General features: G+C 43.1%; 53 protein-coding genes, 1 other RNA gene and 2 pseudogenes (1 of these 56 running past the window's edge). 41 read left to right on the top strand and 15 right to left on the bottom strand.

Annotated features, from left to right (window positions below; genetic code table 11):
* Positions 1-758: 758 nt before the first annotated feature.
* Positions 759-1,991 (bottom strand): IS4 family transposase, encoded by a 1,233-nt coding sequence (locus tag FTV88_RS14575; RefSeq protein ID WP_153726678.1) that lies wholly within the window; start codon positions 1,989-1,991, stop codon positions 759-761.
* A 1,013-nt stretch (positions 1,992-3,004) separates the two neighbouring features.
* Between FTV88_RS14575 and spoVAD the strand changes: the two genes are divergently transcribed.
* The 15 genes from spoVAD (at position 3,005) to FTV88_RS14650 (ending at position 20,480) form a co-directional block, all read left to right on the top strand.
* On the top strand, positions 3,005-4,069 hold the full coding sequence (gene spoVAD, locus FTV88_RS14580) for a stage V sporulation protein AD (RefSeq protein ID WP_153726679.1): 1,065 nt from the start codon (positions 3,005-3,007) through the stop codon (positions 4,067-4,069).
* A gap of 40 nt (positions 4,070-4,109) precedes the next feature.
* Complete coding sequence (gene spoVAE / locus FTV88_RS14585) at positions 4,110-4,469, top strand: stage V sporulation protein AE (RefSeq protein WP_153726275.1); 360 nt, start codon at positions 4,110-4,112, stop codon at positions 4,467-4,469.
* 4 nt (positions 4,470-4,473) lie between these two features.
* A complete protein-coding gene (gene spoVAEA / locus FTV88_RS14590) occupies positions 4,474-5,070 on the top strand; it encodes a stage V sporulation protein SpoVABEA (protein ID WP_153726276.1) in 597 nt (198 codons plus the stop codon).
* A gap of 19 nt (positions 5,071-5,089) precedes the next feature.
* A complete protein-coding gene (locus FTV88_RS14595) occupies positions 5,090-6,943 on the top strand; it encodes a spore germination protein (RefSeq protein ID WP_207707886.1) in 1,854 nt (617 codons plus the stop codon).
* Positions 6,940-8,067, top strand: coding sequence for an acyl-CoA dehydratase activase-related protein (locus tag FTV88_RS14600; RefSeq protein WP_153726277.1), 1,128 nt, complete (start codon positions 6,940-6,942; stop codon positions 8,065-8,067). Before FTV88_RS14595 ends, FTV88_RS14600 begins: the two co-directional genes overlap by 4 nt.
* A gap of 7 nt (positions 8,068-8,074) precedes the next feature.
* Entirely contained in the window at positions 8,075-9,172 is a 1,098-nt protein-coding gene (locus FTV88_RS14605) for a CoA protein activase (RefSeq protein WP_153726278.1), read from the top strand.
* Positions 9,173-9,181: 9 nt separating this feature from the next.
* A complete protein-coding gene (locus FTV88_RS14610) occupies positions 9,182-10,207 on the top strand; it encodes an acyl-CoA dehydratase activase (protein ID WP_153726279.1) in 1,026 nt (341 codons plus the stop codon).
* Positions 10,208-10,418: 211 nt separating this feature from the next.
* Positions 10,419-11,438 (top strand): CotS family spore coat protein, encoded by a 1,020-nt coding sequence (locus FTV88_RS14615; protein WP_162008072.1) that lies wholly within the window; start codon positions 10,419-10,421, stop codon positions 11,436-11,438.
* A 29-nt stretch (positions 11,439-11,467) separates the two neighbouring features.
* Positions 11,468-12,988, top strand: a complete 1,521-nt coding sequence (locus FTV88_RS14620; RefSeq protein WP_153726281.1) for a YutH/CotS family kinase-like spore coat protein — start codon at positions 11,468-11,470, stop codon at positions 12,986-12,988.
* Between the two features lie 127 nt (positions 12,989-13,115).
* On the top strand, positions 13,116-14,138 hold the full coding sequence (locus FTV88_RS14625; protein ID WP_162008073.1) for a CotS family spore coat protein: 1,023 nt from the start codon (positions 13,116-13,118) through the stop codon (positions 14,136-14,138).
* A gap of 27 nt (positions 14,139-14,165) precedes the next feature.
* Positions 14,166-15,287, top strand: a complete 1,122-nt coding sequence (locus FTV88_RS14630; RefSeq protein WP_153726283.1) for a glycosyltransferase family 4 protein — start codon at positions 14,166-14,168, stop codon at positions 15,285-15,287.
* Between the two features lie 34 nt (positions 15,288-15,321).
* The gene (locus FTV88_RS14635; RefSeq protein WP_153726284.1) at positions 15,322-17,451 is read left to right on the top strand and encodes a hypothetical protein; all 2,130 of its coding nucleotides are present in this window, start codon (positions 15,322-15,324) and stop codon (positions 17,449-17,451) included.
* Positions 17,452-17,990: 539 nt separating this feature from the next.
* On the top strand, positions 17,991-18,473 hold the full coding sequence (locus FTV88_RS14640; protein ID WP_162008074.1) for a LysM peptidoglycan-binding domain-containing protein: 483 nt from the start codon (positions 17,991-17,993) through the stop codon (positions 18,471-18,473).
* Positions 18,474-18,496: 23 nt separating this feature from the next.
* Entirely contained in the window at positions 18,497-19,507 is a 1,011-nt protein-coding gene (locus tag FTV88_RS14645) for a helix-turn-helix domain-containing protein (RefSeq protein ID WP_153726286.1), read from the top strand.
* A gap of 163 nt (positions 19,508-19,670) precedes the next feature.
* On the top strand, positions 19,671-20,480 hold the full coding sequence (locus tag FTV88_RS14650; protein WP_153726287.1) for a carbon-nitrogen family hydrolase: 810 nt from the start codon (positions 19,671-19,673) through the stop codon (positions 20,478-20,480).
* Here FTV88_RS14650 and FTV88_RS14655 read toward each other — a convergent pair.
* Together FTV88_RS14655 and FTV88_RS14660 are read right to left on the bottom strand one after the other, a co-directional pair.
* Positions 20,452-21,264: a type III pantothenate kinase gene (locus tag FTV88_RS14655; RefSeq protein WP_153726288.1), complete on the bottom strand. Its 813-nt coding sequence runs from the start codon at positions 21,262-21,264 to the stop codon at positions 20,452-20,454. The genes FTV88_RS14650 and FTV88_RS14655 overlap by 29 nt on opposite strands.
* Positions 21,265-21,422: 158 nt before the next feature.
* Complete coding sequence (locus FTV88_RS14660; RefSeq protein ID WP_162008075.1) at positions 21,423-21,695, bottom strand: LysR family transcriptional regulator; 273 nt, start codon at positions 21,693-21,695, stop codon at positions 21,423-21,425.
* A 173-nt stretch (positions 21,696-21,868) separates the two neighbouring features.
* Between FTV88_RS14660 and FTV88_RS14665 the strand changes: the two genes are divergently transcribed.
* The 5 genes from FTV88_RS14665 to FTV88_RS14690 all read left to right on the top strand — a co-directional run bounded on the left by FTV88_RS14665 (position 21,869) and on the right by FTV88_RS14690 (position 25,458).
* Positions 21,869-22,642, top strand: coding sequence for an MBL fold metallo-hydrolase (locus FTV88_RS14665; RefSeq protein ID WP_153726290.1), 774 nt, complete (start codon positions 21,869-21,871; stop codon positions 22,640-22,642).
* Between the two features lie 191 nt (positions 22,643-22,833).
* Positions 22,834-23,040 carry a 4Fe-4S dicluster domain-containing protein gene (locus FTV88_RS14675; protein WP_153726291.1) on the top strand — a complete coding sequence of 69 codons (207 nt, stop codon included), beginning with the start codon at positions 22,834-22,836 and terminating at the stop codon, positions 23,038-23,040.
* Positions 23,041-23,057: 17 nt separating this feature from the next.
* Positions 23,058-24,152 (top strand): 3-methyl-2-oxobutanoate dehydrogenase subunit VorB, encoded by a 1,095-nt coding sequence (locus tag FTV88_RS14680; RefSeq protein WP_153726292.1) that lies wholly within the window; start codon positions 23,058-23,060, stop codon positions 24,150-24,152.
* Complete coding sequence (locus FTV88_RS14685) at positions 24,152-24,901, top strand: thiamine pyrophosphate-dependent enzyme (RefSeq protein WP_153726293.1); 750 nt, start codon at positions 24,152-24,154, stop codon at positions 24,899-24,901. Before FTV88_RS14680 ends, FTV88_RS14685 begins: the two co-directional genes overlap by 1 nt.
* Positions 24,902-24,903: 2 nt before the next feature.
* Positions 24,904-25,458 carry a 2-oxoacid:ferredoxin oxidoreductase subunit gamma family protein gene (locus FTV88_RS14690; protein WP_153726294.1) on the top strand — a complete coding sequence of 185 codons (555 nt, stop codon included), beginning with the start codon at positions 24,904-24,906 and terminating at the stop codon, positions 25,456-25,458.
* 77 nt (positions 25,459-25,535) lie between these two features.
* Here FTV88_RS14690 and FTV88_RS14695 read toward each other — a convergent pair whose 3' ends face one another.
* The 4 genes from FTV88_RS14695 to FTV88_RS14710 form a co-directional block, all read right to left on the bottom strand.
* Entirely contained in the window at positions 25,536-26,843 is a 1,308-nt protein-coding gene (locus tag FTV88_RS14695; RefSeq protein ID WP_153726295.1) for an MFS transporter, read from the bottom strand.
* 225 nt (positions 26,844-27,068) lie between these two features.
* Positions 27,069-27,263, bottom strand: a complete 195-nt coding sequence (locus FTV88_RS14700) for a hypothetical protein (RefSeq protein ID WP_153726296.1) — start codon at positions 27,261-27,263, stop codon at positions 27,069-27,071.
* 56 nt (positions 27,264-27,319) lie between these two features.
* Entirely contained in the window at positions 27,320-27,592 is a 273-nt protein-coding gene (locus FTV88_RS14705; RefSeq protein WP_153726297.1) for a hypothetical protein, read from the bottom strand.
* A gap of 311 nt (positions 27,593-27,903) precedes the next feature.
* The gene (locus tag FTV88_RS14710; protein WP_162008076.1) at positions 27,904-28,719 is read right to left on the bottom strand and encodes a nitroreductase family protein; all 816 of its coding nucleotides are present in this window, start codon (positions 28,717-28,719) and stop codon (positions 27,904-27,906) included.
* A 75-nt stretch (positions 28,720-28,794) separates the two neighbouring features.
* Here FTV88_RS14710 and FTV88_RS14715 point away from each other — a divergent pair, with 75 nt between their 5' ends.
* Both FTV88_RS14715 and FTV88_RS14720 read left to right on the top strand, forming a co-directional pair.
* Entirely contained in the window at positions 28,795-29,679 is an 885-nt protein-coding gene (locus FTV88_RS14715; RefSeq protein WP_153726299.1) for a S1C family serine protease, read from the top strand.
* A gap of 78 nt (positions 29,680-29,757) precedes the next feature.
* A complete protein-coding gene (locus FTV88_RS14720; protein WP_153726300.1) occupies positions 29,758-29,937 on the top strand; it encodes an H-type small acid-soluble spore protein in 180 nt (59 codons plus the stop codon).
* Positions 29,938-30,010: 73 nt separating this feature from the next.
* Here FTV88_RS14720 and FTV88_RS14725 read toward each other — a convergent pair whose 3' ends face one another.
* From FTV88_RS14725 to FTV88_RS14735, 3 genes are all read right to left on the bottom strand, one after another.
* A complete protein-coding gene (locus tag FTV88_RS14725) occupies positions 30,011-30,544 on the bottom strand; it encodes a peroxiredoxin family protein (RefSeq protein ID WP_153726301.1) in 534 nt (177 codons plus the stop codon).
* 230 nt (positions 30,545-30,774) lie between these two features.
* A complete protein-coding gene (locus FTV88_RS14730; protein ID WP_162008077.1) occupies positions 30,775-31,254 on the bottom strand; it encodes a ferritin-like domain-containing protein in 480 nt (159 codons plus the stop codon).
* A 131-nt stretch (positions 31,255-31,385) separates the two neighbouring features.
* On the bottom strand, positions 31,386-32,258 hold the full coding sequence (locus FTV88_RS14735) for an NAD(P)/FAD-dependent oxidoreductase (protein WP_153726303.1): 873 nt from the start codon (positions 32,256-32,258) through the stop codon (positions 31,386-31,388).
* 293 nt (positions 32,259-32,551) lie between these two features.
* Here FTV88_RS14735 and FTV88_RS14740 point away from each other — a divergent pair, with 293 nt between their 5' ends.
* From FTV88_RS14740 to FTV88_RS14790, 12 genes and pseudogenes are all read left to right on the top strand, one after another.
* Complete coding sequence (locus FTV88_RS14740) at positions 32,552-32,911, top strand: hypothetical protein (RefSeq protein WP_153726304.1); 360 nt, start codon at positions 32,552-32,554, stop codon at positions 32,909-32,911.
* 625 nt (positions 32,912-33,536) lie between these two features.
* Complete coding sequence (locus FTV88_RS14745) at positions 33,537-34,148, top strand: succinate dehydrogenase/fumarate reductase transmembrane subunit (RefSeq protein WP_153726305.1); 612 nt, start codon at positions 33,537-33,539, stop codon at positions 34,146-34,148.
* A 21-nt stretch (positions 34,149-34,169) separates the two neighbouring features.
* Positions 34,170-35,921 carry a succinate dehydrogenase flavoprotein subunit gene (sdhA, locus tag FTV88_RS14750; RefSeq protein ID WP_153726306.1) on the top strand — a complete coding sequence of 584 codons (1,752 nt, stop codon included), beginning with the start codon at positions 34,170-34,172 and terminating at the stop codon, positions 35,919-35,921.
* Positions 35,922-35,923: 2 nt separating this feature from the next.
* Positions 35,924-36,670, top strand: a complete 747-nt coding sequence (gene sdhB / locus FTV88_RS14755) for a succinate dehydrogenase iron-sulfur subunit (protein ID WP_153726307.1) — start codon at positions 35,924-35,926, stop codon at positions 36,668-36,670.
* A gap of 347 nt (positions 36,671-37,017) precedes the next feature.
* Positions 37,018-38,145 (top strand): ADP-forming succinate--CoA ligase subunit beta, encoded by a 1,128-nt coding sequence (gene sucC / locus FTV88_RS14760; protein ID WP_153726308.1) that lies wholly within the window; start codon positions 37,018-37,020, stop codon positions 38,143-38,145.
* Between the two features lie 2 nt (positions 38,146-38,147).
* The gene (sucD, locus tag FTV88_RS14765) at positions 38,148-39,014 is read left to right on the top strand and encodes a succinate--CoA ligase subunit alpha (RefSeq protein ID WP_153726309.1); all 867 of its coding nucleotides are present in this window, start codon (positions 38,148-38,150) and stop codon (positions 39,012-39,014) included.
* Between the two features lie 108 nt (positions 39,015-39,122).
* Positions 39,123-40,796 (top strand): acyl-CoA mutase large subunit family protein, encoded by a 1,674-nt coding sequence (locus FTV88_RS14770; protein ID WP_153726310.1) that lies wholly within the window; start codon positions 39,123-39,125, stop codon positions 40,794-40,796.
* 21 nt (positions 40,797-40,817) lie between these two features.
* Positions 40,818-41,201: pseudogene (locus tag FTV88_RS15700) on the top strand (cobalamin B12-binding domain-containing protein); the annotation flags it as partial.
* A gap of 48 nt (positions 41,202-41,249) precedes the next feature.
* Positions 41,250-41,639 (top strand): annotated as a pseudogene (mce, locus tag FTV88_RS15705) (methylmalonyl-CoA epimerase); the annotation flags it as partial.
* A 26-nt stretch (positions 41,640-41,665) separates the two neighbouring features.
* The gene (locus tag FTV88_RS14780; protein ID WP_153726312.1) at positions 41,666-43,201 is read left to right on the top strand and encodes an acyl-CoA carboxylase subunit beta; all 1,536 of its coding nucleotides are present in this window, start codon (positions 41,666-41,668) and stop codon (positions 43,199-43,201) included.
* A gap of 107 nt (positions 43,202-43,308) precedes the next feature.
* Complete coding sequence (locus FTV88_RS16210; protein ID WP_368277390.1) at positions 43,309-44,031, top strand: biotin/lipoyl-containing protein; 723 nt, start codon at positions 43,309-43,311, stop codon at positions 44,029-44,031.
* A 32-nt stretch (positions 44,032-44,063) separates the two neighbouring features.
* On the top strand, positions 44,064-45,467 hold the full coding sequence (locus tag FTV88_RS14790; protein WP_153726313.1) for a pyruvate carboxylase subunit B: 1,404 nt from the start codon (positions 44,064-44,066) through the stop codon (positions 45,465-45,467).
* Between the two features lie 71 nt (positions 45,468-45,538).
* On the opposite strand, the gene FTV88_RS14795 is transcribed toward FTV88_RS14790, so the two are convergent.
* Positions 45,539-46,357, bottom strand: a complete 819-nt coding sequence (locus FTV88_RS14795) for an Asp23/Gls24 family envelope stress response protein (protein WP_153726314.1) — start codon at positions 46,355-46,357, stop codon at positions 45,539-45,541.
* Between the two features lie 1,551 nt (positions 46,358-47,908).
* Between FTV88_RS14795 and FTV88_RS14805 the strand changes: the two genes are divergently transcribed.
* The 6 genes from FTV88_RS14805 (at position 47,909) to FTV88_RS14830 (ending at position 53,492) form a co-directional block, all read left to right on the top strand.
* Positions 47,909-48,097: a hypothetical protein gene (locus FTV88_RS14805; RefSeq protein ID WP_153726316.1), complete on the top strand. Its 189-nt coding sequence runs from the start codon at positions 47,909-47,911 to the stop codon at positions 48,095-48,097.
* Between the two features lie 33 nt (positions 48,098-48,130).
* Positions 48,131-49,117 (top strand): hypothetical protein, encoded by a 987-nt coding sequence (locus FTV88_RS14810; protein WP_153726317.1) that lies wholly within the window; start codon positions 48,131-48,133, stop codon positions 49,115-49,117.
* A complete protein-coding gene (locus tag FTV88_RS14815) occupies positions 49,089-50,777 on the top strand; it encodes a sigma-54-dependent transcriptional regulator (RefSeq protein WP_153726318.1) in 1,689 nt (562 codons plus the stop codon). Before FTV88_RS14810 ends, FTV88_RS14815 begins: the two co-directional genes overlap by 29 nt.
* 86 nt (positions 50,778-50,863) lie before the next feature.
* A complete protein-coding gene (locus FTV88_RS14820) occupies positions 50,864-51,568 on the top strand; it encodes a peptidoglycan-binding domain-containing protein (RefSeq protein ID WP_153726319.1) in 705 nt (234 codons plus the stop codon).
* 205 nt (positions 51,569-51,773) lie between these two features.
* Positions 51,774-52,847 (top strand): type III polyketide synthase, encoded by a 1,074-nt coding sequence (locus FTV88_RS14825; protein WP_153726320.1) that lies wholly within the window; start codon positions 51,774-51,776, stop codon positions 52,845-52,847.
* Between the two features lie 72 nt (positions 52,848-52,919).
* Positions 52,920-53,492: an isoprenylcysteine carboxyl methyltransferase family protein gene (locus tag FTV88_RS14830; protein ID WP_153726321.1), complete on the top strand. Its 573-nt coding sequence runs from the start codon at positions 52,920-52,922 to the stop codon at positions 53,490-53,492.
* Between the two features lie 91 nt (positions 53,493-53,583).
* On the opposite strand, the gene rnpB is transcribed toward FTV88_RS14830, so the two are convergent.
* The 4 genes from rnpB to FTV88_RS14850 form a co-directional block, all read right to left on the bottom strand.
* Positions 53,584-53,939: RNase P RNA component class B (gene rnpB, locus FTV88_RS14835), an RNA gene on the bottom strand.
* Between the two features lie 146 nt (positions 53,940-54,085).
* A complete protein-coding gene (locus tag FTV88_RS14840) occupies positions 54,086-55,342 on the bottom strand; it encodes a metallophosphoesterase (protein ID WP_153726322.1) in 1,257 nt (418 codons plus the stop codon).
* A 141-nt stretch (positions 55,343-55,483) separates the two neighbouring features.
* Positions 55,484-55,663 (bottom strand): hypothetical protein, encoded by a 180-nt coding sequence (locus FTV88_RS14845; protein WP_153726323.1) that lies wholly within the window; start codon positions 55,661-55,663, stop codon positions 55,484-55,486.
* A gap of 47 nt (positions 55,664-55,710) precedes the next feature.
* A complete protein-coding gene (locus tag FTV88_RS14850) occupies positions 55,711-56,541 on the bottom strand; it encodes a GerMN domain-containing protein (RefSeq protein ID WP_162008078.1) in 831 nt (276 codons plus the stop codon).
* A gap of 199 nt (positions 56,542-56,740) precedes the next feature.
* On the opposite strand from FTV88_RS14850, the gene FTV88_RS14855 reads away from it, so the two are divergent.
* Positions 56,741-57,671, top strand: partial view of a globin-coupled sensor protein gene (locus tag FTV88_RS14855; RefSeq protein ID WP_153726325.1) — the 5' portion only. Its footprint extends 359 nt past the window's final position; the window shows 931 of its 1,290 coding nt (coding positions 1-931); the start codon lies at positions 56,741-56,743; its stop codon lies beyond the right edge, outside the window.

A 57,671-nucleotide genomic window follows, 5' to 3' on the forward strand; every position in this document is an offset into this window, starting at 1 on the left:
AAGAAAAAATTCTTGATTCATATGCTCATGTCATGTCGACCTTGCTCTTTCTGAGAATAAGCTTGCATTATGTTAGAATTTACGAACAAAATCTTCGAGATGACAGAGAAAGTTGCAACAGAAATCATGGTTCCAAGATTGGACATGATGTGCTTGTAAAACAATCTTTCTTTCAATGAAAACTTGAAAAATCATTCAATCTGAAAAATATGGTCGTTATCCTGTTTGTGAAGTGACAAAATTGCCTTGCTAAGGCGAGATTTGGACTTTGAATCTCTTCTTTCGCTTCATTGTTACTCTCATTGGTATATCCGTAGTAGAGGCACTAAAGTTGAATTTTTATAGACACGCGATTTACCAAAAAGAACCAGTAGACAAAACGATGCAAAACATGATACTATGTATTTCCGCCCAACAAGAGGGCAAAACAAACCGGTCCTTGAAAATCAAACAGTTGTAAACAAGTCAAGCGTGCGAAACAAGAAGTTGTGCGAATTGTTCGGGGGACGTACCCAATAGCCTTGCATCAAAGTAAAAAAATACAAAAAAATCTATTAGCAACCTGTGATTTTTTCGTTGGATACAAGTCGACCGAAGGAAGATATCCCTTCGGTCTTTTTTTCTCTAACGATAGGTCTGATTCAATACCACGAACTAAAGAAGAAAATGAGAATACTTTACTTTTAACCCTGTAAAATTTTTCTTTATTAATAAAAAGCCAATAACATATCAAAGCCCCTGGTTCCCATTTTTTGCTTTTATTTGTTTTGTATATTGGCTAAATATTTTTGCTTTTTATCTTGCCCTTTTATTTTCGCAACTGTACCTGGAAATTTAACTAGCTTCTTCTTTTTATCGGGGACTTTTTGTCTACCTTTTGATGTTTTTTGGGGTTTGCTATATAACTCTTCAATAAACTCTCCCCAAGTTTTATAGAAATAAACACGTAGCAAGGTTAGTACTTGCTGATGTGTCTTATTCGTTTTCATTTTTAATTTTACAATTAGAGAAAGTCCATATGCGATAAGGGCAATAAACATATGATTCCATATTCCCTGAGGTTCTGTGCTTCTTATTATGGACAATTTCAAATTCTGTTTTATCCATTTGAAAAATGTTTCTACCATCCAGCGATTTTTATATATGTCCATAATTTCTTCTTCTGATAAATCCCAACGTGTTGTTACAATACGATAGATGCTTCCTTTTTCATTGATAAACTCTACAAGGCGAAATGCTTCGTCTGATGTACTAAATTTTATTTTGGCACTTTTTGATACATGCGTACAAGTCGGTTTATATTCTTCTAAGACTTTAAATGTATACTGGGTTTTGATTCGAACTACAAAAGATATGTCATCTTTTTGCCACTTCGCCATTCTTTTTGTACATCCATAGCCCCGATCCATTACGTATGTGACGTCAGCTTTTTCTATCAGTTCGTCTGAACCTTCAAAGTCGCTTACATTGCCTGTAGAAGGCAGTATTTTATCCGGATAGGCTGTGTCTGGCGATGCTACAATGAGTCGAGTATGCATTTTTACTACATTCCATCCCTTTGTAACATAGGCCCAGTCGCATATATTTTCCGGTAATTTTAGATGGGTGGCATCAAGAATGCTTAGTATACCAATTCTTTTTGATAATCCTTTTGAATGTTGTGTCAGCGTTCGAAGCATTTCCACGACCATTGTATATAAATCTCGAAGTAATTCCGTAGGTAATGCGTTAATTCGTCGACTTAATTGAGAGCCACTAAACGTTTCTATTCCAAATACTTTACAAAGTTCAGGATTGGCCTTCAATCTTTTCTCTATTTCTGTGTAAGATCGCCAGCCATCAAGCTGAGCAGCAACAAAAATTTTAATAAGTCCATCGGTATCAAGTTTATCATATTCATAATTTAACAAAGGGCATTTGTACTGTTCCATGGGAAGCATCGATAAGCATTGACGTATGACCATTTTCTGTTTTATACTTATGTTATTCAATTTTTGGAACTCCTTTGTAGAAAGACTTGTTGGTGTTGGGAACCGAACAAGGTCTACTCTTTCTACAATAGGAGTTTTTTTCATTTTGTAAAGAGTTTTTTTGAAAACAGCTCTTTTTTACTTTATTTTGAATAAAAGTAATCTTTTCCTACTCGTGCAAGGCTACTGGGACGTACCCCACAACAATTCAGAAACAATTCTGACAATTTGCTGAGCCGCTTAGGAGATAAACTGCTACAGTGCGAAAACCTTCGTTCTCGCTCTAAATTGGTTCTCTTAAAAAGGCAAAGCAAAATGTACTAAATTAAGTCAATTAAGAGCTTTATCAGGCTCACCCATATATAAGGAATGCAAAGGAAGTTCACTGCTGACGCCATTTATGGCGCAGCGAACTCCAAAACATCCTTTTTTGGAGAGTTTGATCCTGGCTCAGGACGAACGCTGGCGGCATGCCTAACACATGCAAGTCGAACGGAGTTAAGGGATAGCTTGCTATTCCAAGACTTAGTGGCGAACGGGTGAGTAACGCGTGGATAACCTACCTATAAGAGGGGGATAACGTTTCCGAAAGGAGAGCTAATACCGCATAAAGTCTGAGTTTCGGCCTATTGCATTGCAAATACAATAGGTAGTTGCGTATATAGCAGAAAGTTTCGCCAAGCAAGGTCAAAGGGAGTAACAATCGGCAAAAACTCTCTGGGACTGGGCATCACGCTTTCCGGAGCGGGACTTGGGACCTCAGCTGTCGCCAGCTTGCTGGCGGTAACAGCGTGGGACCAGTCCAGAGCGGAGGAAAGCGTGATGACCAGTCCCCTGCAAGAAGTAACCCCAACGTAATCGAACATGGCACAGGGTATTTCGTTTGGCAGCTATTTCAGCTATTTTCACCTATGGTTCTGCCCGACCGGCCATGGGGGGAGCAGGTATAGACGAGATTGTGGAGGATGGTGACTCCGATGAAAGAAGAGATGAGTCCCCTCTGTGACTCTGGAATAGCAAGGTCTTTACAAGGCATGGGAGCTGTAAAGCCAAGCAAGAAAATGGGTGAGCAAACGATTGCTTTTGACACATTGCCGCGTGTAGTCGGTGCTTATACTATCGTAGGAAAGATAGAAAATGAAGGTCCTTTGAGCGGCTCCTTTCACCAAGTGATTACAGACAATCTCTGGGGAGAGAACTCTTGGGAAAAAGCTGAGGCTAAGATGATGGGTGTGGCTGTTGAAGAAGCGATCAAGGCGGCAGGTTGGGCCAAAAAAGATGTAGATGTTTTTTTAGCCGGAGATTTGTTGAACCAGAACATCACCGCCGATTATACAGCTCGTAAATTAGGATTGCCATTTCTCGGTCTTTTTGGTGCTTGCAGCACCATGGCAGAAGGGTTGATCATTGCTTCAATTCTCGTTGATGGCCATTTTGCCCATCGAGTTGTTGCATCTGCATCGAGTCATCATGAAACTGCGGAGCGACAATTCCGCTTTCCTACGGAGCTGGGTGTTCAAAGACCTATGTCAGCGCAATGGACTGTGACGGGTGTAGGGGCTGCTGCTGTTGCTTCTCCTGAAGTTGTCTCTGAGTCAGACAAAAAAAGCAGAAATAGAATTTCTATTACCCATGCTACCATCGGCAAAGTCATCGATCTCGGTGTTAAAGATTCTGCTGACATGGGATCAGCCATGGCACCGGCCGTAACACATACCATCTTACGGCATTTACAAGATTTGAACCGCACTATGGATGATTATGATCTCATCGTATCCGGTGATTTAGGCCATGTAGGTCATAAGGTATCACAACAATTATTGCGGGAAGAAGGGCTAGAACCTGGTGAAAACTATACCGATTGTGGCATTTTGATATTTGATCAAAATAAGCAAGATACCCACGCCGGAGGTAGTGGTTGTGGTTGCTCCGCCACTGTTTTACTAGGACACCTGTTGAAAAAGATGCAAGAAGGTGTCTATCGGCGCATTCTTTTTGTGGGATCGGGTGCTCTTTTTAGTTCTACGAGCTTTCAGCAAGGTGAATCGATTCCTGGTATTGGTCATGCTGTTGTCTTAGAATCGGCATACTCTTCTTAGCTTTCGATGAAAATCGGAACAGTAGGAGGTTGAGCTTTTTATGGAAAAGATTCTTATCGCCTTTCTCATAGGAGGTCTTATCTGCTTGCTCGGTCAATTGTTGATGGATCTCACACCGATGAGCCTTACACCTGGTCATATTTTAGTCGGCTTTGTAACAGGAGGCGCTATATTAAGTGCCCTTGGGATCTACGGTCCTCTTGTGGATTTGGCCGGTGCTGGTGCTACTGTTCCATTATCAGGATTTGGTCATGCTTTGGCCCAAGGTGCTATCAGTGCTGTAGAAAAGGAAGGGTTACTTGGTGCTTTTGCTGGTGGCTTAGAAGCGACAGCTGTAGGAATTGCGGCGGCTGTAATTTTTGGCTATACCATGGCCGTTATCTTTAACCCCAAAGGGTGAGCTTGTGGCAAAGAAAAAAAAATCTCAGCACAATGAGAAAAGACGAGTCATTGTCGTAACCGATGGTGATAAAAGAGCAAGAGAAGCCGTTGAAATAGCAACACACCGCATTGGAGGCCGTTGCATTAGCCAGTCTGCTGGCAATCCTACACCCATTGAGGGTGAAAGACTGGCTGATCTAATCTTATCGTCTCACCACGATCCTGTTGTTGTTATGGTTGATGACAAAGGTTATGTTGGTTCCGGAAAAGGAGAACGGGCCTTACGATACCTCGTTGAACATCCACAGATTGAAATCATTGGTGCCTTGGCAGTGGCATCAAAAACACCAGATGTATCTGGCGTTACTGTGAATGAGTCTATTGATAACCAGGGACATGTCGTTCGAGGTCCCGTAGACAAAGAAGGCAATGTAGAGGCACCAGGTCATCGTTATTTGGAAGGGGATACGGTAGAAAGCCTGAATAAGCTATCCATTCCTTTTATCGTCGGCATCGGCGATCTAGGAAAAATGCAAGGTGCTGATCGTCTAGAATTGGGCGCTCCCATTACGACGAAAGCCCTTCAAGAGATTCTTCGTCAGGCGGAAAAGATGGAATAGAGGAGATAAGGCAGAATCTATGAAAGAAACGGTATATAAAGAAGAAGAGATTACAGCTGATCTTGAGACCAATATACTACAGTTCGATGGTGAACTTGGTGTAGGTGTTGGTTTCGACATTGATAAACGAGTGATGACAATAGCAGGCCGCAAAATGGCCATGTACTATGTCAATGGCTTTACACGAGATCTTGACGTACTTCAAATCATGCGAGCACTGGATGAGTATGAGCAAGATTGTGAAAAGAAAGGCGATTTCAATCTTGACGACTTAGTTGACCACCGTCTCTATTACCTGCAAGTCTCCAAAGAAAAGAATATAAGACAGATCTACTATCACTTGCTTTCTGGTCGTTCCATTTTGATGATTGATGGTGAAAAAGAAGCCATCGCCATTGAAGCGCGAGAATTTCCAGCTCGTTCTCCCGAAGAACCTGATACAGAGCGAGTCGTTCGTGGTAGCCGCGATGGCTTTAATGAAGTCATCGTTTGTAATACAGCCTTAATTCGTCGCCGCATTCGTGACCCTCGTCTGCGTTTTAAATTAATGCAAGTCGGGCGTCGCTCACAAACAGACGTGGTTGTTGCTTATATAGAAGACATTGCCAATCCCAACATTGTTAAAGAAGTAGTAGACCGCATAGAAAAAGTTGATGTAGATGGTCTCCCTATGGGTGAAAAAAGCCTTGAAGAATTTATCACCCGGGGTGACTGGAATCCCTTTCCACAAGTGCGCTACACGGAGCGACCTGATGTCTCATCCATGCATCTGCTAGAAGGTCATGTCTTAATAATGGTCGACACATCTCCCTCGGTCATGATTGCGCCTGCTACTTATTTTCATCACTTAGAACATGCTGAAGAATATCGTCAGAATGCGCCTGTGGGTTTGTACTTGCGTATCATACGCTATTTGGCCGTCTTTACGTCCGTTTTTCTATTGCCGCTTTGGATCATGTTTGCTTTGAATCCAGACTTGCTACCACCTTTTCTCGCTTTTATTGGTCCAGAAGAACAAGGACAGATTCCACTGGTCTTACAAGTCATTGCTGCTGAAGCGGGTCTCGATATGATTCGAATGGCAGCCATTCATACGCCATCACCTCTAGCAACAGCCTTAGGTCTTATTGCAGCTTTTATGATTGGCGATGTAGCCATAGACGTAGGCTTATTTCACCCGGAGATTATTCTTTACCTTGCATTAGCTGCCGTAGGAACTTTTGCAACACCTTCTTATGAACTAGGGCAGACAAACCGGCTGGTGCGGATTTTTCTAATTCTTTTGGTCGCCTTATTCAGTTGGATTGGCTTTGTCCTTGGCGTTTTGGCTCTGTTAGCCCTTGTGATGCGCAGTAAATCATTCGGTAAACCCTATTTCTGGCCAATTGCTCCCATGAATTTCAAAATGATTCCAGTTGGTCTGCTACGAGCGCCGATGCCTTCAAAACGATGGAGACCGACCATCCTCGATCCAATTGATTCTGATCGCCTACCCGAAGCCTATGCCGGTGCTGCTGGTGGCGCTTCAGGCGATGAGCAAGCAGTGGCTGAAGGTCGTAAGCCTGAAGAAGGAAAAGAGGAACAACGACCAGCGGATCTTCAAGCAAAGGAAGAAAAATCTCAGAAACCAGAGACATCCAAAGAAAAAGTAGAAATACCATCTGAAGAAAGCCAGGCAACAAAAGAAAGAAAGGAAGAAAAGGAAGAAAAGACGGTTAAACCCTTGTTCATTCGGAGCATAATTAAAAAGGGACAAACTGGGTTAGACTATAAAAAATGGAGAGATGATCAAAAGAATGGCTTACGTTGGCGCCTTCGACGTAGAGGACTCTGGACGAGTGAGAAGAATTCCTGCGGAGGTGAAGAGCATTGAAAATTACATCTGTTCTAACGCCAGTGCCGATGAAGGCTGCGACAGGTAAGAATATCACCATTGGAATTCCGCGTGCCTTGGGATACTACGAATATCTTCCCTATTGGCGCGTTTTTTTCGAAAGCCTTGGTTGCTCTGTCGCTTTATCGCCCTTAACCAATAAAGAGATCCTCGATCAAGGTGTTCGCGCTTCCGTCGATGAAGTATGCTTACCTGTCAAAATATATTACGGTCATGTGCGGGCTTTAACAGGCAAAGTAGATTATGTTTTTCTACCTCGCATTATCAGCGTCGAAGAAAAGACCTATCTATGTCCAAAGTTTTTAGGTCTTCCCGATATGATTCGTGCAGCAGCTACACTCGATGGTGACTATCCGGCTTTACTCATTACCGATGTCAACAATCGCTTGCAGGGCGGTGGTTGGGAACAGGCTCTTACTGATGTGGCCCTTCGACTGGGCTTTGGTCGTGCAAGAATTAAAGAAGCCTTAAACTGGGGCAAAAAAGCACAAGATGATTTTGAGAGAGCCGTAGAAGCAGGTGAATACCCACCCGATGCATTAGCGAGATGGGAAAAAAGCGGTCGCCTCCTCGATGCCTATGTGCCACGAGACTATACAAAGAAAAGAATTCGTACCAAAGAAAGTAAAGTACCTGTGATTGCTGTTATCGGCCATCCTTATCAAATTTTCGATCCCTTCTCTAGCATGAATTTGTTAGAACGGCTCAAAGAAAAAGGTATCAAAGTAATCACGCCCATGGCTATTAGCAAGGAATTAAGTATGGAAGCGACGCAGCATATGCAAAAGCGCCTCTTCTGGTCTTTTGGACAAAAGCTATTAGGTGGTTCTTTACACTTTCTTCAGCAAAAAATTGATGGCTTAATATACGTTGCCGCCTTCGGGTGTGGCCCCGATAGCCTAGTTGGGGAATTGGTAGAGCGATATGCCAAACGAGAAGGTACTGTACCGACGCTTTACCTAACCATTGATGAGCATACAGGAGAGGCGGGCGTTGTTACGAGGCTAGAAGCTTTTCTGGACTTGATTGAGAGAAAAAAATCTCTACAGAAAGTTGCCACAGCCGATGGTACCGAATCTGTTGATCTGGCTATGGGTGGGTGATCAAAGAATGAAAATAACATTTCCACACATGGGTAACATGGACATTGTCTTGAAAGCATTGCTTAGCGAACTAGGTCATGAAGTGATTACACCACCACCGATTACCAAAAAAACCCTTTCTCTTGGCGTTCAATATTCACCGGAGTTTGCTTGTCTTCCTTTAAAAGTGAACATCGGTAACTTTATTGAAGCCGTAGAAAAAGGCGCTGACACTGTTATTATGGCTGGCGGTATTGGCCCTTGTCGTTTTGGCTATTACAACCAGGTGCAACGGGAAATCTTAAAAGATATGGGTGTCCAATTGAATATGGTAGTCCTAGAGCCGCCGGATCAACATATTGGCGAACTGCTCAAACGTCTTCGCCTGATCACAGGCTCGAATTCTTGGTGGAAACTGATCAAAGCCATACGTTTTTCTTATGAAAAATGCTTGGCTCTAGATGCCATTGAAAAAGAAGCAAGTCGCCTGCGCTGTCGAGAATTACAACGGGGCGACGTAGATAAAGTATATCGGCAAGGACGCAAAGCAATTGATCAAGCTAGATCAGTGAAAGAGGTTCGAAAAAAACAAGAAGAGTATATACAGGCTATGCAAGCACTTCCGCTGGACTGGCACAAAAAAGTCGTAAAAATTGGAATGGTAGGAGAAATCTACACTCTTCTTGAACCAACGGCCAGTGGCTATATGGAAAAACATCTAGGCTATCTTGGAGCAGAAGTAGATCGCTCTCTTTATCTCAGTGAGTGGGTCAATGAACACCTTTTTAAGGGATTGTTATCGGTTAAAGGTCATAAAGAGACTCGAAAACTAGCCAAACCCTATCTCAGCTGTGTTGTCGGTGGCCATGGTCAGGAATCAATTGGTGGCGCTATCGAATACGCACACAAAGGCTTTGATGGTGTAATTCAAGTAGGTCCATTGACTTGTATGCCTGAAATTGTAGCCCAATCTATTATGCCGCTCATTGAAAAAGATTACGGCTTGCCTGTTCTTACAATTTACACAGATGAACAAACGGGAGAAGCAGGCTTGATCACCCGGTTAGAAGCTTTTATCGATATGCTTGAACGGAAAAAGCTTGCTATTAGACAAATCGATATCTAGGAGAGAACGATGGATACAGCAAAAGATGCCTTGTTCCTTGGCGTAGACGTAGGTTCCGTATCAACGAATCTTGTTCTAGTGGACAAAGAAGGGCAAGTTCATGAAGCTCTTTATTTGCGCACCCAGGGAAGACCCCTCGAAACAGTGCTCAAAGGTATGAAAAAACTGGCTGAATTGTATCAAAACGATCAAATTCAAGGTGTGGGGACTACAGGCTCGGCTCGCAACCTTGCCGCGATCGTCGTTGGTGCCGATGTGATCAAAAATGAAATCACAGCCCATGCTGTTGCAGCAAGTACACTTGTTCCAGGCGTGCGAACGATTCTAGAAATTGGTGGACAAGATTCAAAGCTTATTATCATGAAAGATGGCGTTGTTACTGACTTTTCGATGAACACTGTCTGCGCTGCTGGCACAGGATCCTTTCTAGACCAGCAAGCCTCACGTTTGCAAATTCCCATTGAAGACTTTGGCAAACTGGCTGTTGATGCCAAGCATCCTGTACGCATCGCCGGTCGATGCTCTGTTTTCGCGGAATCAGATATGATTCATAAGCAGCAGATGGGTCATTCGCTAGAAGATATTATCGGCGGACTGTGCGAAGCCTTGGTTCGTAATTTTCTTAATAACCTGGGAAAAGGTAAAAAAATTGAACCACCTATTGTCTTCCAAGGTGGTGTAGCTGCCAACATTGGGATGTGCAAAGCTTTTGAAAAAGAGCTCGGTCACGTTGTAAAAGTACCGAAATACCATAAAGTTATGGGTGCTGTTGGAGCGGCACTTTTAGCGTCAGAAGCTGTCGTTCAAAGAGGTGGTAACAGTAACTTCAAAGGATTTACTGTAGCAGAACAGCCTTTCAGGGCTCACTCTTGGGAATGCAGTGATTGTCCGAATCTATGTGAAATTATTGAACTGAAAGAGTCGGAAAGCATTTTGGCGCGTTGGGGCGATCGTTGTGGGAAATGGACGAATTCTTTGCCGGCTTTTTCGGAAGTGAGTAAGTCTGTGGAAGTAGAAGCGACTACGCCTTCGTAATAACACAGGGGGACAGCGGTTCCTTTATGTTGTTTGCAAAAAAAAAGTTATCAAGTGGAATAAGCAATCATCTATGCTTAATAGCCCTGCCTTTGCTGGCAGGGCTATTAAGTTTTTTTATGACCATAACTTACCAGTAACACTTGGGACTCTCTTTCATAGTATGGCACTACATTGGACTACGGTGTTCACTAGAAGGGAGGCAATTCCCATGATAGAAAATGATCAGAACTTCGTAAGCTTGGGTCAAGAAGAGCAAGAAGTTTTACAGCAATATCCTTATGAAATAGGAAGAACAGAACGAAGAGGCAGAGGCTGGAGGCTGGAAACAGATCGCGGGTCGAAAGGGCTTTATCGCTACAAGAGCCTTGATCGGGATAGAATTTTTGCAGTTCATCATGCTTTGGAGCAACTAGCGGCTCGAGGCTTTCGACACACCAGTCGACATATTCGAACAAGGCAGGGAGAGCCCTTTGTACGAAAAGGAAGTAGCTACTATATTCTTGTAGACTGGTACAGCTATCCTTCTGTTGATTTTTGCCAGGATAGAGATTTACAAGTGGCCACAAGAAATCTTGCTCTGCTACATCGTCTTGGTCATGTCAAAGAGCGGCAAGAAGAAGTCGATAGAGTGATGAATCGACAAGCCCTGGAGGATCGGAATCGAGAACTTCAAGAGTATAGACAACGGGTTGAAAAAAGAGGTCGCTACAATGCTTTTGATGAAATTTTCCTAGAAAATGCAAGAAAAATGGAGCAAAAAAGTACAGAAGCCATCGAACGACTCATTGCTAGCGATATTGATAAACTGTATACGGAGTCTAGTGAAAAAGGCTCCATCTGTCATCGACACTGGACAGAAAAGAATTTACGTCTATCTAAAGATAACAATCTAGCTATCATAGGCTGGGATAACTGTGGAACTGATTTGCCCGTAGCAGAATTGACAAGATTTATACGCCATGTAATGGATCGCAGAGAAAGCTGGGATATCGACACTGGAAAAGAAATGTTGGCCATCTACGAAGAGATCAGACCTTTAGATAAAAGAGAAACAGACGTGCTTGCATCACTACTGTCCTTTCCTCACAAGTTCTGGAAAGTCGTAGCAAGTTATTATCGTGATGGTCATCGTTCGGAAGAACTTTTGAGTTCTTTTAGGCAAGCCATTGAAGAAGAGGTGGAACGGGATTCTTTCCTTGAAAAATTACGTCAACAACAGAGAGCATAGCCATTATAAGGATCAGGAGGTGAAAAAAGATGGTTCACGTTAAAAGTCGCTACGTCGGAACGGATCCTCGATATCGTTATCCTAAGAAAAAAAGGCAAGCTCGGAACTTATCGACAAAAAGACGGAAAAGCGAAGAGAGAATTGCTTTTCCTGTACCACCAGTAGAAAAAAAGAAAAAAACAGAATCGATGCAACTTTCTACAGAAAAAGAGATTGTAATATCATCGGAACCATTGATAAAAGCTGTTGTTGCAACAGAAGAAGAGAGAAATTGGGCAGAGCCAGAAAAACAGAGTAAAGAAATCGTACCCATACATGATCAGGAACTAGGGAAGGAACAAGAAGAAGCAATAGAACTTTTCAGTGAAGCGGCAGAAGAATTGTCAACGAAATCAACAGAGACCGTAGAAGATAAGAAAGCATCCATACCAGCCAGTTGGGAAGACATGGTCAAGAAAATTTCTCAACAAGGCTTGCCCTGGGCCCAGGACTATCAACCTACATCTACTTTACCAATTGGTAACGAAGAAATCTTGCAAGTGCTTCAAGAGCTGGATCGGCAGCCTCGTATGGTAGAACGGCAAGGACATAAATGGCTGATAGAAAGTAACATTGATTCACTAATTATTCATGAAATTACGGGAGAAGAAGCGAAAAAGCAAGGACAAAACATTGTAAATGCCATTGACCATTTGCGCAAGAATGGCTTTCATAACTGTCCAGAGATCAATCGTTCTAAGTTCGGTGAAAAAGTTATATCTTTTCCAGAGCGTTCTTACTATGTCTACAAGAAAATCTTCGGAAAAGAAATGAAACTAGAAAAATCAAAAGACTATCGAGAAGTCGGTAGAACACTGGCCTTATTACATCGAGCAGGCACTGGCTATGTCCCTCTTTATCAAGATGATGACAAAAGCGAAAGATTGGGCGAAAAAGTCAAAAAAGGTTATAGCATTGTAGAAAAGTGGAAAGAAAAACAGCAAAAGCAACGGTTTTTCTCCGATGGCGATCGTCTACTCAAAGAAAGTTTGCCGCGATTGATGGATCGAGCAGATAGGTCTTTTCGGTGGATCGAAGAAAACTACTATCAACTATATAGAGCTGCTCGTGCCCGAGGTTCCTTAATTCACGGAAACTATGCTATACCGCAGTTAGTCAAAACAGCACAAGGTATCTGGATAGAAGATTTTTCCCATAGTCGTATTGACGCCCCTATTATGGACTTATCAGAACTTGTAGCTCAAGTAGCTAGAGATACACGAGAAGGGTGGAAAGGTGCCGTTGCTATTATAGAAGGCTATGAATGGGTGCAACGATTGACACCAGAAGAATGGCAAGTGCTACTCGGATACCTTTTACTTCCCTTTAATCTTTGGGACTATATAGAAGAGACCTTTCAGAACAAAGCCGATCGAATTGAAATCATACCGGATAGAAAGTTGCAAGATCAAGGCTATAAAAAAGCGCGAGCGGCTGTGGAGAAATGTAATCGGACTTTTTTAGCAGCCTATCGGCTATCTGTCCACGGACAAATAGATTTGCCATCGTAATTAAGGAAAGAGCAGTCAGCCTTCTACAGAGACTGCTCTTTTCCATGACCTTTTGTCATAGATAAGCTCTTAGTTGCGTATCTTTGAGCAAAACGGTTCTGACCTTCTTGAAGGGATGGCAACGTCTATGATAAGCGAAGAATTCATAGAAGAGGAACGCAAAGGGCTTGATCCGCTGCTATTGCAAGAGTTAGGGCTTCGGCCGAGGGAGATCAAGATGTTGCGCTCCTCCTTTCGCATTGATGAATATGAAAGAACGACTGTGCTCAAGGCAAGTCAGCAGACCGTAGAAGACTTGCAATTTATTGTTGACTTGCAAACCCACTTATTACAAAGAGGATTTGACCGTTTTTCTGCGATTCAAAGAAATGTAAAAAGTGAAATCGTGCTATACCATGATCAAAAATATTGGACCACCTCAACCTGGGTGGAAGGAAAGGAATGTGACTACGATCGACGACGAGACTTAGAAGCAACCATTGATACAATCGCAGAATTTCATCAGGCTTCTCGTGGGTTCTATCGACCTGCTGTAGAGCATCGCTTTCTATGGAAAAAATGGCCTTATATTTTTCAACGTAAGATGGAAGAAATAGAACGCTCTTATCAAAAAGCTTGCCAGAAAGAAAGGCCCGATGCTTTTGATCGACTCTATATGCAAGGCGCATCAGAAGCGCTAGAAGAAGCCCAGGGCGCTCTGGCGCTATTACAACGTTCTACCTATGATGCCATTATGGATCAGGAAATGAGAGAAGGTGGCTTCTGCCATCATGACCTGGCCCATCATAACGTAATCATTGGTGCAAGAGGAGAAGCTTTTTTAATTGATTTTGATTATGCCATACAAGATAGTCGTCTACATGATCTGGGAAGTCTTATGATTCGTGTCCTAAAAAGGCAACGCTGGTCGATTAAAAAAGGTCTAAAGATTATGGAGCGCTATCACAACCACTATCCTTTGCATAGAACGGAGCTCCTACTATTGTTAAGTTTTCTGATCTTTCCCAATGATTTCTGGCAATACGGCTGGTCCTATTATTTTGAAGAACTGAATCGACCTCAGGAATTTCATATCAAGCGGTTAAGACGTTTTATGGATCGTCAAAAAAATCGACGAGCTTTTTTGAAAGATTTTGCAGGGCAAATCTAGAGATTGATGCAAGAGGAGTGTGGTTGATTGCATATAGGCATTGATAGCCGAGCCGCCATCCTCTATCGAGGAACAGGCATTGGAACCTATACGTATCAACTTTGCAAAAATCTTTATAGGACAGCAAAAAAAGAGAAAATTCGCTTTTTCTGGCCCGGTGATGAATATCGAAATCTTAAAATTACAGATGATGCAACTTTCCGTCAAGTAGAACAATATCGTGAGCGATTCTGGGAAGAAGTTCATATTCCGCAGACGATCAAGCAAGAAAAGATTGATATTTATCATGTACCGCAAAATGGCATTGGTCTACCTATGGTAAAACATTGCCCTATGGTAGCGACAGTTCATGATCTAATTCCCTATATTAGCCCAGAGACAGTCGGTAGAGGATACTTAAAGATTTTTTGTGAAGAAATGCCTCGTATCTTAGAAACAGTAGAGCGGATTATTGCACCGTCTCATTGTACGGCCAATGACCTGGTTAGAATCGCTGATGTTCCTAGAGAAAAAATTCATGTTATCTATGAAGCAGCCGAGCCCATTTATCGACCCATGAACAAAGACAAAGCTCGTTCCTATATTCGAGAAAAGTATGGTATTACAAGACCCTATGTGCTCTACATAGGCGGTTTTTCACCTCGAAAGAATGTACGCTTACTTATTCAAGCCCTTCATTTGTTAAACAAAGAACTACCGCAGAAAGTAGGGCTGCTTTTGCCAGGAAAGCAGTCAAAAGAGTTTAATGATTTAGAATTGATGGTGTCGGCACGAAAAATGGAAGAAGAAGTTCACTTTATTGGCTTTTTGCCTGTTGAGGAAATGCCCTGGGTCTATAATGGCGCAGAAGTCTTTGTTTATCCTTCTCTCTATGAAGGTTTTGGCTTACCGCCTCTTGAGGCCATGGCTTGTGGTGTACCTACTTTGGTCGCTCATACTTCTTCTTTGCCTGAAGTAGTTGGTGATGGTGCACTGTCTTTTTCACCATTGAATGTAGAACGGTTGAGAGATCTTCTTTATGGGCTCTTAACAGATGTTGAAACTGCCCAAAAGCTTGGACAAAAAGGATTAGAACGTTCTCAACTTTTTAGTTGGCGTAAAGCAGCAGAAGAGACCTGGCAGGTCTATCGCCAAGTTCTGCGACAATAATAGGGGAAATAAAGAAAAGGAGGGAACTATGGAGATGAAAGATCCCAAAGAAGAAGTTACGAAGGGCCCTCTTTGTTCCCTTACGGGTGTGAAGCTTCATCTACTCTCTCTTGAACTGGGCACTTTTGAAAAAGGAAAAGAAGAGTTTAGCCATATAGAAGCGGATGTAGAAGTTCTCGAAGTAGAAGAAGAAGAAGGTAGGCTTCATATTAGTGGGAAAGTTAAGGTATCAGCCCAGGTAGATAGAGTCTTTTCCGATGATCATCTGACAACGGATTCGTCTGAGGAAGTAGAAGAAAAAGCATCCGTTGAAGCAAGCGAGGAGCTATTGAGTCACCATGAAGAAGAAAAGACCTTGGATGCTTCAGAAAAGGGATCGGATTCTGAATTAATTGAAGCAAAGAGCGATGAAAATGTAGAGTCTATTGGAACGGGACCTGAAAGCTTTGTTCTTTTAGATCGAGAAATACCACCTGGTCCGAAAAAATCTCGCCGTGAGCAGTACTTTGAACTGATGCTTGATCCTCTCGATTATGAAACAGTAAACCCTCTTGTTGATAGTAGCAAAGACGATGATAGGGAAGACACAGAAGGTGTAGAAGAGAGCGATCTTGATGAATCGAGTGAAATAGAGCTGAAAGTATGGCACAAGTATCCTTACTGGAGCAAGGGTCGTCTCCATGTAGACTTGTTAATCGCACCAGCTGTTGCATCGAAGCCCTGCAAAGAATGCGAAATCAAAGAAGAAGTGAAGATTCAAGGCTTGATAGCACCAGAAGGCAATGAGGCAATCGCTTTGGCCTGGCGAGCACAGGAAAATGACGAAGGTACAGAAATCGTGGCACAAGTCGTTTTTCAAGGAAAAGAGCAAGAACCTTTACAAATCGTAGAAAAGAGTATTTTTGTAGAAGGGCAAAAAGTTTTCTTAGGCAGTCCTATTTTTGCGCAAGAAGAACTAGATGGCATGGTAAAAGGCTGGGTTGCCATAGAGCCCTTTCATTATGAGTTCAATGAGGAAGTTGCTGATGAGGATGTAGAAGTGGAAGAAGGTGAAGATGAACAAGCGTTAGAAGTCCAGGAAGCTGATGCAAAGAGAGACGACGATAGTTCTTCAGATAGCGATCAGAGTGAATCAACGACCAACTTCTTAAATAATAGTACCTATGAAGATGATGAAAGTGCTGACAACAGTGCGTACACCTATGACGACAGCTATGAGGATAGCGACGATGATAGCAATGATTCCAGTGATGACCGTCACTATGAAGAAGCTTATGAAGCGCCCTATAGTGGCCATAATAGCGACTACAATGATTACGGTAATTACAGCTACGAGCAAAGTGATGATGGTCTGGCAAGAAATAATATGCCAGAGGGTGAAAAATCTCTGGAAGAATCTTTGTATCCCTATGTAGAAAACTATGATCACTTTTCAAAGGAAGATCCATACAAAAGCCCTGAGCCAGAACGGTGGTTTATTGAAAAAGCTTCTGCAGAAAAGATAGAAGTCTTAAAAGAACAAGAGAGTGTCGGTGGAGCTGCGCCCGATATAGAAAATCAACCTATAGCGAGTACAGCACATCACGACGCCACTGACGAAGAGCTGTCTCTTTATGAAGATGCTAGCTATGTAGAAGAACCTGTAGTAGAGGGCTTTGAGGCAGATGCTTTGATGACAGAAGAATATGACATATTGATTAATGAAGATTTTGACGTAGAAGAAGAATGGAATGTAGATGCACAGGCCTTACCTCTCCTGCATGATGGCTTTGAAAGTCGCCTATCAATCACAGAATCACTAGATGGGTTGGTTGAAGAGAATCTATTACAGCCATTGGATGAGGAACTTCAAGCGAATATGGAAACTTCAGTACCGGACATAGAATTATACAGAGCTGAGGAAGAAGCGTGGGAAATGACAGAGCCGGAGCAGGAAGAGCAGAGCAAAGCGTATGACGAAACCACGGAGGTGAAAGAAAGAGCAAGCATGATGAACTATGAAGAAAAGAAAGAGCAATCTGAAAAACCGAAAGTTTCCGAAGCGGCCAAAGAAACGGAACAAGAAGTAATAGAAGAAAGCACCGGCTCCATAGAAGTAGAAGCAGAGGAAAAAGCAGCCAAGGAAGCGGAACAAGAAGTAACAGAAGAAAGCACCGTTCTATAGAAGTAGAAGCAGAGGAAAAAGCAGCCAAGGAAGCGGAACAAGAAGTAACAGAAGAAAGCACTCGTTCTATAGAAGTAGAAGCAGAGGAAAAAGCGGCCAAGGAAGCGGAGCAAGAAGTAACAGAAGAAAGCACAAGCACTAACGAAGTAGAAACAGAGGAAAAAGCAGCCAAGGAAGCGGAACAAGAAGTAACAGAAGAAAGCACCCGTTCTATAGAAGTAGAAGCAGAGGAAAAAGCAGCCAAGGAAGCGGAACAAGAAGTAACAGAAGAAAGCACCCGTTCTATAGAAGTAGAAGCAGAGGAAAAAGCAGCCAAGGAAGCGGAACAAGAAGTAACAGAAGAAAGCACTCGTTCTATAGAAGTAGAAGCAGAGGAAAAAGCGGCCAAGGAAGCGGAGCAAGAAGTAACAGAAGAAAGCACAAGCACTAACGAAGTAGAAACAGAGGTAGGTAGCGAGAAGGTAGAAGAGGCAGCAGAAGCAGAAGAAGACGCTTTTCAGGAGGAAAAAAGACTACTCCTTCCAAAACAAGGCCCCTCCTTGAATATGGTAGGTTCAAAAAGAGCTCAACAAGCTTCTCGAGAACGCAAAACAGAACAAACAGTTAGACCGCCTCGGTCTTTTGGGCGTCGTCTGGCTCCACCTGCAAGTCCTGTCAGCGAAGAAAAAGAAAAAGCAATGGAAGATTCTTTAAGCAGCCTTTCTAAGACGACCCTATCGTCAAGAGCTACGCCCAATCAGAGCGGCATTCGGAGGATTGCGACAGCCCTTACAGAGGAAGCAGCACCAAACCCAAGAAGCACAGGAAGTCGCAACGAAAGTGCAACGCAGCGAAGCAGTAATTCTCAACAAAGACCCCATCGACGTCAATCAAAATGGAAAATCGTCCTCGTATTGCCCGGAGATAACTTAAGTACCATTGCCCGAAGAAACAAAGTAACAGAAGAGTCCATTCGACAGTTGAACGATTTAGGTGCCGAAGGCGCTGTAGAAGTCGGTCAAACTTTAATGGTACCGAAATAAAAAATTGAAGTGAAGCGATTCAATTGGAGAAAAAAGAAAAGTGGTTAAGGACCGATGATATAGCCATAGAACTTGGCGTTACGACTGAAAGAGTCTTAAGCTGGATCATCTCTGGGATATTGCCTGTTGTTGACTTTGATGGAAGCGGCGATTATCGGATTCGAGAAAAAGACCTAAGACAGTTTATCAAAAAACAACAATCTAAAACTGTGATGGCTTTACAACAAGTTAAAGCACAAATTGAAGAGGAAGCTATCGTATTTGAGAACCTTTATGAATGGATGCAAGAAGAAAATAAAATGCTATCGAGACAATATCAGAATATGGATGACTGCTTGTTACAAGTATTAGAACAATATAAAGAAAGCTGGGAAGGTTCTCTTAGTGCTGGTGACAAAGGCAAAGCACAGGCTTATCAAGAAGCAATGGTGGAAGTATACGACCGTTGGGAAAAGCCCAAACAAGAATACCAACAATGGGTCATGAGCCATGAAAAAAGGTGGCAAATCTTTATTGCACAACTAGGCCCTATGTTAGAAACAAACGCCGGCTTGATGGCGCCAGCAGATCCGTACTTGGCTCTTAACATGTCTCAAATTAAAGCTGCTTCAACGATGGACTCTTATGTAGAATCCAAGCGTCACCAAAAAGATCTATACCAGGCTTTGTACTTATGGATGAAGCGAGAAAACAACACATTGTTAGAGCACTATAAGAAGATGGAGCGGACGATCAGTCGCGTCATCGACACATTGCAACGAAAAGCTAAGAAAGCTAGCAAAACCATGGATTTTGAAAGAGGCCAAACGTATCAAGAAGCAGCCTCTCTTCTTTATCGACAATGGGAGGAAATTCGCAATGACTATAACCGACATCATCTCTTAGGGCATCAACGCTGGAACCACTGTCAGGAAAAAGTTAAAATGGCTCTAAGTAACAATCGCAGTTTTTCTTCACAGAATGACAGCAGTAACGAAGAAGGGAGAATGGTCAGTACTTTTGACGATGACGATCAAGAGCCGGAATCCATTTAAAGAAGGATTCCGGCTCTTGGTGTCTAAAAAGTTATTGGGAGAAAATAAAAAAAATGACGAAAACCAAAGAAAAGCACACAAACCGACAAGAAATAACATGAAGTGACGGAAAAATCTGTTAATAAGTCTGTGGATAATGTGAATAAAAGCAGAAAGGAAGAAGATGGAAGTGAAAATCGGTCTTTTACAGTATTCTGTGTACCGCGGAGAGCGCCAAAACAACGAAGAAATTATTGAGACATACATGGAAGAAGCCAAAAGAGAGAGGCCTCAAGTTATTGTCTTACCGGAGATGTGGACGACCGGATATGACCTGGAAAATCTCCAAAAAAATAAAAATGTCGAAGAAACCAACGGTACAGCAGCGCTGGCAAAGCTAATAAAATGGGCCAAGGAGACAGGCGCTTACATAGTAGGGGGTTCTACAGCTGTAAGCAGGAGTTGCTATGAGCCACCTCAGTTTGCCAATACTATGTATGTAGTCAATCAAGAAGGGGAAAAAATCTTAACCTATGAGAAAGCACACCTATTCCGCCTGATGGACGAAGATAAGTACATGGTAGCAGGGCAGCAGTGCGGAAATTTTATGTTAGATAGGATACCTTGCGGTGCTATCATCTGCTATGATCTTCGCTTTCCGGAGTGGGTTCGTAAAACAATGCTAGCAAATAAAGCACAAGTCCTTTTTGTTGTTGCCCAGTGGCCAAAAAGTCGATTGAAGCACTGGATCACACTCTTACAAGCGCGAGCGATTGAGAACCAATGTTTCGTCATTGCCTGCAATCGCAATGGATCAGACAATGAGCGTTCTATGTTTGCCGGTCACTCTATGGTTATCGATCCTTGGGGAGACCTAATAGGCGATAAAAAAGAGGAGACAGGCTGGCTCTGGGCTGAAATTGAAGTGGCAAAAGTAGAAAAAGTAAGGAAGAGAATTCCCGTCTTTACAGATCGTCGCACCGATCTCTATTAACCTCTTGCTTACAATTGCGCTCATAGAGGATACGCAATCCTTCTAAAGTTAGGGACGGATGAATATAATCAACTTCAGAGCAGTCCTGTCCGATCAGTTGGGCAAAGCCACCCGTTGCGACCACTTTTGCTCTTGTACCTTCTTCTCCCATCTCAGCTTTAAAACGCTTCACCAAGCGATCGACAAGACCACGATAGCCGTAGTAGACACCAGCTTGCATGCTTGTCCTTGTAGTCTTTCCAATGGCTTGAGCCGGACGGGCAATATCAAAGCGTGGCAACTTCGATGCCTGTTCTACGAGTGCTTCTACGGAAATCCCGATACCGGGACAGATCACGCCACCAAGGAAACTTCCTCTGCTATCAATGGCACATAAGGTTGTGGCTGTTCCCAAATCAACAGTAATAATGGGACCGCCATAGAGATGATAAGACGCTACGGCATTAACAATACGGTCGGCACCAAGGCCTTTTGGGTCATCGATACGTAAATTAATGCCTGTCTTTATCCCTTTTTGTACAATGATAGGATGAATTCCCCAGTGTTCCTGAAAGAGTGCAGTGAAGAGAGGATTCATAGGCGGTACAACAGAAGAAATAATAACACCATCAATTACATCCGGTGCAATAGAATGACCTTCCAAGGCTTCTAGCATCAAAATCCGATACTCATCTTTGGTCTTATGGCGATCGGTCTGCAGACGCCAGGTTACAACAACCTTTTTTTCATCATTATAAAGAGCCGATACAATATTGGTATTTCCGATATCGAGTACAAGTAGCAACCTTCCATTCCTCCAAGCATGCAACAACGAAATCATTGTTCTTTCCTATAAATGTCTCACTTATTATTCACTTGATACAAAGAATATCCTCCCGAAAAAGAAAAAGAAATTTAGCCATACTGTGAAAAAGGCCTTCTATTAAGATACAAAGCTCGTAATCAAGGCAGATACTGATCATGAAGACGTAACTGATCGTTTAGTTCCTCTTGGATCAAAAGCATTTTTTTTATATAATGGTGAGCGACTTGACCTGCATCGGTTAGATAAACACCGGTGCTCGTTCGAGTAAAAAGCGTTGCACCCAAAGTAGACTCCAAAGACTGGATCTGAGAGCTGATGGCAGGTTGCGTGAGATGAGCAAGTTTCGCTGCTTTCGAGAAGCTTTTTACTTCTGCAACAAGACAGAAAACTTTCAACTGGTTAAAGTTCATTGACATAGCTCCCTACGTTTAGTTTTATATCTTAAGTGTAAATGAGAACGAGAGCAAAGACAACGGACAATAACAGGATCCTGCTCCGGAGTAGAAGCAAGACTTGTCTGAATAGTTCATAAAAATAGGTGCAACATAAACTATCGTTACCTGTGGAAAGGGGTCACAAATCGATGTTTCGGATCACCTTCTTCGGTACTGGCAATGGGCTTAGTTATCCCAATCGTGAAAATACTTTCTTCTTAGTACAGCATTTGCCAAATAACAGTGCCTATTTAGTAGACTGCGGAGGTTCCCCTTGGGTAAAACTCGTAAAAGCTGGTGTAGGACCGGAAGATCTGAAAGCCCTTCTAATTACACATGGTCATGCTGATCATACTTATGGCTTGCCGGCTTTAATCCAAAGTCTCTGGCTTGCCGGACGGAAAAGCCCTCTTTCGATTTATTGTCCAACAGGCGCAGAGAAAATAATTAAAGGACTTCTTGAGCTTTTTGATCTGCCTGCCAAACCTAACATGTATGAAATTATCATACAAGAACAGCCTTTAGAGAGAGAAACATTGGCACTACGTGATGGGGGCTTACAAATTACAACATTTCCGGCTTTACATGGCATTCCAACGATGGGGATGGTTTTTTATGATAAGAAAGATCATAAAACGGTCAATGTTGTCTATTCCGCCGATACGGTCTACAATCCTCTATTAGAGACTTTGGCCAAAGATGCGAGTTGTTTGATCCATGAATGCAACGGTGCTGATAAAGCCATGGGGCAACATTCTTCTTTACATGATGTGGTTCGCTTGATGAAAAAAACTGTTCCAGAACAAGTTGTGCTCGTTCACTTAACAGAAGGAGAAAATTATGAACGACTTCTTCAGCAATATGGATTAAAGCAACCGGAGTTTGTGATTGCTGAAGATGGGATGAGTTTGCGTATTTCCTAATGTTACTTGAAGATCGCTATAGCTTTGCTATGGCGATTTTTTATTTTTAAATATTACAATGTGAACCATCGACAAGGATTACACATAAGTGACAATATCTTTTTACAAACCCTTGGAAGGTCCTTAAAGAATCTGGTATAATCCGGTTATTGTTATGACTTACGAAGCGATCTGCTCAGGAGGTGCAATTTATGGCTCAGGTGACTTTTCGTGAAGAGCGCTGTAAAGGCTGTGCTCTTTGTACAACTTTTTGTCCCCCAAATATCGTCACTTTGGACAAAAGTCGTTTTAACAAAAAAGGCTTCCATCCCGCGATCATAACAGAGATGGAAAAATGTAAGGGCTGTGCTTTTTGTGCACGTATGTGCCCCGATCTGGTTATAGAAGTGAAAAAATAAGAAGAAGGTGAAACATTGTGGCAGAAAAAGTTCTGATGAAAGGAAATGAAGCCATTGCAGAAGCGGCCATTCGTGCAGGGTGTCAATGCTTTTTTGGCTATCCCATTACGCCGCAAAATGAATTGATCGAATATATGGCTCGTGAGCTTCCGAAAGCTGGGGGCACTTTTTTGCAGTGTGAAAGTGAAATTGGTGCCATTAACATGGTTTTTGGTGCATCATCAGCAGGTGTCCGTGCTATGACTTCTTCGTCAAGCCCTGGTATTAGCTTAAAGCAAGAAGGGATTTCTTACATAGCAGGCGCACAACTTCCCGCTGTGATCGTCAATATTGTTCGTTGTGGTCCTGGCTTAGGTGGTATTCTTCCATCACAAAGCGATTATTTCCAGTCTACGCGCAGCGGTGGTCATGGCGATTATCGCCTCTTAGTGTTAGCTCCTAATTCGGTGCAAGAGCTTGCTGACTTGACGGTGCTAGCTTTTGAAAAGGCTGATGAATATCGCAATCCTGTTATGATTTTAGGAGACGGTATCTTAGGGCAGATGATGGAGCCTGTGGTACTACCGGAAGTCACTTCCTCTAAAGTAGACAAGCCCTGGGCGACAACAGGAAAAGGCGACCGGAGTCAATGCAACCTTGTGTCATCACTATTCTTGAATCCCGAAGAGTTAGAGCAGCACAATTTGTTGCTTCAGAGCAAGTACAAAAAGATGAAAGAACAAGATACGCGTTGGGAGTCTTATCTTACAGAAGATGCAGAAATTATTATCGTTGCTTATGGCTCGGCGGCACGACTTTCGATGGCTGCTGTCAATATGGCACGTCAACAAGGTCTTAAAGTAGGTCTTATTCGACCGATTACGCTATTTCCTTTTCCTGAACAGCCGATACGTGAAGCAGCCGAAAAAGGAACACCTTTTCTCGCTGTTGAATTAAGCACCGGTCAAATGGTAGAAGATGTACGTCTTTCCGTAGAAGGACGTAGTCCTGTTTATTTCTATGGACGCTGTGGTGGCGTCGTGCCCGATCCGAAAGAAATTCTAGAACAGCTTATCTTGCGGTTACGATCACAGGAAGGCTTGAAGAAGGGAACGAAAGGAGGTGCCGCCTGATGGCTATGAAAGTATATAGCAGGCCACAGAGCATTGTGGACATGCCTTTTCATTATTGCCCTGGTTGTCACCACGGTCTTATCCACGGTCTTGTTGCGGAAGCCATCGATGAATTAGAAATTGCGAAGAAAACAGTAGGCGTAGGGCCTGTTGGTTGTGGCGTTTTTGTTTACGATTATATTGATACTGACATGATTCAAGCATCTCACGGAAGAGCGCCTGCTGTTGCAACGGGTGTTAAAAGAGCCTTGCCAGAAAGTATTGTTTTTACTTACCAGGGAGACGGTGATTTAGCTGCCATTGGTACTTCTGAAATTATTCATGCAGCAGCTCGTGGTGAAAACATAACAGTAATCTTTGTAAACAATGCAATCTTTGGTATGACCGGCGGACAGACGGCACCGACTACTTTGGTGGGTCAGACGACCACAACAGCGCCGCAAGGACGTCTAGAGGAAGTAGAAGGAGCTCCTATTCAAGTCTGTGAAATGTTGAATACCTTGCAAAAGCCTGCCATGATTAGCCGCGTCTCTGTGCATAATCCTGCCAATATCATGAAAGCAAAAAAAAGAATCAAAAGCGCTTTCCAGTATCAGTTAGAAGGCCGAGGCTTTACCTTTGTCGAAGTCTTGTCTTCTTGCCCTACCAACTGGCGTATGAGTCCTCTAGACGCGCTTCGCTTCATTGATAAAAAAATGAGTGCTTACTACCCCATTCAAGATTTCCGCATGCCAGAAGGAGGACGATAAGGATGGAACACCGCATCATTCTGGCCGGCTTTGGCGGGCAAGGTGTTATGCTAACAGGCCAACTGATGACATATGCCGGTATGATTGAAGGAAAAGAAGTATCCTGGATCCCTTCTTATGGACCTGAAATGCGTGGTGGTACAGCCAACTGTAGCATTACCATATCCGATCAAGCCATTGCTTCGCCAATTGTTTATGAGCCAACGATTGCTATTGTGCTCAACCAGCCGTCGTTAGATAAATTTGCGCCGATGGTTGTACCAGGTGGCTTGCTTATGATTAACAGTTCGCTAATTACGGGAAAAAGTGAACGCACTGATATTACACAGATTACGCTACCTGCCAATGACTTAGCCAATGAATTGGGAGATACCCGAGTGGCCAATATGATCATCTTAGGTGCTCTCATTGGCCTTAAAGGTGTCGTATCCATGGAAGCTATCGTAGAGTCTTTGAAAAAAGTGCTGCCACCGCATCGTCACGCCTTGATCCCTCTTAACCAAGGGGCTTTAGAAAAAGGGATGGCGCAAGTGGCTTTTGAGCAGAAGTTCGCATAACGAAGGCACAAAAGGTGCACAGGGGGGACAGTTCGGACGACAAAGCAGAACCGTCCCCCCTTGTGTTCTGTGCTCGATTATTCTTTCGGGCGCCGAGCCGGTTCGGGGTGTCCCAAAAAGGTGGGTACACCAGTGCTTTCTTGATTTCGAGGATCAGGCAAGCGGAAGGCGAAGAAGAGGGCGATGGCCTGAATTATAGCGATGGTAATGAACAACCAGGGCATGGGAATGATTTTCAGGAAGGCACCGGCTACCAGAGGCAAAAGTGCAACGGGAGAAGCAAAAAGGTTAGAGATACTTACATAGATAGGTCGCTTTTCTTCTGATGTTGTCTCCATGAGGTAGTTCACAAAGCCGAGCCAGCCGCCGAGTACCATACCAAGGCTCAAAAAGCCAGCCAATGTTACAACGATCGAGATCAAGCCTGTAACTTGCCCCGATAGGAGGATCCAGAGCGGGACTGAGATATTTACAGCGAGGGTGGTCATGATCGTTTTTTTATTGCCTGCTTTGTCACTCAAATAGCCCCAGAGCAAACCACCAAGCACTTGACCGATAATCTGGAACATAACGATAAAACCGATGAGCCAGGCAGGCAAAGACCCTGTTTGTTGTACGTAAAGAATATAAAAAGGAAAACCAATGATGTTAAAACCCATAAGCACTTGTACAAGCAACATTTTGCGAAAGGTAGGATGATCACCGAGATACTTGGGCACATGGCTTACGACATAGCGAGCTGACACTTTTCTTTTGTCGGCGTCTTTTTTGGCTGGATCTTGGGTCATACGAATGGCAAAAATAGAAGCCCAGAGTAAAAACAAAGCGAGAAAGAAAAGCAAAGCAAAATTGTTGGGAAAAACCCACTCCGGTGAAACAAGAACTCTTTGCACGACAAAGGCACCGACTAAAGCGCCAAGGCCACCCAATGCTTGCATCATACCCAACAACTTACCACGGTGTGATTTATCGATGGTTCGACTGAAGATATCCATCCAGGAGACTTGCCCCATGCCTTCGCCAAAAGCAAAGATGGTAAAGCTTATAAAGAATACTGTCACAATTATAGTAGGAGAAAATCCAAACCAAATGGACAAAACAGGTAAGATTAAAATTGTACGTGTAAAAAGGTGCAAGCGAGATTGAAAAATGTTCAAATTCTGAGCGCCTGTAACCCAACCGGCAATTAAGATCTGAGGCAGGAAAAAGCCAATGGAACGAATCCCTGCTGCTAGACCTACCAGAAAAGGTGATTCTGTTAGACCGTTCAAAAAGAGAGGGATTAATACATTGGCGTCAATAAAAGCGAGAGCAGAAAAGTACAAGGCACCATTGGCCATAAGAAAGATAAAATTTCTTTTGTCTAATTGATCACGCCATTGCAATGCCGATCCTCCTTAAAAATTTCCTGTCACCTGTAGAAAGCCTTTATATGCCACCTGCCTTTTTTCTTGGTAGTTGCGGGATGGCCCGTTCCTATATGGTTAAGTTTCCCGAGATCTCTGCGCCCATTCTGGGGAAAAACAGGTTGCCCTGCTTGTTGCATGACCATCAAATGAAAAAATCCCCACCTGTTACGGCTGGGGATTCTCTCTGCTTCTATAAAAAAGTTATTCAGAAAAAGACTTTTTGAAAGTATCTACTTTTTTGGGAATTTTATTGACTTGTATATTTCGCATTGATTGTTCTAGTTTGTGGATGAGAGACTCTATGGAGTCTTTTTTTTCTTTCCCTTGAAATATCTTGCCACGTTCTTTTTTTAGAATTGATAGCAATAGTTCTTTTTCTTTCTCTGTCAAAAGCAAAAGCGTTCACTCCTAAAGAAGTTCAGAGAATGTTGGTTTTGCTTTCTCTCAATTCGTTAATGTATAATTCGGTCTTTTTCTTGCTGAGAAAGGTCGTGATTATCAGAAAAAGCTTCGGCTTCTTCGTTTAATAGAGCAATCTCATCTTGTAACTTATCAACCCATTCTTGGATTTTACGGGCTTCTTCTTCGTTGAGGTTTCTTGTTGAGGCATAGACAGCAAGGGCGCGCATTTCTTTGAGCTTTTCCTCAATTTGTCCAAGCAATTCTAGCCGATACTTGATTAATTCTAGCTGATCCCGTAAAATTTTTTCTTTTTCATCAGGCATGTCAATCATCCTTTTCTACTGTTCCGGAGAAAAAGCCTCTCAAGAAAAATGTATGTACGATCTACCTATTCTGGTTCACTTCTTTTTTTCTTATGGAGACTGTCATGCGGGTATTTAGAGAGGGTTTGATGGTTGGACGTTGAGGTCTTCCACTACCGCATACGTATACAGAAGCATTCTCTTTTAGTAATGGCAATAATAGGATGAACCAAGACTCCAACCATTCTTGGTTCTATGCAATTATACTGGTTTATCAATAGCCTGTCGACAGACCTCAATTGTACAGGAAGCAAAAGCGCCTTACGGCCCTTCTACTGTTTCTCCAGGACAGTCCACTTTGCTACATCAGGCTCATGAAGCCATTGCCAATCTCCCTCTTCTCCGTGATAGCGCAGTGCCACTTCAAAGTGCACCATAGCAATACCACAATCCAGTCTTTTCGATATGCCATAACTGCCCTGTGGACCATCTGTGGCAATGATGAAGCTCTTTTCTTCTCTTCGAATTCTCCAAGGCTGACGGTTGACTGCAGAGGGAGCCCACTGTACTGCTTTGAGAGCTTCCTGCACTGTTTGAGGCCAGGTGGTATGATCTTGACCTGCTGTAAGCTGAACAAGGCTTTTTCTTTTTTTTGAACTTACAAGAAAAGACATAGTTTTTTCTTCGAAGTTAAGACCTTTGTCTGTATAGCCAAGGGGTGTGACTGCATAAACTTTTTCTCTTTCTTGCAAGTCAATTTGACTTCTAACCATGTAAGGACAGAAAAAACCTGCAACCCAACAAGTGGAAAGGCCTGCTGCTGTCGCCTCTAAGATAAGGGCTTCTCCAAGGTAGCCAATCTTTCCTTCTACTTCTTCGAGATCGCTTTTACCAATAAAGGCCATATAAGCAGGTGCATCTTTTACCTTGCCATAAGAACCGGCAAGACCTGTAAAGATATCATCAGGTGGCTCGTTGACTAGGACAGCTCTAAGTCCATGAAAGGGACGGAAGGATTGACAGAGGCTTTGGAGAACAGATATATCATGAGATTTTAATGGTTCTCCGTTAAACTTTCGTCTCGAAGTACGCACTTGAATCGCTTTGTAACAGCGCTGTATTTGACTTTCGGTAAAGACCAGGGGCATGGTAGATTCCCTCCTGTTCATTTTGTCTGTAGAAAAAAAGCGGCCATGCGATAGCACTACAATAGGGGAGGACTTATGGAAGAAAAAAAGCAAGACAGTGAAAAGAAAGAACGTCGTCTGGCTGTTCGTAGAGAAAATAATTCCGACCAATCTTACTGGAAAGTGCCGATTACACCAGAGATGGAACGCCAACTGGAAATCGATCTTTTTCAAGAACTGAATGAGCGCTATGAACATGACGATGAAGCGGAAGAGCTGGGAAAAAGAAAAAAACAGTCAGCCATGATGGTTCGCGTGATTGGATGGACTACAGGACTTATCTTTTTATTTCTTGTTCTTTTAGGAAGCACTTATGGATTGCGTCTTCCGCCTTTAGATTTCTTAACTCGCTCGCAGGAACTTGCACAAAACCCAGAAATGAAAGCGCTACAGGAGGCTGTCGTTCATGTAGAATCATTAGGGCGAAGAGGGACAGGCTTTAATATTGATGCGTCAGGACTGATTGTGACCAATCATCACGTGATAGCAGATGCTCGAGTTATTTATGTTAGTTTTTCACGAGGTGGCGCAGTCTATCGCGTGCAAGAACACAAATCATTTCCTGAAATTGATCTGGCCTTACTAAAAATTGATGGAGATCAATTGCCGGCTTTGCCTGTAGATTTACGCTCACAGATTCATGCGGGCGAGTCCTTGTTAATTATTGGCAACCCTCTTGGCTTTTCAAAAGTCATAAAAGAAGGCGAGTACCTGGGGTCCACGAAACTTCGCAACTGGGATGAGCCTGTATGGATGATTGAAAGTACAATTTACCAAGGTTCAAGCGGAAGCCCTGTTTTTAATGAAGCTGGTAATGTGGTTGCTGTTATCTTTGCAACGTTGAGACAAGAGGAAGATAGCGAATCAATCGTTGGTCTAGCCGTACCTATTCATTATTTACATCGCGACCTTCCTTTCTAGTATACATTTTTATCCATGCATTGTTTTAATAACTTTCTCCATGCTACGAGTAGAAGCTTATAAATGGAGGTGCTAAGAATGGAAGCTAGAAGAGCCGAAGAAATTCTTCAGTCGCCTGATACGATTGAAGTGCAGTACCAACAAAGCTCTGTCTGGATTGAAGAAGTAGACCGCGGAAAAGATACAGCGCAGGTGAAGCTGCTAGTAGATGGTAAGCGAATCGAAGTACCTGTTGCTGCACTGGAGGAAAAGTCCTAATTAGGTCTCAAATACAGTAGAAACCCTGGTCCCGCTGTAGAAAAACAGCGCTGGACCAGGGTTTTTTCTTACCTTACCGCAAGGGTGCTACAAGGGAATCTAATTCACTTTTGCTTGCAATGGCACCCATTTTTACATTTTGTATAATCCCTTTTTTGTCGATGATATAGGTTGTAGGTAGTCCACCAACTCGGTAAGCCATGGTAACTTCGCCTGTTTCATCAAAGACGGTAGGAAAGGTTATATTGGCAATATCTAAGAATTTTTTCACATCGTTGATATCATCTTGAAAGGCAAGATTTACACCTAAGACAACGACATTTTCCTGGTTTTCTGCGTAAAACTGGTTCACATGAGGCTTTTCGGTTAAGCAGTAGGGACATGTGGTTGCCCAGAAATTAAGCACAACAGGTTTGCCTTGTAGTTCAGATAAGGTGATATCCTGTCCTTCTAATGTTTTCAGTGTAAAATCAGGTGCCTGGTGACCTCTCATGCCGAAAGAAGTGGTCGGTGTCCCTTGATCGCTACTGTCAGCGCCACAGCCGCCCAAAATTAAAGCAAGGGTGAGCAATAGAAGGGGAAGTAGGGATAGACGAAATTTTTTCATAAACAAGACTCCTCCTAGATGATACCCCCGAGGGTATTTCTTCTCTCTTTATAGTACTTTCTTCTGCTTAAAAAAGCAAGGGAACGTGAAAGTGAAAAGTATCCAGTGCTTTTATAGTTCGTAGAAAATACTAAATTTATGAAGAAAAACTCTATGCCTTCAAGCACAGAAAAAAAGCCTTGTTTGTTTCACGTGAACAACAAGGCTTTTTATTTTCTCTTATGAATAAGCTATGCGTTTTCTATTATTTTACGCAATTCAACTAACTTTAAGATATGCTCCTGTTCCTGGCGAATTAGTTCCTTAACGGGCTCTTTATCGCTTTCTGAAACAAGACGCAGAAGCTCGTTAAAGAAAAGAATGGATTCTTTTTCAAAGCGAATGGCTAGATCTATGGCATCTTGATCTGTTTGTATTTGTGCTACCAACTTTTCCACTTCTGGTGCTTTTCCAAAAACATTGCTCTCAATTAAAAATGTAAGGTACGCTTCATATTCACCATCATATTGTTGAGGTGCCTGGTAGTCGCCTAAACGATCTCGTAAGCTTTGAAAATCTTTAATATGCTGTTGTTCTGCAGCAGCCAAATATTGAAGAACATGATGTGCTTGGCCGCTTTTTACTTTACCAAGCAAGCTTTTGTAAAAAGCTTCACCATTTCTCTCGATAGCCACAGCAAACTCAACAATTTCGCTAGATTTAAAAAGCATGAAATCCCCACTCTCCTTTTTCATGAACATGTTACCACAAAAGACAAAAAGAAGTCTACCCAGAATTGCATAGGGAATTTATAAGAGCCATGATTAGAAAAAACATGTTCCTAGGGACAATGGAGGTCAGCTTAGGCACGGCGACTGTCTAAAAAAGAAACAGCAGATAAAGACGCAATGCCCCCCTGACCAACGGCTTTTGCTAGTTGATAAGGTTTGCCGGTACAATCACCGGCCGCAAAAGCGCCTGGAACATTCGTTGCCATATTTTCATCTACTACTATAGCACCTTGCTTTGTCTCTAGACCAGGTAGCAGTACATCAGCACGCTGTGTTTCACGAATGATAAAAAGACCTTCCACTGGGACAGTACTGTTTTCAAGAACCAGTGCCTGTAGTTTATCATCTTTGCCTTCGAGAGCTAGCGGTTTTTCTTGTAATACTTCCATATTGGACAAGGGGGTTCGAGTTTTCATGCCTTTTACGGGATAGTAGAAGATCTTATCAACGATTTCAGATAGAAAGGTTGCCTCTTCCCATCCTTCTTCTTCCGTAAAATCAACAAGTGCTACCTTTTTATCACGATAGAGAGGTCCGTCGCAGGTGGCGCAATAAGAGACACCGCGACCTAAATAATCATTTTCCCCTTCTAAAGGCTTTTCTATGTGCACGCCCGTAGCAATAATTATAGCTTTGCTTTCATATTCTTTTGTGCCACTTTTTGCCACGAAAAAGTCGCCCAGATGATAAATGGAGGAAACTTTTTCGCTTTGAATCGATATGTCCATTTTCTTGACATGGTCAAGAAAAAGATCGCGCAACGCTGTACCGTTGATACCGGGAAAGCCAAGATAATTATCGATGCGTTCCGCTTTTTCTAGCCAGGGACTACAAACTTTAGATCCTAGAATGAGAAAAGATTTCTTTCGAATTTGTAAGTTCAAAGCTGCTGACAATCCGGCAGGACCGCAACCGATGATCAAAGCGTCAAATCTTTTTTCCATACAAGAATGCCTCCGTAAAGAAGAATAAATGTTCTATAGAGAGAGGGCTCTAAACACGAAATGGTTTAATTGTCAAGTCTAGCGTAACCTATTCAACCAAAAAATACTATACTAATCTTGACAAAAATAAAAAACAATGCATCTTCTTTCTTGGTTCATGGAACAAAAGGGTATGTGAAAAAAGAAAAAAAATATTCTGCCTAGGAATGATTGTTTAACCATTGACGATAGCTGGTAAGAGCGTTATAATATTCTTAAAATTTAGTATTCTCTGTAAAGGGGAGGGTGAGTCAGTGACTTCAAGAGAAGATATGGCCATGGAATTCATCAACATGTCACTGGAAGAACTACAAGCCGAAGCTGAGCGTCTTGAGTCTACTTGTCGGGAATCCGGCAATATGGAGAGTCAGATTCGCCTTTCCGTGGTTAGAGCGGTCATTTACCAACAGAGTTGTCAGAAAATTTACGAAGCGGAACGTCGTATGGCTGTGACCTACGAAAAAGCCAAAGGAAAGTCTGGAAGAGTGTGGTATGTGCCTCCAAAAACAGAAAGCCACCCTACAAGAGTCTTCTATATGGGACGTAGTGGTAAGATCAACTCAGCATCTTTTAATGATATGTTAGGCGATATTGGAGAAGCTATATCTCGCTAGAAGATGCAGCAGTATCGAAAGTTGCCTTCAAAATAACAATGAATCAAAAAGTGAGCCCCCATCGTTTTTAAAAACGATGGGGGCCTTACTTATGATATCGATTAGTACATAATTTAACATATTACGTCTATTTCTATGGTGAAAAAAAACAAAAAGCATTTGTCAGATATCAAAAGTATTCAAAATTTTTTGAGAAAAGGGAATTATAAAATTCTGTCTAATAAGTAATACACAAAGACAATACCAAGTGAACATATAGATATACACTTGAATGTTAAACTATTCACAATAAACAGTGAGGTAAGTCATTGTGATAATGCAAGAAATAATGTGATAATTTAAGAGAATCAGAAAAATATGCTAGACAATTGGTATATTAGCCCATCCAGAAATAGTTGACTACTTTTGTTGACACATGATAAACTATTCAACGTTCTCAAATTTAATTTAGAATGCGCGCATTTTATAAAAGGATAAGTTAGAAGGAGGCTTGCGAAAAAAAGTACTAACTTTGGGTGACCTAGTTTCCTGAAGTTCTTTCATGCTTCTACAAAGTCGTAAATAAAAAACAAAAGCAAGAAAAGTAACCAGACCATTACAAATCTGGGTCGAAAGGGGCAGCGTTATGGCGTCTAACAATCATTTTGCCATCCGAAAAGTGCACTCTTTGCTCGGCATTATCCCTATTGGACTCTTCTTTCTAGAGCATACTATCACCAATTCCATGGCGATTCTGGGAGAAGAGATGTGGATGCTTTTTGTATCTTTTCTTCACAATCTTCCCTTTAAGATCTTCTTAGAGGTTGGTCTCATTTTTCTTCCTATTGCATTTCACGCTCTTTATGGACTCTGGGTTGTTTACGGTGCAAAGAACAATGTCTTGCGATACAGTTACTTTAAGAACTGGATGTTCTATCTACAACGAATTACAGCCATTATAACCTTGGTGTTTGTAGTCTGGCACGTATGGACATTGAAAGCGGCCAATCTTTATTATTCGCAAAGCTACTTCCAGGCTATGGGAGAAATGCTTTCTAACCCGCTGATTTTCGCAGCCTATCTAATTGGTTTTCTAGCAGCAGCTTTTCACTTTACCAATGGTATTTGGAGCTTCCTTGTTGCCTGGGGCGTAACCATTGGCCCGAAAGCACAAAAAGTATCTTTTGCTCTATGTATGGGATTTTTCGCTGTATTATCGGCAGCAGGCATCGGATCCCTGATCTCTTTTCTGCAGTAAAGACGCAAGAGGTGGGATAATATGGAAACGAAAATTATTGTCGTTGGCGGCGGGTTAGCAGGCCTTATGGCAACGATTAAGATTTGCGAAGCAGGTGGCAAAGTCGACCTTTTCTCATTAGTATCAGTGAAGCGTTCGCATTCCGTGTGCGCGCAGGGTGGCATCAACGGCGCAGTAAATACAAAAGGGGAAGGCGATTCCCCAGCAGAACACTTTGATGACACTGTCTACGGAGGAGATTTTCTAGCGAACCAACCGCCTGTAAAAGCTATGTGTGATGCTGCGCCTGGCATTATTAACATGCTCGATCGCATGGGTGTTATGTTTAACAGAACGCCGGAAGGCCTTCTAGATTTTCGTCGTTTTGGTGGCACAAAGCATCATCGTACTGCTTTTGCCGGTGCGACAACAGGCCAACAGCTTCTCTATGCTTTGGATGAGCAAGTTCGTCGTTGGGAAGCAGCAGGCCGTGTTACAAAGTATGAAGGTTGGGATTACCTCTCTGCTGTTCTTGACTCCGAAGGGCAATGCCGAGGCATGACAGCACAGAACATGACAACCATGGAAATCAAAGCTTTTCGTGGTGAAGCTGTAATTCTAGCCACAGGTGGCATTGGCATGGTCTTTGGCCGTTCCACCAATTCCACCATTAACACAGGCTCACCACAAGGATCTGCCTATCAACAAGGTGTCTTCTATAGTAACGGTGAAATGATTCAGGTTCACCCTACAGCAATTCCAGGTGAAGACAAACTTCGCTTGATGTCAGAGTCTGCTCGTGGTGAAGGCGGTCGAGTCTGGACTTATAAAGACGGGAAACCTTGGTATTTTCTAGAAGAGTGGTATCCTGCCTATGGTAACTTGGTGCCTCGTGACGTAGCAACAAGAGCCATTTATAAAGTTTGCTATGAGCTCAAGCTTGGCGTCAACGGAGAGCCTATGGTTTATCTCGATCTCTCCCATATTGATGCGAAGATGCTCGACCGTAAGCTGGGCGGCATTATCGAGATTTACGAGAAATTTGTAGGCGAAGATCCTCGTAAAGTGCCCATGAAAATCTTCCCTGGTATGCACTATACCATGGGTGGACTTTGGACTGACTATAATGGCATGACCAATATCCCGGGTCTTTTTGCCAGTGGTGAAGCAGAGTACCAGTACCATGGTGCCAATCGTCTCGGTGCTAACTCCTTGCTTTCTGCAATTTACGGCGGTATGGTCTCAGGGCCATCCGTTATGAAATATACTTCAGGGCTCAAAAAGTCTGCCCAGGATCTACCGCAATCTATCTTTGATCAAGAAGTCAAAGTCCAGCAAAGCAAAATGGAATCAATCTATAAAATGCAAGGCAACGAGAATCCTTATGTGTTGCATAAAGAGCTCGGTGAGCTGATGACGGAGCATGTTACGATCATTCGCTACAATAAAAACCTTCAAAAAGCCGATGAGCAAATTCAAGAACTGATGCAACGATACCATAAGATTGGTTTACCTGATGCAGCACGTCATGACAATCAATCGGCTATCTTCACTCGCCACTTATGGAACATGCTAGAACTAGCTAGAGCCATTACCGTCGGTGCTCTATTGCGTAATGAAAGCCGTGGTTCTCATTACAAGCCTGAGTTTCCCGAACGTGATGATGAGAAATTCCTCAAAACGACCATGGCTCGTTGGACGGCTGAAGGTCCCAACATCACCTATGAAGATGTGGACGTGTCTCTGATCAAGCCGCGGCCTCGCCGATATGACGTGGACAAGGAGGCGAAGTGATCATGGGAGAAAAAATAAGAGTACGCGTTAAAAGACAAGACAGCCCAGAAGCACCAGCTCGCTGGGAAGAATTCGATATTCCTTATCGAAAAAACCTTAATGTCATTGCCATGTTGATGCATATTCAAAAGAATCCAGTCTTAGCCAACGGGCAAAAGACATCTCCCGTTGTCTATGAATGTAATTGCTTGGAAGAGGTTTGTGGCGCTTGTACGATGGTGATTAATGGAAAGCCTCAACAAGCTTGCTCCGCTCTCGTAGATCAACTCCAAAAGCCGATTACACTAGAGCCTTTAAGCAAATTTCCTGTTCTTCGTGATCTCCATGTGGATCGAAAAAAAATGTTTGAAACCTTAAAGCAGGTAAAAGGCTGGGTTCAAATAGATGGTACCTATGACTTAGGCCCAGGACCTCGAATGGCACCAGAAGTGCAAGAATGGGCTTATCCTCTTTCACGCTGCATGACCTGTGGTTGTTGTGCAGAAGCTTGTCCAAATTACAACGAAAAATCGCACTTTATGGGACCTGCAGCAATATCGCAAGTCCGTCTTTTTAACGCCCATCCAACAGGGGCGATGCAAAAAAACGAACGCCTTGATGCAATTATGGACAAAGGCGGCATCAGTGACTGTGGTAACGCCCAGAACTGTGTTCAAGTTTGTCCAAAAGAAATTCCATTGACCACGTCCATTGGTGATATGGGGAGAGAAACGGTAAAACGTTGGTTCTCCAGAGCATTGCGATCCTAAGGGTTTAAATAGCTTTAACGGGGTAACTTAAAGACGAAGGAAAGGTCCTGCTTTTATAGCAAGACCTTCCTTCATGGAATTAGCAACGTGGCCTGAGTTTTTTATTGGTTGTAAAGGGACGAAGGGATCTCAGGCTTCATCAATGCATATATATGCATTGATCGGATCTGACCTTTTGTCCTCCCATCCAATAAAAGACGCAGGTCTTTTTGCATATGCGACACTTTTTAGCAGCACCTTCGACAACTTCCAATGAAAGAAACACTTTTTTTGTAAAGACTTGCCTGTTATTATAGAAGGTGAACTGTTAAAAAGTGTACTGTAAAATGAGGAGGTTTTCTCATACCGTGAAATGCTTTGAGTACATGGGCAAAGAATTGTTCGCACAGTTTGGAATTCCCGTTCCCTCTGGTCGTATGGTAACAACGGCAGAAGAAGCAGAAAAAGTGGCCGCCGAAATTGGACGTCCCGTTGTCGTAAAATCACAAGTGTTGTCAGGGAAAAGAGGCAAAGCCGGTGGCATTAAGTTTGCTGATACACCGGAAGAAGCAAAAGATGCTGCTGCTGAAATTTTATCGATGACCGTACAAGGTCACGCTGTGAATCGCCTGTTGGTAGAGGAAAAGTTAAAAATAGAAAGTGAAATTTATGTAGCCATTACCATTGATGGTGCTTCTCAAGCACCTGTTCTCATTACATCCGCTAAAGGTGGTATGGATATTGAGGAACAGGCTGAAGAAGATATTGTAAAAGTTCACTTAGATGTATTCTTAGGCTTGCAACCTTATATGGCGAAAGATCTGGCTCGTCGAATTGGCCTAAAAGGTGCTTTGGCCAAAGGTTATAGCGATGTGGTACAGAAAATGTATCGCTGCATGATTGAAAAAGATGCTGAACTTGTAGAAATCAATCCACTTGTCGTTTCTGGCGATCAAGTAATCGCAGCCGATGCTAAAGTTACCATTGACGACAGTGCTCTTTATCGCCAAAAAGATATTGAGTATGTTGATGAAGATATGACCGAGATAGAGAAAATGGCACGCGATGCAGGCATCGGTTCTTATGTTCAGCTTGGTGGCGACATTGCAGTGATGGCCAATGGAGCTGGTATCACCATGGGTACACTGGATATGGTACAGCTGTTTGGCGGAGAACCTGCCAACTTCATGGATGCAGGTGGCGGCACTGGCGTAGAAGGAACAGCTAGAGCCATTGAGATTTTGCTAGCACAGAAGCCTAAAGTGATTTTTATTAACATCTTCGGTGGCATCACTCGTTGTGATGATGTAGCCAAAGCCCTAGCCTATGTGAAAGAAAATAAAGGTATTCCTGTGCCTGTTGTTGTTCGTATGGTTGGTACGAACGAAGAAGAAGGCGTAAAGATTCTACAAGAAGTAGGAATCGATGCATACAGGAATATGAAAGAAGCAGCTCAAAAAGCTGTAGAACTTTCTAAAGCTGGGGAGGCACAGTAAGCATGGCTATTTTAGTAAATGAACAATCTAAGGTTCTTATTCAAGGGATCACAGGAAAACAGGGCACTTTTCATCTGAAAAGAATGCAAGAATTTGGTACCAACGTTGTCGCTGGCGTAGCGCCAGGCAAAGGCGGTCGCATTCACGAAGGTGTGCCTCTTTATGAAACGGTTTTTGAAGCTGTAGAAGAACATCCCATTGATGCTACAGTTCTCTTCATTCCGGCTCCTTATTGTAAAGATGCAGCTTTAGAAGCGATTGAAGCAGGTATCAAAGTTATCGTCATTATCACAGAACATATTCCTGTGATGGACGAATTGTTCATTGTGAATCGGGCTAAGATGAAAGGTGTCACCATTATTGGTCCCAATACTTTTGGTATGGCTTCTTGGAAGTGCAAGCTAGGTATTCTACCTAACGTTGCTTTTTCACAGGGACCTGTTGGTGTAGTAGCTCGTTCTGGAACCCTTACCTATGAAATTGTAGGCTCTTTGACCAATGTTGGTATTGGTCAAACGAGTGTGGTGGGTCTCGGTGGTGACCGTGTACCCGGCACGAACTTTATTGATATGCTGAAGCTCTTTGAAGCGGATCCTGATACGAAAGCAGTCGTTTTAGTCGGTGAAATCGGTGGCAACGCAGAAGAAGAAGCTTCTGAATATATTAAGACCATGTCCAAGCCAGTGATAGCGTACTTGGCTGGTAAAAGTGCACCGCCCGGGAAAAGAATGGGACATGCTGGTGCAATTATCGAGCGTGGTAAAGGTACCTATGAAGGCAAAGTGAAAGCCTTGACAGAAGCAGGTGCCCAGGTTGCCACTTTCCCCTACGAAGTTGTTGATATGATTCAAAAAGTGCTGAAAAAATAGTTCCTTCAAAATTGGAAGCGATGGGTACAATTGCTGCCCTTGTGGCAATGCGCTCATCGCTTTACTCACATATACCAATGCGATCAATGAGGGAGGTAGAATGCTTTCATGTTCGACCCCAACGAAGTAGCTCAATTAAAAGAGAAAAAAGAACATTGGAAAACGAACAAACTGGATAAAGTAACACAACGATTTCCAGAGCGTCGGGCATCTTTTGCAACCGATAGTGACATTTCTGTCGATGCTGTCTACACACCAGATGATCTTGGATCCTTTGATTACAACGAACAGCTAGGCTTACCAGGTGAGTATCCTTATACACGAGGGGTACAACCGAACATGTATCGAGGTCGACTCTGGACCATGCGCCAGTACGCTGGTTTTGGGACAGCAGAAGAAACGAACAAGCGCTTTCGTTATTTATTAGAACAAGGTCAGACAGGCCTCTCTTGCGCTTTCGATCTTCCTACACAAATCGGCTATGATTCGGACAGCGATCTTGCACAGGGAGAAATCGGAAAAGTAGGCGTAGCCATTGATACGCTGGCAGACATGGAGATTCTTTTTGATCAAATTCCTATGGACAAGGTTTCTACATCCATGACGATCAACGCACCTGCTGCTGTTCTACTGGCCATGTACATTGCTGTTGCAGAAAAGCAAGGCATCAGTGCCGATAAGCTGAACGGAACGATTCAAAACGATATCTTAAAAGAGTATATTGCTCGTGGAACTTATATTTTCCCACCAGAACCTTCAATGCGTCTCATTACTGATATCTTTGCATATTGTGCAGAGCAGGTACCAAACTGGAATACTATATCTATTTCGGGCTACCACATTCGTGAAGCAGGTTCCACAGCAGCCCAGGAAATTGCCTTTACACTTGCTGATGGCATTGCTTATGTACAAGCAGCTATCAATGCTGGACTGGATGTTGATAAATTTGCACCACGACTTTCTTTCTTCTTTAATGCACATCTGAACTTCTTCGAAGAAATTGCTAAGTTCCGAGCCGCTCGTAGAATTTGGTCTAAAATCATGAAAGAGCGCTTTGGCGCTAAGAATCCCAAGTCATGGATGCTACGTTTCCATACACAAACAGCAGGTTCTACTTTAACAGCTCAACAACCCAATGTAAATATTATGCGTGTCGCTTATCAAGCTTTGATGGCTGTACTCGGCGGCACCCAGTCTCTCCATACTAATTCTCGTGATGAAGCGCTTGCTCTGCCCAGCGAGGAATCTGTACTGATTGCTTTACGGACGCAACAAGTCATCGGTTACGAGATTGGTGCGGCTGATGTGGTCGATCCACTCGGTGGTTCTTATTTCGTGGAACATTTAACGGACGAGCTTGAAAAGAAAGCCATGGCTTATATCGATAAGATTGATTCAATAGGCGGTGCACCCAACGCTATCGAATTTATGCAACGAGAGATTCAGGCTAGTGCCTACAAATATCAGCAAGAGATTGAGTCAGAAGATCGCGTCGTCATCGGTGTTAACAAGTTCAAGATGCAAGAAGAGCCTCCCAAAGATTTACTTCGCGTTGATCCAGCCCTTGGTGAAGCACAAAAAGCAAAGCTCAAGCAGATCAAAGAACAACGCGACCAAGCTCGCGTCCAGGCTGCTCTAGAAAGAGTACGTGCCACAGCACAAAGCAACGATAACTTGATGCCAGTCATTATTGATGCTGTTAAAGAATACGCTTCTCTGGGTGAAATTTGCGGTGTCCTTCGTGACGTTTATGGTGAATATCGTCAACAGATCATTTTCTAGCTTTCAAGGAGGGTTGTTGCAATGAATCAAAAACCAATTCGTGTTCTCGTCGCGAAACCAGGCTTAGACGGTCATGATCGAGGCGCCAAAGTTATCGCCCAGGCCCTACGAGATGCTGGTATGGAAGTTATTTACACGGGTCTTCGTCAGACACCGGATCAAATTGTTGAAGTAACGATTCAAGAAGACGTACAAGCAGTTGCTCTTAGTTCCTTATCAGGTGCTCACCTGCACCTTTTCCCACCTGTTGTTCAGAGGCTACGAGAACAAGGTATTCACGATGTACTTGTTATTGGCGGCGGCGTCATTCCTGACGAAGATATTTCGACTCTCAAGGAATCGGGTATTTCTGCTGTCTTTACGCCTGGAACGTCAACGCAAGATGTGGTGCGCTACATTCAAGATCACTTTTATGGTCCTCAAGTAAAACCTCAAGTTCTAAAAATCGACCATATTGGTATTGCAGTAAAAGACCTACAGCAGGCCATTGACTTCTATGAAAATGTCATCGGTATCAAGTGTACCATGATCGAAGAAGTACCTGATCAGAAAGTAAAAGTAGCTTTCTTACCGACAGGTGACTCAGAAGTAGAGCTTCTAGAATCAACAGACCCAGAAGGTCCTGTGGCTAAGTTTATCGCCAAAAATGGGGAAGGTATGCATCACATTGCTTACCGCGTTGACAACTTAGAAGCAAAGCTTGAAGAACTGAAAAAAGCAGGCGTCGCTTTGATCGACCAGAAGCCTCGTCGAGGTGCTGGTGGAGCTATGATCGCTTTCTTACATCCTAAGGGAACCTTTGGACACTTAGTAGAACTGTGCCAAAGGGAAGATGAAAAGTAATTGAATGCATGGGAGGTTGCTATCCTTTGAACATGGAAGAACGTTTGGCTCAATTGGAGCAATATCGTGAGAAGATCAAAGGTGGCGGAGGACCGAAACGGATCGCCAAACAACATGAAGCAGGCAAACTAACAGCACGCGAGCGGATTGATATGCTTCTCGATGCGGGCTCATTCGTAGAAGTAGGCGTTTTTGTAGGGAAATCAGACTTTGCCAACCTTGAGAATCCAGGTGAAGGCGTTGTAGTTGGTCAAGGTACCATCGATGGTCGTCTTGTCTATGTCTATGCGCAAGACTTTACTGTATCAGGCGGTTCCCTCTCTAAAGCACATGCTGATAAGATCTGCAAAGTTATGGACCTTGCCCTTAAAAACGGTGCACCTTGCATCGGTCTCAATGACTCTGGTGGCGCTCGTATTCAAGAAGGTGTAGATTCTCTCGATGGTTATGGAAACATTTTCTATCGGAATACCATTTCTTCCGGTGTCATTCCTCAGATTTCAGCCATCTTAGGGCCTTGCGCCGGCGGTGCTGTCTATTCACCCGCTCTTACGGACTTTATATTTATGGTGGACGGCATTTCAAGAATGTTTATTACAGGTCCGCAAGTAATCAAAGCGGTCACAGGTGAAGATGTTTCTCCTGAAGAGCTCGGTGGTGCTTTAACGCACAATCAAAAATCTGGTGTTGCTCACTTTATGGCTGATAGCGAAGAAGAAAGTTTTGCACAGATTCGCACTCTTTTATCCTATCTACCCTCTAACAACATGGAAGATCCCCCTATGGCAGATCCAGTAGCACCAGAATTAGATCCAGAAGAGTTGCTGGCAATCATTCCTGAAAGCCCGAACCAGGGTTATGACATGCGTGATATTTTAATGCGTATTGTCGATGGTGGCTCCTACTTTGAAGTTCAGCCATTGTGGGCACAAAACGGAATTACGGCCTTTGGGCGCATCAATGGTCGTCCAGTCGGTATATTGGCCAATCAGCCAAAAGTTCTTGCCGGTTGCCTTGACATAGATGTTTCTGACAAACTGGCTCGCTTTGTTCGCTTCTGCAATGCTTTTAACATTCCTTTATTAACTTTTGAAGATGTTCCTGGCTTTTTACCTGGTACGAACCAAGAGTATGGCGGCATCATTCGACATGGTGCAAAAATGCTATATGCATATTCAGAAGCAACAGTACCTAAAATCACAATTATTTTACGCAAAGCTTATGGAGGCGCCTATCTAGCCATGTGCGGTAAGCCTCTCGGTTGCGACGTTGCTTACGCTTGGCCTACTGCTGAAATTGCTGTCATGGGTCCAGAAGGGGCAGCCAACATTATTTATCGTAAAGAAATTGAAAATGCAGAAGATCCTATTACAATGCGTCAACAAATGGTGGAGCGATACCGGGAAGAAGTATCAAACCCCTATATCGCAACAGCCCGTGGCTATGTAGAAGATATTATTGATCCTAGAGAAACACGGAGTCGGCTTATTGCAACGTTAGAAGCTCTTGCGAACAAGCGTGAAAGTAGACCAGTGAAGAAGAACGGTAATATTCCTGTATAAAGAGCGGTTATCAATCTTACGCAGGGAATAGTACTATTTCTATATAGTTGACGATTCCTGAACGTATGAGCAATACAATCCCGCTTCGGAAAGGAGTTGGGTTCATATTGGTCCGTACTAGACAGGGTGGCTCCCGTAGCCCCTTACGGCAAAAGCAAGCACAAGTGGCGGCCATGATCTGCGCCCAATGCTATGAACAGATAGAAAAGCTCGATCAAAAGTCTGGTCGAATCACTGTTAGAAGTAACGGAATAACATCGAACACCGCTTCAGCTTGGTCTGGAAGAGCAGGCTGGCGTGCACGAGGCCGTGCAGAAGCACTTGGACAAAAGACAACAGATCGGTCCATAGAAGAAATCGCCAGGCAAGTCGCATCTCGAATGCCTGAAAGCGGGAGGGAAATATTTGTGAAAAAGTTTAAGGTTCGTGTTGATAACCAGATGTTCTATGTTGAAGTGGAAGAAATTCCTGGTGAAGGCGAAGGCTTTGCCACAACGGCTGTACCAGCACAAGTAGCAGCCCCTGCTGCCAAGGTGGCACCGAAAGTAGCAGCGCCAAAAGCGGCAGCTCCTAAAGTAGCAGCCCCAGCCAAAGCAGCAGCACCGGCGGCTGGTGGAGAGGGAGCTGTACAAGCACCTATGCCAGGAACAATTATCGATGTAAGAGTCACTGTTGGTCAACAAGTCAATGCTGGCGATACAGTTGTGGTACTGGAAGCGATGAAAATGGAAAATGAACTGGCTGCACCGAAAAGCGGTACGGTGCAAGATATTGGCGTCAAAAAAGGTCAGGCCGTCAATGCAGGTGAGGTACTGGTACGCATTGGCTAAGACCAGACCATAAGGTCAGGAGGAAAGCGAGCATGGAAAGAGGTCTTGTTAAGTTCACCGACACTACGTTGCGTGATAGTCATCAGTCTCTACTGGCCACTCGAATGAAAATCGAAGACATGCTGCCGATTATTGATAAAATAGACGCAATCGGCTACCATTCTCTCGAAGTATGGGGTGGAGCAACCTTTGATACCACAATGCGCTTTCTCAATGAAGATCCCTGGGAGCGTCTATCTATCATAAAACAATATTGTAAAACACCTTTGCAGATGTTATTGCGAGGTCAAAACGTCGTAGGTTATAAACATTATGCCGACGATGTTCTCGAAGCGTTCGTCATGTATGCTTGCAAGCACGGCATGGATATCTTCCGTGTCTTTGATGCGCTCAACGACGTACGTAACATGGAAAAAGCCATAGAATACGTCAAAAAATATGGCGGTCATGCCCAAGCTGTTGTCTCCTATTCGATTAGCCCTATTCATGACGTAGCTTATCACGTTAACATGGCCAAAGAGCTTCAAAAACGTGGTGCTGACTCCATTTGCGTAAAAGACATGGCGGGAATCATGGCACCAGGTCCTGCTTATGAAATCGTCAAAGGCATCAAAGAAGAAGTCGGACTTATGGTACAAGTACACACCCACTATACCTCTGGTATGGGTGCTATGATGTATATGAAAGCAATAGAAGCAGGTGCTGATGTTGTGGACACAGCCATCTCATCTCTCGCTTTATCGACATCGCAACCTGCTACAGAATCCATGATTGTTTCTTTAGAAAGCCTAGGTTACAAAACCAATCTAGACTTACACAAACTGAAAGAAATTGCAGACTACTTTAAAGATGTTCGTAAAAAATACCGTGAGTTTGACTTAACCGATGGCACACCTGATACGAACGTTCTTGTCTATCAGGTTCCAGGCGGTATGATCTCCAATTTCTTATCGCAGCTAGCACAGCAAAATGCACTGCATAAACTTCCAGAAGTGCTAGCAGAAGTGCCAAAAGTTAGGGAAGACTTCGGTTTCCCACCTCTTGTTACACCTTCTAGCCAGATTGTAGGCGCCCAGGCTGCCTTAAACGTCTTACTTGGTGAACGTTATAAAATGGCAACGAATGAAGTAAAACAGTACATGCGTGGTTTCTACGGCGAACCACCGGGTCCAGTAAATGAAGATGTTCGCAAAAAGATCATTGGTAATGAAGAAGTGATCCATTGTCGCCCTGCCGATCTAATTCCGCCAGGTATGGAGGAAGCAAAGAAAGGCGTAGCGCCGGTGATGCAGAAAGAGGAAGATGTTGTTTCATACGCTATCTTCCCCAATGTTGCCTATGGCTTTTTGGAAGAGAAGTTGTCTAAGAAGACAGGCGTTGATTTTAAGTTAGCCCAGGAAATGTCTGAAGGAGATAAGCCTGTCTATCCAGCCTAGCGATAGCAGCCATAAAAGCATACAAAAAAGACTGGTCCTTGTAAAAAGGTGACCAGTCTTTTTTGTGTCTCTTAATCTTCAAACACAACATTATCAATATGCACATTTACAGCACGAACAGAAACACCAAGTCCAGAATCAAGCACCTGCAGCACCCGTTCTTGAATGGCTTTGCCAAGTTGATTCAAAGGTTGTCCGCCGTAGAGGGTTACGAAAAGATCGACAATGATATCACCGTCATTATAATCTACATCAACCTTCTCTATGGTCGCTACACCTTCAATTGTACCTGCTTGATAGGTAACACTATCAATAAGAGCAGGACTAGAGATGGAAAGGTTACCAAGAGATGTAAAGGTAGGTCTTACAATAGACTGTTCTGCCCAGGCTTTTCGCTCTTCACTTTTTTTGCGAAAGAATACTTTGATCGGATTAATCAAACCATCAGACCAGCGCTTTTTCACTTCAAAAGCAGGTGCAGGTACGACGTGTTTGCCCAGTTGCATACGATGATAACGAGCTTTGCGGATTTCTTTCGTCGATGCTACATCTTCAATGCGAATGATTTCTTTTATTTTTGGCAGATCCAGTCGAGTCGCAATTTTTTTGACCATTCCGTCGGATGTACCCAGAATAAGCACACCTTGTGGAGATAGTTCAGCCAGTGCTTTTTTGGCATCATCCCGATGTTTTTCTTCATGAAACAAAGCTGTCTTAATAGCGCCGATGCGGGTTGCTGCTTTTTTGGCGGATATGCCTGCTAATATCTTATTGCTTTGTATTAACAGACCATCGTCGATGATGACCTGACAGTGTATGTCGTGGGCCAAACGGATGGCTCTGTGGCTTTTCCCAGTACCACTGGGACCGACGAAAGCGTATATCTGCATCTTATTTCCCTCTCTGATATTTCCTAGTATCTGCTTTTATGATTTTTATATCGACCGGATATGGCGGGTTTAACAGGTAAATAGAATAATCATCAAAATGGTTGTGCTCACCCGGGCATGAGAGGTTGGTACGAAAATAGCTACTCTGTGGTGGGGTCAGGCGTTATGAATTCCTTCCGAACGGACTCATCCCACGCCATAAGCGGCAGCAAGCTGCCGATGGCTGAGGTCTGAAGTCCTCTCTCCAGGAAGTCATAACGCCTGACCCAGGTACACCTTGCTGGTTGTGACTGCGTTTTGGCTTATTGCAAATACAATAAATAGGCAGTTGCGTATACATAGCAGAAAGATGCGCAAAGCAATGTCAACGGAAGTAACAATCAGCAAAAACCTTCTGGGACTGGGCATCACGCTTTCCGCAGCGGGACTTGGGACCTCAGCGTATCAGTAGCTTGCTGGCGGTAACAGCGTGGGACCAGTCCAGAGCGGAGGAAAGCGTGATGACCAGTCCCCTCTATGAAGTAACCCCAACGTAATCAGGAAACATTGATTTTCATCCTTAGTTTTGCCCGGACATTGTGCCCGGACAAAAGCAGGATTCTGCTTTCTATTATACCATGTTAGAGCAAATCGTCTATGGCTTAACAAAATTAAAGGAAATTATTTACTATTTAATTAAAAAAGAAAGTGGAAAAAGAAGGAAAATAATTCCATATGGCGAATATAGTTTTAGAGTTTTTTATGAAGGAAAGGTGATGCTTATGGGCTGAGTTACCGAGGCAATGGTACTGACTCTGAAATCGATGTTTCCAATGCGTGATGCTGCAACTGTGGTGGTAGCTTTCGTAACGGCAGCACGTTACGGTGCAGAGAGGGATTTGTTCAGGAGGGCATTGCCAGAGGGGGCGTTATTTCATGCTTCTCTGATAAATTGTTTCGTTGTTGATCCTTTTTGCAGAGCGGAAACCCTGATTGGTAGGGAAAGCAGAAAGGTGAAGCATTCTCTTAAACCACGGAGGGTGATGGAGCGGGGAAGTAATAGGCCGGCATGAATAGCTAGATTAAGAAAGGAGGAGAAGGTCATAACGGGAGGGTAATCGTTTTGTTATGGAATGACATAGAAGCTCGAGCAAATGACAATAAATTTTTTATGATGGTTCATTTTATCAGGTCTAATTCTTATATTCTTTTGTCTCATCGGTGCTCACAAGCGCTGTATTAAGAAAAGCGATACCCAATGGGGAACAGCCGATAGACAAGGTGACAAATCATGCAGTCGGCAGCTGCGTGTATCATAGAGGAGGGTTAGGAGACCGGAAGCTTGGTATGGCTCCGGTCTCTATGTTTGGAGAATACTTTTGTGTTACATAAGCGAGTAATCAGGTTTTGTTGTATAAAAAATAAAAATCTTTTTGAGTTATCTATCCAAATGAAAGTGCATATATTCCTGTAAGTCTCTTTCCTTCCTGAATGTAAGACAGGCTTTCGACGCTATCAAAGTTCTAGAGACTTGGGTTGTAACGTAGCGATAGAAGGGACTGAAAAAAAGCGATGAACGGACCTATCAATGATAAAAATACGCCATTTATACCATCTGATGAGTTTCAAAAAATGCAACAAATGGTAGAGGAAGTAGAAACCAAAGTTACGGATTTAGAAAAGCAGATGGAAGTGCTAGCTAGGCATATGGTCCGAGTGGGTGAGCAGTTGGATCTATTGCTAAAAACAGGCTCTAAGTAAGAATATGATGCTTCTGTGTGGAGGAACGGTGCGATGAAGCTCCAGACGAAAAAAAGGTTTATGCGATTGCTTGTGGGAGGTCTCTTCGTACCGTCCCTTTTGTTTGGATTTTTACTTCGCCCACTCCTTCAGGAGATGGATATAGATCTGTCCTTTTTTCAATTTTCTATGGAATTAACGGGGTTATTAGCCTTTCTTATGCTGGTCATTGCCATGACCAGTCTTTATTTTGTGGAACAATGGTCTGAACAAGACTTTGTCAGGAATAAGAAATCGAAAGTGTTAATACAAGAAGAAGTAAAAGAAGATAAAGTAAATGAAATAGGGGTAAAAAATAACAAGTTAACAGAGAAAGAGGATTCTTCTAGAGCAGACATCAATAGAATAGGGGAAGATATCCTGTTGTTGCTGAACCAGTTCGCTAAAAAGATAGGCCTGCAAACAGCGAGGTTAAAAGGTACCTTACAAGTGATGGAAGAAGATGTAGGTCAACACTCGCAACTTCAGACGTACAGTCGGTTACTTCAGCATCAATTGGTGGAACAGGAACGGCTATGGCAAGATATTTACAATGGTTTGATTCGAAATCCTTCTTTTTCTTGGACGCGGCTAGAGCAGATATTACAAGTCTTGCCCAGAGAAGGACTCTCTGCAAACTTCATCAGAGAAAAAATATGGACCGATGGAGAAAAAGTAAAGTTGGCTTTTAGCCATCTCGCTCGCGTAGAAGCTTTACACGGAATTCGCTGTATAGATGGAGATACACAAAGACCTTTGCAGTTAACTTTTATTGTTTTCTTTGAAAACAAAACGGAAAAGGATGCTTCCCTAGAAGAAAATTTACACTATCTTCTTGCTTATTGTATTTTCTATAAATTGAAATTACTAGTGAAAAAATCTTATCAAGATGAGGACAAAAGTCTTTTATGGACCCTAGAGTTTCCTTTGCAAGAAGAGTACCTATCTTCCTCAGAGAAGGGAGGTTGTAGAGGTGTCAGCAACCCTATTGATCATTGCTGAAGATGAGCATATGCGGTGGGTTTATTTTCGAGCTCTTTCTTCTGTCGGCTACGAGGTAAGGGCCGTTGAAAGTGATGGAGAAGGTCATCGACTGATCAGTGAAACAGTACCACAGTTAGTACTTCTCGATCTGGATGCTCTTAACTGGAATGGAATGTTGATCTTACAAAAGTTGCAGCAAGAGCACCCTCAGCTTCCTGTGGTCGTCGTGAACCACCAGACAGGATTAGAGAAAACGCTGCAAGCCCTTAAATTAGGAGCTTGTGATTACGTTCACAAACCCTTTGACCTGCAAGAATTACGCGTAACTGTTGAAAAAGCTCTCAAAATGGAATCACTTCAAGAAGAAGTTCGGTTTTTGCGTCAACAGGTGGGACGGGGTTATGGTGAATTTGAGCTGATAGGGCAGAGCCAAGCTATCAAATCGATTCAACAGTTGGTTGATCAGGTAGCCAATTCAACGGCAACGGTTCTTTTACAAGGAGAGCGAGGTACAGGTAAAGAAACGGTGGCGAGAGCGCTCCATTATCAAAGTCAACGTCGAGAAAAGCCTTTAATTATATTCGACTGTTCTGCAGTGCCGGAAAAATTGGTGGACAGGGAGCTCTTTGGTCAAGAAGATTTTGAACAAAGGCACAAAGGCGCCTTGATGATGGCCCAGGGTGGGACTCTGTACTTGAAAGAAATTACAGCTCTATCCTTGCCTATGCAAGCGAGCTTGTTCGAAGTATTGAATCGACGCTTTTTTCGACCTTTTCAGGGAGAGAAAGAGCAAGTGGTCGATGTGCGCTTTATTACTTCTACGACCCGTAATATATCTCAATTGGTCAAGCAAGGTCTTTTTCGTGAAGATCTCTACTACCATATCAGGATTGTTCCTGTCTTATTGCCTCCGTTGCGACAGCGTATGGAAGATATATCATCTCTCGCTCATCACTTTTTGAAACGCTATGATTCAACAGGTCGAATACACGGCTTTACAGCTTCTGCTATGGCTGCCTTAGAATCCTATCAATGGATGGGAAATGTTAAAGAGTTGGCAACCGTTGTGGAAAGATCCATTCTTCTATGTCAGCAAGAATGGATTGATAGAGATGATTTATATTTGCCAGAAGTTGCGGAATGTTCTTATGATAGTTCCTATGAACAGGTTCGTAAAGATAGAGACTTTATCGAAAGAACTATAGAAAAAGTACGAGCAGAGATGGATGATAAGAATGAACAAAGGCAAAAGAGTATAGAAAGACCCGGTAAGCAAAGAGAAAACGTCGAAAGACAAAATCATGAAAGGCAAAGCAATGAAAGAAAGGGCTATGAAAGATTAGACAGGAAAAGAAGTCGTAAAGAAAATATTCTGAACAACATAGAAAGAATTCAAGAAGAGAAAGTGAAGGCTCTCTGTGCCATCTCTGAAGAAGAACAAGCCCCTCTGCCAAAGAAAAAAGATAAAGTTATACAAGGTGCTGGCTTTACTTTGGTTTTACAAGATGATGAGTCTATTTTCATTGAAGAAATAGAAAAAAGGCTTATTCAATATGCACTGGAGCGATACCAAGGCGATCAGAATCAAGCTTCTCGTGCTCTTGGTATGACGAGAGCCTCCTTGGCTTCTAGGATGCAAAAATACCAGATCAATCAGGGTAGTCGCAGAAGATGGTAGAAATTAGATGTCATATTATAGAGGTATTTTTGTATTGTTGACGAATTGTATATAGGCCTGCTGTGGTTAAATCGAGGAGGAATATAGTGAACCGACGACAGTTTATGGCTGCCTCTCTCGCACTTTTGGCTTCCATCACTGTAGCCCCCTCAGAATCCATTGCTTCGGCCTTTACCGTCAACAATCGTCTGCTGCGTCATGGCGTCACAGGTCAAGATGTACAGCTATTACAATCTAGACTTAGAGACATGGGCTTTCTCCATGTCAATCCTACCGGTTTTTTCGGCACACTTACCCATGACGCCGTCATAGCCTTTCAAAGATTTCGAGGTCTTCAAGTTGATGGTATTGTGGGCAACCAAACTTTACAAGCCTTACGCCCCCAGATGGTACAGTGGTCGAGAGCGACGCTATTGTTACCTAGAGGGACCGATGTTTTACTGACGGAACCTTTAAGTGGTCAGTCTTTTCGAGCGAGAAGAACAGGCGGCGTGAACCACGCCGATATGGAACCTTTGACCTGGAACGAAACAGACCGCTTTCGTCGTATTTACGGTGGTCGATGGAGTTGGGAGCGCAAGCCTATGATTATCACAATTCGTGGCTGGCGTTTGGCGGGCTCTATCAATGGGATGCCTCATGACTACAACACGCTGAACAATGGTTTCCCTGGCCATTTTTGTATTCACTTTTTAGGAAGTCGTACTCATGTCAGAGACGCACTCGGGAGTAATCAAGAAGATCGGCAACATCAGGCTGCTGTTCGTATAGCAGCTGGCTATGGACCCTAACACATAATTTTATATCAACCGTACAGCATGGCAAAGAGAGCCGACGGAAGTGGGGAAATCCCAATCCGTCGGCTCTCCATCGTTATTTGACCTTTATAGCGCAGAGAAATGAATGCTAAGTAATTAATTCCAATTGAAACCTGACATGAGGCTTTCTAGCGTAGCATAGTTGGTAGATATAAGAAAGCGGAGGGAGTTTACGCTGATGACTCATATTCTTGCCGTGGGAACTGCTGTGCCGGAGCAAGTGGTTAGACAGTCGGAAGCGCGACTATTTGCGCAGGAATTTTTTAAAGAGGAATTTAAGGATATGCATCGTTTGCTGCAGGTTTTTGAACGAAGCAAAATTGAGAAGCGCCACTTTTGTATGCCTTCTTCTTGGTTTGAGAAAAAAGTATCTTTTTCCGAAAAAAACAAACTCTATCAAGAGCAAGGTCTTACATTAGGCACAAAAGCGGTGGAGAAGTGCTTGCAGAAAGCAGGCTTGTCGGCGCAGGATATTGATGGAATCGTCTTTGTTTCTTCTACAGGTATTGCCACACCATCTCTAGACATGTACTTTGCCAATCTTTTAGGGCTCAAGGCAGAAGTACGACGCATGCCTTTATGGGGTCTCGGTTGTTGCGGTGGTGCTGTCGGTCTTAGTCGAGCTGCCGAACTTGCCAAAGCTACTCCAGGAAAAAATATACTTTTGCTAACCCTAGAGTTATGTGGCCTTACCTTTATGCATTCTGATCGCTCTAAAAGCAACTTAATTGCCACTGCTTTATTTGCCGATGGTGCTGCGGCAGCTCTTCTATCACAGGAGAGCAACGATACGAAGGAGTCTAGAACAATTGTTCAAGCAGGACCTACTATCTTAGACTGGCAAAGTCATTACTGGCCTGAAAGCCTGGACGTCATGGGTTGGGATCTAACGGATGATGGGTTGCAAGTTGTTTTTTCTCGACATATTCCTAGTTTGGTCAAGAAAGAAATAAAAAACATTGTAGAACCTTTTATTTCTAGGCACAAGTTGACCTTCGACCAGATAGACTTCTTAATTGCCCATCCTGGAGGGCTAAAAGTACTTGATGCTTATGAAGAAGCGCTTGGGTTAGAGTATGAAAAGACCGAGCTTTCTAGAGAAATTCTTTGCCAATATGGCAATATGTCATCAGCGACAGTACTTTTTGTGTTAGAAGAAACAATGAAAAGGGAACCGAAAAAAGGTAGCTACGGTCTACTCACAGCACTAGGCCCAGGCTTTTGCTCGGAACTTCTTCTGGTGCAATGGTGAGGAGATCGATAGACCTTACTAGACTTTATTAGCGCCTTACAATTTCTATTGTAAAAAAGGAGATAGCAAGTCTTGTATCTATTTTTTCACATTCTCTACATTCTACTGATTCTACAGCGACTTGGGGAGCTAGTGCTGGCGCAACGAAATGGTCATTTCTTGCAACAAAAGGGAGGCTACGAAGTCGGACGAGAGCAATACAAAATAATAATTTTACTACACAGTCTCTTTTTTCTTGCACTTTATACAGAAGTGATATTCCTAGAAAGTGTGGCACCTTTGTGGTGGCCTTTGCCTGCTGCTTTATTTTTTCTGGCGCAGTTTATTCGGTATTGGGCAATTTTTTCTCTCGGCCCTTACTGGAACACCCGTATTTTTGTATTGCCGCAGGCGCCTGTTGTTACCAAAGGGCCTTATCGCTATCTTCGACATCCCAATTATCTCGTTGTGGTTATCGAGTTGCTTACCTTACCGCTCATCTTTGGGGCTTACGGAACAGCCCTCATTTTTACAATTGCCAATGCCTATATACTTTCTCAACGCATTGCTTTGGAAGAACGAGCTTTGGCTGAAGCGACAAATTATGTAGAAGCAATGGCTCATCTACCTCGATGGTGGCCACGAAGAAAAAAGCCGGTCTCTTAAAAAAAACAGCCCCTATGTAGGCTGAAATTACCGAGAAAATATAAAATGGCCGGCGGGTGTACCCCTCCGGCCATGTAATGAAAAAGAGTATGGCTGTAATCGAGATTCTGTCCTCGGCCATAGCCGATGGATAGTCATTTGTCTAAGCAAAGCTTTGGTTAGAAACTTTACTTCTCGCCGTAGCGAGTGCCCCTACCCGCGACACAAGGCCGCCTATTTGGGTTGCACGCTAGTGGAGTTTACCCTTGCACTCCTCTGTCACCAGAGGACATCGTTTCTGTGGCACTTTATAGCGACTCACATCTTCGAAAAGATGTTTTTGCTGTCGTCAGGTCGCCCTGCCCTGGCTTGCACCAGGCACCATACTCCAGACCCACAAGTAAGCAGGCCTGGGCGTGTCTCGAATTTCCTCGACATCTACAACAGATGCCGCAACTATCCACCATACTCTTTTTAATTCTATCACAGTGAGAGCAGAAACGGTGCGATAACAGTTTCTGTAACAAGTGACGCTCATATAGTATATAGAATGGGCGCCATTAAAGCAAGTGGTATTTTTTTCAAATAAAATATTTTAGCAAAAGGAGAAGCAATCAAGGTCGGCGCAGCACAACTGTAATAATTTCTGATGGACAGCCCAGACGAAAGGGTAGCCAGTGTCCTAGACCACTGTTGACAAAAAGCTTGCTTTGTTCATCACCATACCAGCCTCGCATGTACTTCAGAGCCCAGGGAAAGAAGGAGCGACTTCCTATACCCACCTGACCTCCATGGGTATGGCCGGCTAGAGTAAGCTCAACACCTCGCATTCGAGCTTCATCAAAAAAGTCAGGGTGGTGCGTTAGGAGAACTCTGGGCACGCCTTCTGGTGCATTTTGCAAAGCTTGATCAAGCATTTGGCTGCGGACTTCAACTCTAGAAAGGCCTTGTCTCGCAAAAGGATAGTCTACACCTACCATACAAAGTTGACCATCGGCGATGGTCATTGAACTGTTTTCTAAATTCACAATAGAGCTATCGGCAAAGGCAGCGCGCACTTCCTTTAAACCACGGTAGTGCTCATGGTTACCAAGACAATAGTAAGAGCCAAGAGATGGATGAAGCTGATCGGCCATAGCCAATGCAGGTCTTAGTAACGTTAAATCGTCTACATAATCACCCGTAATCGTTAGAATGTCGGGCTTTTCTTTGGCAATCATCTCTATGGCCTCTTCCCAGCGATTTAAAGGAAAAAAAGTACCGAGATGAACATCGGATATTTGAAGGAGTCGGAGGCCATCTAGTTCTTTGGAAAGTCCAGGAACGGTGATGGGAAAGGTTCTCGTAACAACTCTAGTATCGCCAACCAGGGTTCCTTGTGTTGCTACAGCGAGCGCAACAAATGGAACGGCTGTAATAGAACCTTCAATGAATCGTCGTCGAGTAAGCGGATCAGGCAAATGAACCTTGCTTGTTCTTTCCTCTTTATCTTCTTGATTCGGTTTTTTGTTATCTTCTTTTGTTGCCTTTTGCAGTTCCTTCTTATCTTTGTTCTTCTCACTAAGGTAGTAACGATGAAGAATGAAAAGGATGGGCAGGCTAACCAGAAAAATTATTTGCGCTATGTTCCAGGCAATGGCGGGGTAATAAGCAAATCGCAGCCAAGGTTGTGCATCTTGAAAGCCTGTAACAATGCTATAGACTAGAGGCAATATTGAGAAAAATGCAAGAACCCAAAAAATAATCCTTCGATTGACGGGGCGAAAAAATGGAATCCATCGAACCAATGCCATATAGGATAAATAGCTAACCAACAAGAAGGCAAAAACAGGCAAAAAACGCATTATAGAGAAAAAGGCTGTTTCACCCAAAAATATCACCTCGAAAAATGGGATCCTCAAGCTACTTTACGTAGACATTTCTTACCCTGCCAACTTGACCCTCGGTCCAGTCAGGAATGAGTAGACCCTGCCCAAAGAGGACAGGGTTCGATTCATCTAAAAAGAGATGCATTACTCTGTCTCTAAGAGTGGAACAGCACCCGACTCTCGTGTAGGAGGAGGAATATTCCTCTTTCTAGGAGCTTTTACGCCTGGTGCTGTTTCACCAGGTCGACCATATTTTTTGTACAACTCTTCAAGGGATTGGCGATCGAGCTGATAAGTCACCATGCCTTTTGATTTATCTGTCATGGACATACCTCCTTCACAAGTCTTATTGTGACCTGTTTGGAGGGCTGTCATTCTACTATAACTTCATCAATTACCCAGATATGTTCAGCACCTACACGGAGCGGTTGAACAAGATAGACCAAGTATTTATGTTCACCATGGGTAACATGCACGACCGCTCGACCTATACTACTTGATTGCTCTGATAAGACGAAAGAGTCTTTGTCGGGTAAAAAGCCGAGGGCAATACCGTCAACACGAGTCACTTCTATAGGGTCAAGGCGCCATACCTGATGACCTTCTTGGACTGCGCTTTGTAGTTCCTGTAAATTTGAAGGATGAGGAATTTTGCCTTGTCGGACTGTCAACTCATTAAGGTAACGTAAAGGCTCTGCAATATACACATGACCTGCTATGGACTCTACTTGCTGACCTTCTACAAGAATTTGCAGATAAGTCACGTTGAGACCCGATGTAAGACTATTGACAAGAGAGCCAACGAGCAGTGCTTCTCCTGCAGAACCAATGTTTACTTTATATATATCTTTTGATAGATCGAGAGTAACTCTATCTTCTTCAACATATACATTCAATAACCTAGTTTCTTCTGGAATGAGGGTGTTCAACTGGTCATTACGAGGACCCGTTTTCAGTTGTTCAAAGATTTGATGCACCATTTCTTCTTTAGAGCCGGAAAAAGAATATTCCTCACGAGCAAGGCGATTCAAATCATGATCAGGAAAGTAAAGCTGAACAATTTTTTCTATATTGTTTTGCTTTTCTGCTTCTTCTTGAACAAGTTCTCTAGAATTGCTACAACCAGATAAAAAAAGTATCGTGATGAACAAGAAAAAAATGAGTAAGATTATGGAGCGCTGTAGTCGTTTGTATTGGAACAAAAAAAGTCCTCCCTCCAACGAAGTTATAGTTGGGATCTTTGTATCTTTCGATAAAAAAAAGTATTATCCTGCCTTTATCACCATAAGGAGAATTAATGTCTATGATTTAACATTCAATCTGCAGGAATCATGCTTTCCTAAATAGAAATAGTTTGTTATATTCTTACTATGCAGCATAAAAACATTGGAGGCGAGAGGTATGTTTTTTAGTCGAGGCAAACCAACAGCTTCGTTACCGAATACTTCCATAAAGATTTCAGGTGGAGAAGCGCATGTGTCTCAGAAATTGTTGAATCTAAGTGAAAGAGACTTGGCCTTGCTAGCAGAGTTAAAACCAATCCTAGAGCCTCGTCTCGATGAAGTGGCCAATAATTTTTATAAGCAGTTATTGGCTATTCCAGAGTTACGAAAATTTATTGAGGAGAACTCGAATATCGAGAAGCTGCTAGCCACTTTTAAACGTTACATGATGAGTCTCTTTACGACGACCGTCGATGACAAGTACATTCAATATAGAACTCATATTGGACATGTTCATAACCGTGTTAAGCTGCCTCCTTACTGGTATACAGCAGCCTACCAGGCACTTTTTAATGCGATGTATCCTATTTTAGAAACAGTACGTGATCGTAACAAAGCCATGGAAATGATGACAGCTTTGCAGCGATTGACCAATCTCGATCAACAAACGGTAATGTCGGCTTATATTAAAGATTACCTGAAAGAAATTGACCAAAAAGATGAAATGGAAAGTTTGCTTTCAGAGATGCAGCAATTGCAAGATCGAGTCAATGATTCTAGTCAGACGCTAGCAGCAACGGCGGAAGAAACAGCCGCTTCTGCTGCAGAGATGGCTTCTGCTGCGCAGAGAATCTCCCAGAATGCAGTGCAAGCTACTGAATACGCAAGCAAGGTAAATCATTTGGCTGAGTCGGGTGAATCGAAAATTCAAGATACAGGCAAAGCCATTGAGAATCTTAACTCTTTGATTCAAGGCATGCAGGAAAAGATTAAATCTTTAGACGAAAGCTCTGAAAAAATTGAGTCTATTGCAGGCGTAATTCAAGGAATTGCTACACAAACGAATCTGCTTTCTTTGAATGCTGCCATTGAAGCAGCGAGAGCGGGCG

This window comes from Heliorestis convoluta, assembly GCF_009649955.1.
In the GTDB taxonomy this organism is placed as follows: domain Bacteria; phylum Bacillota; class Desulfitobacteriia; order Heliobacteriales; family Heliobacteriaceae; genus Heliorestis; species Heliorestis convoluta.

Bases quoted from the DNA above. Each gene is read 5' to 3' on its own strand.
- spoVAD (WP_153726679.1), top strand. From the start codon at position 3,005: ATGGGAGCTGTAAAGCCAAGCAAGAAAATGGGTGAGCAAACGATTGCT.
- spoVAE (WP_153726275.1), top strand. From the start codon at position 4,110: ATGGAAAAGATTCTTATCGCCTTTCTCATAGGAGGTCTTATCTGCTTG.
- FTV88_RS14595 (WP_207707886.1), top strand. From the start codon at position 5,090: ATGAAAGAAACGGTATATAAAGAAGAAGAGATTACAGCTGATCTTGAG.
- FTV88_RS14605 (WP_153726278.1), top strand. From the start codon at position 8,075: ATGAAAATAACATTTCCACACATGGGTAACATGGACATTGTCTTGAAA.
- FTV88_RS14610 (WP_153726279.1), top strand. From the start codon at position 9,182: ATGGATACAGCAAAAGATGCCTTGTTCCTTGGCGTAGACGTAGGTTCC.
- FTV88_RS14615 (WP_162008072.1), top strand. From the start codon at position 10,419: ATGATAGAAAATGATCAGAACTTCGTAAGCTTGGGTCAAGAAGAGCAA.
- FTV88_RS14620 (WP_153726281.1), top strand. From the start codon at position 11,468: ATGGTTCACGTTAAAAGTCGCTACGTCGGAACGGATCCTCGATATCGT.
- FTV88_RS14625 (WP_162008073.1), top strand. From the start codon at position 13,116: ATGATAAGCGAAGAATTCATAGAAGAGGAACGCAAAGGGCTTGATCCG.
- FTV88_RS14635 (WP_153726284.1), top strand. From the start codon at position 15,322: ATGAAAGATCCCAAAGAAGAAGTTACGAAGGGCCCTCTTTGTTCCCTT.
- FTV88_RS14650 (WP_153726287.1), top strand. From the start codon at position 19,671: ATGGAAGTGAAAATCGGTCTTTTACAGTATTCTGTGTACCGCGGAGAG.
- FTV88_RS14660 (WP_162008075.1), bottom strand. From the start codon at position 21,695: ATGAACTTTAACCAGTTGAAAGTTTTCTGTCTTGTTGCAGAAGTAAAA.
- FTV88_RS14665 (WP_153726290.1), top strand. From the start codon at position 21,869: ATGTTTCGGATCACCTTCTTCGGTACTGGCAATGGGCTTAGTTATCCC.
- FTV88_RS14675 (WP_153726291.1), top strand. From the start codon at position 22,834: ATGGCTCAGGTGACTTTTCGTGAAGAGCGCTGTAAAGGCTGTGCTCTT.
- FTV88_RS14685 (WP_153726293.1), top strand. From the start codon at position 24,152: ATGGCTATGAAAGTATATAGCAGGCCACAGAGCATTGTGGACATGCCT.
- FTV88_RS14690 (WP_153726294.1), top strand. From the start codon at position 24,904: ATGGAACACCGCATCATTCTGGCCGGCTTTGGCGGGCAAGGTGTTATG.
- FTV88_RS14705 (WP_153726297.1), bottom strand. From the start codon at position 27,592: ATGCCTGATGAAAAAGAAAAAATTTTACGGGATCAGCTAGAATTAATC.
- FTV88_RS14710 (WP_162008076.1), bottom strand. From the start codon at position 28,719: ATGCCCCTGGTCTTTACCGAAAGTCAAATACAGCGCTGTTACAAAGCG.
- FTV88_RS14715 (WP_153726299.1), top strand. From the start codon at position 28,795: ATGGAAGAAAAAAAGCAAGACAGTGAAAAGAAAGAACGTCGTCTGGCT.
- FTV88_RS14720 (WP_153726300.1), top strand. From the start codon at position 29,758: ATGGAAGCTAGAAGAGCCGAAGAAATTCTTCAGTCGCCTGATACGATT.
- FTV88_RS14725 (WP_153726301.1), bottom strand. From the start codon at position 30,544: ATGAAAAAATTTCGTCTATCCCTACTTCCCCTTCTATTGCTCACCCTT.
- FTV88_RS14730 (WP_162008077.1), bottom strand. From the start codon at position 31,254: ATGCTTTTTAAATCTAGCGAAATTGTTGAGTTTGCTGTGGCTATCGAG.
- FTV88_RS14735 (WP_153726303.1), bottom strand. From the start codon at position 32,258: ATGGAAAAAAGATTTGACGCTTTGATCATCGGTTGCGGTCCTGCCGGA.
- FTV88_RS14745 (WP_153726305.1), top strand. From the start codon at position 33,537: ATGGCGTCTAACAATCATTTTGCCATCCGAAAAGTGCACTCTTTGCTC.
- sdhA (WP_153726306.1), top strand. From the start codon at position 34,170: ATGGAAACGAAAATTATTGTCGTTGGCGGCGGGTTAGCAGGCCTTATG.
- sdhB (WP_153726307.1), top strand. From the start codon at position 35,924: ATGGGAGAAAAAATAAGAGTACGCGTTAAAAGACAAGACAGCCCAGAA.
- sucD (WP_153726309.1), top strand. From the start codon at position 38,148: ATGGCTATTTTAGTAAATGAACAATCTAAGGTTCTTATTCAAGGGATC.
- FTV88_RS14770 (WP_153726310.1), top strand. From the start codon at position 39,123: ATGTTCGACCCCAACGAAGTAGCTCAATTAAAAGAGAAAAAAGAACAT.
- FTV88_RS14790 (WP_153726313.1), top strand. From the start codon at position 44,064: ATGGAAAGAGGTCTTGTTAAGTTCACCGACACTACGTTGCGTGATAGT.
- FTV88_RS14795 (WP_153726314.1), bottom strand. From the start codon at position 46,357: ATGCAGATATACGCTTTCGTCGGTCCCAGTGGTACTGGGAAAAGCCAC.
- FTV88_RS14805 (WP_153726316.1), top strand. From the start codon at position 47,909: ATGAACGGACCTATCAATGATAAAAATACGCCATTTATACCATCTGAT.
- FTV88_RS14810 (WP_153726317.1), top strand. From the start codon at position 48,131: ATGAAGCTCCAGACGAAAAAAAGGTTTATGCGATTGCTTGTGGGAGGT.
- FTV88_RS14825 (WP_153726320.1), top strand. From the start codon at position 51,774: ATGACTCATATTCTTGCCGTGGGAACTGCTGTGCCGGAGCAAGTGGTT.
- FTV88_RS14845 (WP_153726323.1), bottom strand. From the start codon at position 55,663: ATGACAGATAAATCAAAAGGCATGGTGACTTATCAGCTCGATCGCCAA.